Source organism: Vibrio sp. MED222 (assembly GCF_000153005.1).
Lineage (GTDB): Bacteria > Pseudomonadota > Gammaproteobacteria > Enterobacterales > Vibrionaceae > Vibrio > Vibrio tasmaniensis_A.
In genome coordinates, this window is sequence record NZ_CH902606.1 from 555,740 (window position 1) to 613,410 (window position 57,671).

Consider the following 57,671-nt stretch of genomic DNA (forward strand, 5'->3'; position numbering starts at 1 on the left):
CATGTTGTTAATCGTAGGTGCTGTTCGTTTGGTGCTTAACCATCACACGACATTCTTCATTAACTCTCTTGCTCACATCTGGGGTAGCCAACCTTTTACCGACAAAAACACGGCCCGTGATAACGGTGTGTTAGCGGTTCTAACTTTTGGCGAAGGCTACCACAACTTCCACCACATCTTTGAGAACGATTACCGCAACGGCATCTACTGGTGGCAATACGATCCTACAAAATGGTTGATCAAGAGTGCTTCTTTGATGGGATTGGCAAGCAAGCTTAAGAAAACCCCTCAAGCTCGTATCGAAAAAGCAGAAGCATCAATGTTACTTAAACGCACGCAGCAAAAGATCATGCATCGTGCCGACAAGCAGCAAATCGCGGACAAACTTCAACAAGAATTCGATGCTCTAGTATCAAACATGAACGAGTATTACGAAGTCAAAAAGCAGCTACTTGAAAGCAAACGCGAAGATGTTGTGAAGAAGTACGAACACTCTCTACTTAAAGTTCGTTACCAACAAATCAAAATGAATTTTGAGCAACAGAAAAAAAATTGGGCAATGACAGTGGAACAGTATGCTTAAGGTAGAACAATATACTTAAGGCTGAGTAGTCCGCTTAATGTACCAGTAACGACACTGCTTGACTCTTATTTGAAGCCCTCATATTACTATGAGGGCTTTTTTATGAGCGTAACCTATTTGCCATTAGCCATTAGCCATTAGCCATTAGCCAAATACTGTCAAGTCTAAATTGTGGACTTCAAGAACCATAGTTATTGGATTCCAGAACTCTTTCTTCAACCTGAATTTATACTTATATTACTTTAACTTACTGAGTTTAAATCTAAGGAATTGAAAATGAGCAAACTGACTATTATTGCAACGATCGTCTCTAAAGAAGACAAAACTGAGCTAGTTAAATCAGAGATGATTAAATTGATCGATAGAACCCGTGTTGAAGACGGTTGTATAAACTACGACTTACACCAAGATAACAGTAACCCTGCTCACTTCGTTTTTCATGAGAACTGGGAGTCTGAAGCTCACCTAGAGAAACACTTAGCGAGCCAACACATCGCTGAGTACATGGCTGCGACTGAAGGTTGTATTGAAACCTTTGTGCTTAATAAAATGACGCACATTGCCTAACCAGTCACTCAGTACTGATTCAATAGAAAACCCTGCTCTGATCGCAGGGTTTTTCGTTTCTACAAGCTTATATCCGCTCATTCTAATAATGAAAAAACCCGCCAGAGTAGCGGGTATGGTCAATAATCATGACTGTCAAAGACAGATAGATAATACCAATCGTAGTAAATAACTGTCAGCCTAGCTGGTTCAAAAACTTGATAACTGCGTTAGAATTTTTGATTGTAGAATAACTACTTATCGAAAAATTCTGCCTTGTTCTCCAGTCTTTTTCCTGCGCTATTTCTGATCACTTACTTACTGTGATTGGTATAACAACCATCAATCCAATATTGAGTGCCTCTTTACAGTGGCACTCTGACATTTCTTTTGCTGATCGCTAGCACGGGGGCACTAGTTAAAAGCACGAGCCAAAATGCCATTCCCTTGATATTGGTAAACACTTGAATTACTACTTACAAAGACCGATTCTCCGGGTTTAAGAGAAACTGACCGTCCTTCTGAAGTGACGGTCGCCTCTCCTTCCACACAGAACAAGATCTCCGCGCTACGTAAATACTGTGACTTGCTCTCATCAGTCGCAGACAAGATATCAAAGCCAAAGTCATCCACTGGAATCGGATAGCTCATCTTGCCCTCTTTCAATACAGGCTTAAGACGAATATCTTCTGGCTTAATCGGCTCAAAGATCGTGTTATCGATAAGCTCAGGAACGTCTATGTATTTGGGTGTAAGACCGGCGCGCAGCACATTGTCTGAGTTTGCCATAATCTCCAAACCTGTGCCTTGAACATAAGCGTGAGGTGTTTCTGCGAACAGGAACATCGCTTCACCGGGCGCCAGTTCAACCGTGTTGAGCATCAATGGGGCAAACAAACCAATATCACCCGGATAGTGCTGTTTGAATTCAATGCTGTATTGCAGAGCTTCACGCCCCATGACCGTTTTAGCTGGTCGCGCATGTGCAGCATAAAGCTCATTAAGCGCAGACGCTTTACGGTCACCTTCAAGAGACATAATGGCGCTAAAGAAAGACTTCAGAGAATCACTGTCGGCATTGGCTTTAAGCACATTAAGTTCAATCGCTAACGAAGGAATATCGGCTTCTTCGAACAAGGCAATAATATCGTCGATTGGACGAAAGCCATTCATCGCTTTGTAAAAGGTCAACGCATAAACCAACTCAGGCTTATGGTTTGGATCTTTGTAGTTACGATTAGACGCATTCAAAGGGATGCCAAGTGCATTCTCTCGCTCAAAACCTAATTCTGATTTGCGCTTGTTGGGGTGAACCTGAATCGACAACGGTGTTTCAGCTGCTAACACCTTAAATAAGAAAGGTAGCTCACCGAAACGTGCCGCCGTGTACCCACCTAAGACATCGATCCTATTTTCATCAATCATGTGAGAAAGCGGCTCACCGGTATCGCCTACTTTGGAGCAACCATTAGGATGAGCACCCATCCAAATTTCTGCTTGAGGTTCTTGGTTTGGGTTCACAATACCAAACAGTTGGTTAATGGAGTCTTTGCTTCCCCATGCGTAGTTTTGAATAACGTTGTCGAGTTTAAATAGAGACATAATTACTTCTCATTAAAAATCTGGCTGCCAAGCTTGAGCGTGGCGGCGATATTACGGGCAGTACGAGTCAGGTTTTGATTCGCTTCTAATAAAACTTGGTCTAAAGACTGAGGTGAACGTACGGTTCCAAATAAGCTAGACATTGAACCGTAAAGCTTTTCAACGTCTTGCCCCAAAGAGCCCGCTATTCCAATGGTTGGAATACTCAGCTTTTGAGCTCTCTGAGCGATACCGAAAGGTGTTTTACCTTGCAGGGTTTGGTTGTCCATCTGCCCCTCTCCGGTCACGACCAGTGAAGCACCTTCAAGAACCTTATCTGCATCCAAAGCATCTAATACCATCTCAATACCCGCTTTAATTTGGATATTGAAGGCAAGACTTAACCCCAGAGGTGTACCACCAGCCGCACCAAAACCAGCTGTGTCGCGATGATTAGTACCCGTATGTGCTTGAGCGATATCGGCAAAGTGACCGATCGCAATATCAAGTTGTTCAACTTGAGCTTTTGATGCTCCCTTCTGTGGACCAAACACGGCACTGGCTCCGCTTTCGCCACACAGTGGATTATTCACATCACACGCGACCACGAACGTGATTTCTTTGCATCTAGGGTGCAGTCCATCAAGATCGATGCTTGCTAACTGGCTTAACTCGGCGCCGCCACCAGATAGCTCGTTGCCTTGCTTGTCTAATAACTTGCCTCCCAATGCTTGTAAAATTCCTGCACCTGCATCGTTGGTTGCGCTACCGCCCAAGCCGATAATGATTTGTTCAACGCCTTGATCTAAAGCATCTTTAATCAATAGCCCTGTGCCAAACGAAGATGCAGTTAAAGGTGATCTTTCTTCTACCGTTAATCGGTCTAAGCCCGATGCTTGAGCAAATTCCAACAAGGCAGTTTTCACCTTAATTCCATCAAAAGTCTGCTCTAACGACGCCCAGTAAGCTGTGCATTCACGTCCGATTGGGTCCATCGTTTGCAACCCTTGTTTCTTACCATTGAGCGCCTCTAGCAACACGTCTACCGTGCCTTCACCACCATCAGCGAGTGGCATTTTCACAAACTCTGCATGAGGGAAAACGTCGGCAAATCCACGCTCAATACAAGACGCAACTTGATGCGCGTCGAGTGATTCTTTAAATGAATCGGGGGCAATTACAATTTTCATTGTCGTTCACCATTCCCGCCCACCAAGATGAGCGGGTGATTGAAATTAGAATTTGACTTGGAATGTTTTTGCTTGGCAAGATGCCAGCTGGCCGAAGTCTTCAGTTGCTACATCACCTTCGCGTACGCGCTCATCCATGCTTGTCTCTTTCCAGCTTGAAACTGCTTGAGTGAACGAAATTGAATCTGACACAGAACCTGTTTCTGCCGGGTTGTAGACACGCATGATCAACGCATCTTCATCTTCCGCTTTCTTCAGTACACTCAGTACCGCACCTGCTTGTTGCTTCGATAACAAGCTGAAGCTCATCGGTAGGTTTTGCTCGCCCACATTCAGCTTCATCGCGTTGTAAGGGATCTTGTTGTAGCATTCGATTTGAGTGACATTGTCACGTGCTTGCGCCATGACGTTCGCGTCAATATGGTTACCAGAGAAACCGCATAGAGTGAATTCACACACTAACTTGCCGCGTACTTGTGAGTCCGGTGTCGGGATCTTGATACCGGAAGGGCGACCCGGACGAAGCAATAACTCTTCTTTACCCAATACACCGATACCGCGGAACAACGTTAGTGCGAACGTATCTCTATTATCGTCGCCTTGCGAAGCAATCACTTCAAATTCACGCAGGCCATTCGACATAATCGCCATACCCGCTTTGCCGTTTTCTAGCGCTGCGAAGTTCATTGACTGATACACAGGAACTGGCGCTTCTTTCCACTTCTCTTCTTCCCAAACCGCCATAGCAGGGTCATTGGTTGGTCGAGTAATACAACCGAACTGGTTATCTGCAACCACAGTTTCAGAAACGAATGGCGTTGGTACTAGCACACGTACACGGTGGTCGTCGGCTTGGTTGTCTAGTTCCATACGAACTTCAATGCGGCGAGAACCTTGCTTCAATACCACTTGGCATTGCGCTTCAACGAATCCGTTTTGACCCGTACGTTCTTCACGCTCTGCAAGGTTTGCAGGCACGTTCATGCGGAAAGCGATGTTCGCTACCGATTGAAAGCCTTGGTGATCAATCGATGTTTCTACCGGGAACTCATCTGAGTACAGCAACCATTCTTGACGAGATGGAGAGTAATCGTACTCATCGCCGTCATCAGAACCGTCTTCTAAACGAAGTACTTGGTCGAATACTTGCTCTGTCTCTTTATCGAAAATAGTCAGAGTACCGTTGTCGTTTACATTGATTCGGTAGTACTCGTTCTCTAGCAAGTAGTCTTTTTGTTCTGCAACTTTTACTGCGCCCTTCTCGTTACCTTGGATGTGTAACGTGGTGAAGCCCATCGCTGGCACAGTACGTTTGATCTGAATATCAAACTCCATGAACGGGTCGTAGTTACCGTAGTGAACGATTTGACGGTCTACTTTACCTGGGTCAATTTGGCGTTTATCTTGGATGAAGTATTCAACAGGGTTTTCGTTTTCATCAAAAATAGAGAACTCTTGAGCACGGATAGTGATAGTCGTGTTAACCACTTCTTCACGCTCATATGGAGAAAGGTTAAACATCGCCAACTTGTCGCAACCTTCGCGATCTGGCATGTGGTCAACAATCTTACGCTTGTAGAAATGAATCAGGTTGGTCGCCATATCGTCCGCAAGGATGTAACGGTTTAGGATCTCAGCGTGAACCTTGTCAGAACAACAGCAGCCAATCGAGTCATGAGCGTGGTTCTTCATGCTCTCTTTCCACATTTTCTCAATCAAACCATGGTGGTATTCAAAGCCTAATGTCCAAGCGATAGACGCTAGTGGTTCTAAGATGTTTACAATCTTGTTTTCGATTTCTGCGTGGATCAGTTTGATATCCATACGCGTAGAAGAGATCGTACGGTGAACACGCATGTATTTACCGTCGTTGAACTCGCCTTTAATTGTGTCGAGTTGGTCGCGCGCCGCTTCTACTTTCTCGAACACTTCTTCGTAACGACTCATTGAGAATTCACGATCTGGGTAGATTTCGCGAAGTTTGTCCATTACTTCAAAGATGTCTTTTTGAATCGGCATTTGGTCATGGCCATTCGGCAGCAAAATGTCTTTCGTTACCGATGGCTTTTCTAGCACTGGGAAGTACTTATCTAAACGAGCACGCAAGCCTTCTTCGTCTTGTGGAAGGTATTTGCCAATTGCGTAACCTAGCGGAAGCACTTGTGCCGTAACTTCACTGCCGTCATTAGACTGCCATAAGAATTCTGTTTTGTTGGTGCCATGACGCTCTGAACAACCACGCCAAAACATTGCACGCGTGATGTCGAAACCGTTATAGATCATCGGCAGCTGTGAGCTCATGCTGAATGAATCTGGTAGGTAACCGATCTTCATTGCATCGCCAAATTTCATACAGTCACGAATGCCATACATCATGTTACGCACAATCGACTCACCAGAAACTTGCATTGTGTCGGTTTGAGAATACCAAGGGCCAATAATAAGCTTGCCCGCTTCAACCAATGCTTTTACGCGTTCTGTGTTCTCTGGTTTGATCGCAAAGTAGTCTTCTAGAACAGCGGTTTGACCATCTAGAACGTAGTATTTGTATTCTGGATCACTCTCCAGACGGTTCATGATTTCTTCCATGTTGTTCACAAGAAGAATGCGAGACTCTTCTGTTGTGAAATACCATTCACGATCCCAGTGCATGTGTGGAGTAATATGTACGCGTGATGTAGTCATAATCATTTACCTAAATGTGTCGCTTCGAGTAAATCTAAAATTCGAACTCAAATACGACTAAATTAAAGTTTTTCAAGGGGTTAAAATTGGCTGCCACTAAATTTAGGGTGCAGAAAACCACGCCCAGAATCTGTGTGAATAAAACCGTTAGGAGCACAGGTATTTAGGACAGCCAAGTTGTTCGTTATTTTTTATATGGTGTTTTAATTGCGAGTTAGAAGTTAGCTCAAAATTTAGTTAGTTCTGTGTTGCAGTACTTGCTTCAAACTTACCCTTTTTTACAGCATGACCACGCCACATCAGAAGAGTAACAGTTGAAATCACTGTGCCGACAAGCGCAGCACCGAACCAGATTGCAGCAGCAGAGAATGCGCCCAAACCTGAATCGTGTAACAAGAAGATAGAAAAAATACCTGCACCCGGAGTCGATAGACCGATACCTGCCGCACCAACCATCGCGCCTGTAACCACAGAGCCTAGTAGGAATGAACCGATTACACGGATTGGATCTTCAATCGCCATTGGGATTGCACCTTCGGTAATACCCGCTAGGCCAAGTAGCCATGTAGATTTACCGGTTTCAATCTCAAAGTCTTTGAATAGGCGTGGAGCAATCATGGTTGAAGCCGTTACGGTGAACGCCGATACCATTTTTACTGAACCAAAGATTGCGTATGGGCCATAAACACCGTTCGCCATTGCACCTAAACAGAATGCGTAAGCGGCTTTGTTTACCGGACCACCTAAGTCGAATGATACAAACAAACCAAGAATCGCACCCAATAGCAGCGCATTGGTGCCAGACATACCGTTCAACCAGTCCGTTAGACCTTGGTTTAGGAACGCTACAGGTTTACCGATAACAAATAGCATCAAGCTACCTGCCACCAAAGTACCGATCACCGGATAAAGGTAGAAAGTAAGGAAGCCGTTAAACGCAGGGCCTAAGCGAACATGCTCTTTTACCCAACGCATCACGTAACCAGCAATCAAACCACCAACAACACCGCCTAGGAAACCAGAGCCAATGATGTTTGCTGCAATACCTGCGGCAAAACCAGGACCAAGTGCCGGTTTATCTGCTAATGAGTAAGCTGTGTAAGCTGCCAGTACTGGCACCATCAATGTACCCAGTAGGCCGCCACCTAGTTTGCGATACATCCATAGCCAAGAATCTTTTGTTGCATAGAGCTCTTGCAGGTCAAAAATTTGCGCGATAAGAACAGCAACCGCAAGAACAGTACCACCAGCAACGATAAGAGGAACCGCGTAAGAAATACCAGAAAGCAGTGCTTGTTTGAGCTCAGTTTTCAGTGGCAGTTTCTTCGGTTTATCATCAGTAGCTACTTTACGCTCTGCACCGTTGCCTTTTTTCGACTCTTCGATCGCTTCGTTTAAAATGCGCTCACCGTGTTTAATCGGTTCTGCGACTGGTGTTTCAATACGAGGAATGCCGTTAAAGCGCTCAGATTCTTTAATCGCCACTTCAGCAGCAAAAACACACGCCACAGCATTGTTTAATTGCTCAGCCGTTAAGCGATCTTCAATACCGTTTGCGCCCTGTTTTTCAACATGTACGTTATAGCCAAGCTTTTTGCCCGCCTTTTCAAGATATTCTGCCGCCATATAAGTATGAGCAATGCCAGCAGGGCAAGCAGTAACACATACAACTGTCGGTGCATTTGTATCTAAGTTGTCTTGTTTTTCTTCTTGTTGATTGTCGCCATCAAGAAGCGCAAAGATTTCTTCAGCGGTTGTCGCTTTTAATACCGCTTCGCGAACATCGTCGTCAACTAATGTAGTTGTCAGTGCGGTAAGCAGATGCATGTGGGTAGAGCCCGCTTCTGCATTTGGAATCGCAATTAGGAAGATAAGATTCACATCTTCGTCTTCATCCAAGCCTTTCCATTTCATGTCTTCTTTAAGCGTTGCTACAGCGAAGCCAGCTTCTTTAACCGCGTCAGTCTTACCATGCGGTACTGCTAGGCCTTCGCCAAGCGCTGTCGGGCCTTGCTCTTCACGAGCAAATACTGCATCAAGATACTCTTGCTTGTTATGCAGTTTGCCTTGCTGATCCAGTTGGTCAGCAAGTGCGTAAATCGCTTCTTCTCGACTGCTAAACGTAGTTTGCAGATTTACGAGCGACTTATTCGTTAGAGTAGTAAGTTTCATAACCTTTGTCCCATAGTCACGGATTAGTACGACAGTCGTCCCTGTCGACGAGAAGAATAATACAACTTCAAGACATTTAATCCGTGATCACGATCTCACCAATACATATTTGTATTTAATTTGTATTTAAATCGTATTGGAAAATCCTTTAAGAAAGCTTGTTATGTATCGTTTAATTTGTATTATATGTACTACAAAACGCCGATACGACGCTCACACTAACCTTTAAAGCAAGGCTTATATAGAGCAAATTTACGTATTTAAGGTACAGGTTGTTAATCAAAGTCTAGTTGTTCTAGCGCACAAATGAGGCAAAAATGGCAAGACTCCCTATGTATCGCCAAATCGCCGATGCAATAAGAGAAAAGATCAGTTCTGGTGAATATAAAGTTGGAGAAGCACTCCCAACAGAAGCGCAATTGCGTGAAGTATTCTCGGTAAGCCGTGTGACGGTTAGGCAAGCGTTGAAACTACTGATCGAAAACGATGAGCTTGAAAGCGTTCAAGGCAGCGGCACTTACGTCAAAGAGAACAAGATCAATTACGACATCTACAAACAGTCGAGCTTTCAAGAAAAGTGGGCGCATTTGGATGTGGTTACACACAGTGAAGTTCTGGCCTTCGAAATGAAGCCGTGTTCTTTGGCGATGTCTGAACATTTAGATATCAAAGAAGGCGAATTGGTTTTCTACGTAAAACGTGTTCGTTTCATAGACAACAATCCAATCACGGTTGAAGAAACTTGGTTACCTGTTGCCCTATTCCCAGATCTCACCTATCAAGTGATGCAGACATCAAAGTACGACTTTATTGAGAACACCAAAGGCATGGTGATTGATAGAAGTGAGCAGGAATTGGTACCGATTCTTCCGCCTGAAGATGTTGCTAAACAGCTAGGTATTGACCCAGCTCAGCCTATCATTGAAAAACGTACTCGCGGTTACCTTGCCAATAACACGGTGTTTGAATACAGCCGTAACTACTTCACGTCTAACGATTACCGATTTACTTTGGTCGCAAGACGCCAAAGGTAAGCAATACTATAGGCTTTGGTTTACCTAAACGAATGCACCAAAGAAGCTCTTCCACACTTAGAGCTTCTTTCGCCTTTAATACCAAATCACACACCAGATACGCGTTGTGTGATTTGATCACCGAGAATTAAATCTCCCTCCAGGCTTCAACGCGTAGTGCTCGATAGCATTAAAACCACTCTAAAACATCATAAGGCTGTAACACTTTGATTGTGCTCCCCACATCAAATCGCCCGTTCGTCTCTTGCCCCATATAACTCTATTTTTCTCGCTATTATCACCATTTGCACATCAACGGCTAAAGTTATCCAACCCTTCCTGTCATATGAAACTAAAACAAGCAAAGGTGATCCAAGTTATATTCTAGGGAGTCACAAAATTTGTTTATTAACATCCAAACAACAGTGGTTAATCAATATTTACAACCACAATTAACATCGAAAAAAATGTTTGTCTTAGATCATACCAACCTCAACTATGCCTCGTGCCACAGTGCAGTTTTCTGTACATTCATTGTCATATTCTGAAACACTTTCTTATATTTTTTAAACTTTGTGGAGATTTCTATGTTAGAGCTCTTGATCGGATTAGTAATTACCATCGCTGTTGGTTACTTTATTGTGAAAGGCTATAAAGCGGCAGGCGTATTACTAACTGCTGGCCTTGCCCTACTTCTTATTACTGGCCTTATTGGTCACACAGTCTTACCAGCTAAGGTCGCTTCAACAGGTAACATGGTTACCGACTCACTCGAATTTGTTAAGTACATGCTTCAGTACCGTGGAGGCGGCCTAGGCATGCAAATCATGCTTCTTTGTGGTTTTGCTTCTTACATGACGCACATTGGTGCTAACAACGTAGTAGTGAAACAGTTCTCTAAACCGCTTGCTGCTATTAAATCTCCCTATGTACTTCTTGTTGCGGCTTACATCGTAGCGTGTCTAATGTCTCTAGCAGTAAGTTCTGCAACAGGCCTTGGTGTGTTACTGATGGCGACCCTATTCCCAATGATGACGGCGATGGGTATTTCACGCCCAGCAGCGGTTGCCGTTTGTGCATCACCTGCAGCAATCATTCTTTCACCAACCTCTGGTGATGTGGTTATCGCAGCTGAAAAATCAGGCATGTCTCTTGATGTGTTTGCTGTTCAAACAGTATTGCCTGTTTCTATCTGTGCAATCATCGTGATGGCTGGCGCGGCTTTCTTCTGGAACAAATACCTAGATAAAAAAGAAAACACGCCAATGGAAAAAGTAGACGTTTCTGAAATCGAAACAACAGCACCGGCTTTCTACGCTGCACTGCCATTCCTACCTATCATCGGCGTTTTCCTATTCAACGGTCGTACGATTCCAGGGCTTTCACTTGATATCTACACCATTGTTGTAGGTTCTATCTTCGTGGGCGCAGTTATCGATTACGTTGTTAAGAAGTTTGACGGCGAGAAAACATTAGAAGACTTAGATTCTTGCTACCAAGGCATGGCTGACGCGTTCAAAGGCGTGGTAATGTTGTTGGTTGCGGCGGGCGTATTTGCTCAAGGTCTAATGTCTATCGGTGCGATTGATAACCTAATCGGTCTTGCTGAATCTGCAGGCGCAGGCGGTATCGCATTGATGCTTATCCTAACAGGTTTAACGGTTGCTGCAGCTATCGCGACAGGTTCTGGTAACGCGCCTTTCTATGCATTCGTAGAACTGGCTCCATCACTAGCGGCGAAAATGGGCTTGAACCCAGCGTTCCTAATCATCCCTATGCTTCAAGCATCTAACCTAGGCCGTACCATTTCTCCAGTATCTGGCGTAATTGTTGCGACATCGGGTATGGGTAAAATCAGCCCGTTTGAAGTTGTAAAACGTACTTCTGTTCCAGTAATCTGTGGTCTTATCACGGTTATCTTTGGTACGCTGGTATTGGTTCCAATGGCAGCTTAACTTAAAGAAACACTCTATCTAGACTGATACAAGCTAAGATAGAGATGCCGATATAAAATGCCCTAACAAAAAGGCGCTGAACTTAATAAGTTCAGCGCCTTTTTTGCGTCATATTAATTAGAGAATTCAAAACTCTATCTATTGGAGCATGACACTAAAAATGTCACAAGGGATTGAAACAGCACAGCTTTAAATAGTATTACTTAAAAAGAACAAGCCCTACTTCATGTCACCATAACGTTCTAAATAAAGAACGGTTGCTGCGGTACGAGAAGGCACTTGCAGCTTTTTCAACAAACTCTTCATATGTACCTTAACTGTCGATTCAGAAATAAACAGGTGATCGGCGATCTGCTTGTTACGGTAACCTTTCGCGACTTCTTGAAGAATTTGCATTTCACGTTCAGTCAGTTGGTCGAAGATATCATTTCGACTGTCAGCATCATTCAAATAGCGAGCTACCACACTGCTGTATGCCTTATCGCCGCTATGTGCTTGCTTAAGCAGTTCAATCAACTCATCGGGTTCAGTATCTTTCAGTAAGTAACCATCAGCGCCCGCTTTAACAATCGCTTCGATATCCGCAGGGCTATCAGAAACCGTTAAAATAACGATGTTAGCGCTTGAACCATCAGTACGAAGTGCTTTCAGAGTATCTAGCCCAGACATGCCTTTCATATTCAGATCCAACAGGATCAAATCAGGTTCTTCTTCATGGGCAAGAGCGACCGCTTCAGTACCGTTACTTGCTTCTGCAATCACTTCAAATTCATCTTCAAAGCTCAGTAATTGGCTTATACCTCTGCGCATCAATGGATGATCATCAACCAACATTACTTTACAAATCGTCAACTTTAACTTCCTTTAAACTTTTATATTTCAATATGACTGTACAGCCCTCACCTTGAGCCGCTTCAATCGTTAAGTCACCATTCAGTCTTGCCGCACGCTCCTGCATAATACTCATTCCGTAGTGGTTCATCTTCGAACTACTTGGGTCAAAGCCTTCTCCATTATCTTTAATCACGACTAATACTTGTCCGTCCTCATCGATACAGCATACATCTATCAAGTCGGCATTGGCGTGTTTTATTGCGTTTATTGTTGCTTCACGAATCAATTGAAGCAAGTGAACCTGACTGTGCGCATCAAGCTCTAGCGATGAAAGGTTATTAGTTAATTTAATCTTCGCATCGGTTCTTTCACTAAGTTGCTCTAGCATGGTGCTCAAAGCATCTCCAAAGCTACCCTCTTTGATGGATAACCTAAATGTGGTGAGTAGCTCTCTCAATTGAGTATAGGCACCGGCTAACCCATTCCCTATCTCAGATGCTATCTGCTCAGACTGCTCTCGATGTTTGTGTTCCGGAAGTTTACCAATAACACGCTTTAACAATGTCACTTGGATTTTTAAATACGACAGCGATTGGGCCAATGAATCATGCAGTTCACGCGCAATCGTCGCTCGCTCTTCCATAATAATAAGCTGCTCAGCTTTCTTTTGAGCGCGATTATAGTATATAGCTCTCGATAACAGTTGAATAAAACTCTCAATTAGCGTCTTAGTTGAATGACCGTGATGATATGAGCAATACAGATAGCCCAAAACAAGCTCGTTATCATCCAGTTTCATTTCAAACTTTTCATAATCGCAAGTCGGGTCGTAACCTTCATCCATAATCAAAGAACGTCCCGAATTATCGACTATTTCTAACCTTAGCGATTCAATCCCTTCTAGGCTGACCAAGTGCTGCAAAATAGCTCGGAAATTTTCCGGTGCAACACGCGTTACCGTGAGTTCTTGAGAAGAATAATAGAGTGCTTGCAATGATTGGTTGGCATTTTGTAACTCAACCGTCTTGGCATCGACAACATCTTCAAGGTTTCGATACAGCACGCCTAAATCTTTCGCCATCGAGTTAAATGTTTTGGTCAAAATGCCCAGTTCATTATTGTTGGTAACCTCCAACTTAACCTCGAAATCACTATTTTTTATTCTCTGGCTAGCTCTAACGAGAGCGTGTAGAGGCTTAACAACTTGTTTACGTACAAAATGAACAACAAAAAGAGATATGACGAGTATTCCACCTAGACCTATACCACCAGCCCATGCCAATTTAATTAATTTATTTTCTGAAAATTCTTGTAACTTAAAAACAAAGCGGTCGATTTCAATAACAAAATTTTCAACAAGTACCAGGTAGTGTTTTCTATCTTCGCTATTTAAGACCTGCTTCAATTCATGCCAACGGCCAATTATTAAATAATAATCATTTGTAATATCAGTTGGCACTTCCCAACTCACCAAATTAGTCATCGATGTGGAATAAAGGGAACTTTCAAATTCACGAATATGAGAATCGTAATCCACTGATTCTATTTGAATATCATGCGCTAAACGGTAGCTTTGCATGCGCATCGAGCCAGCCACATTAACCGCCTCGGCATCATTAAGGCTGGACGCCAATGTAAAAATAGCAAAACCGGTGGTGGCAACTGAAAGGAGCAATATAAATAGCAATGATTTAGCTATTGTACTCGTCACAGATGAAACAGGTTTAATAAGCAAAGTTAATATCCTGAAGGTATAAAAATGGCTATCGGGAACCTATTGTCACACATCAAAAAACAGAGCTCCATTCAATATGTGACCAAACGCTTCATAATTTATTGATCTAAGACAATATAGGATCCTATTTAGCCCTTAAGGGGTATTTATACAAATATTTCTAAAACTACACTACTTGTGAGGATAAATGACAAGATATTAACGAAACAATGATCTACAATTACAACATCTTAGCAACATTAGTAGGCATTTAGTGGTAGACCTATCGAGACGACGCCTATTTTCTAGGCGAAAAGTAGATTCAAGCCAAATTCGATTGCCTTGGATTAAAAGTCTAGAAAGCTTCGCAGATGATTGTACACGTTGTGGTAAATGCATCGAAAGTTGCGAGACACACATCATCATTGTCGGCGACGGTGGTTTTCCTACTGTCGACTTCTCAAAAGACGAATGTACATTCTGTTATCAATGTGCAGACGTTTGTCCAGAGCCAATTTTTAAACCCGAGGAAGAAACGCCTTGGCTGGCAAAAGCAACTATCTCTGATAAATGCTTGGCCCAACAAAATGTTGAATGCCGAAGCTGTGGTGACATGTGTGAACCTATGGCGATTCAATTTCAACTTAGAGCAGGCAGTGTTGCTCTACCAAAAATCGAGTTAGATGAGTGTAGCGGTTGTGGAGCCTGCGTAGCAGTTTGCCCTACTTCGGCTATTCTTGTGAGTAATGCATAAAACAAAAATAACGAGAGCAATTTATGGCACTAAATGAAGTGCATATATCAAGTTTAGTCGTGCATGTGAGCCCAGAGCATCTAGACGAGATCAAAGCACAAATCGAGCAATACGATAATGCGGAAATCTACGGCAGTAGCCCTGAAGGCAAAATCATCGTGGTCCTAGAAACCGAGAACCAAGGTTTTGTTACGGACACCATCGAAGAAATTAATAATATTACGAACGTTTTAGGGACAGCTTTGGTTTATCACCAAATCGAGACTGGACTAGACGAAACGGATTTAGAAACTGGAAGCAACAATTCTCAACTTGAGGGTGAAGTATGAAAATGACAAGACGCGCGTTTGTGAAAGCAAACGCAGCTGCATCAGCGGCAGCCGTTGCAGGTGTAACTCTACCAGCAACAGCAACCAACCTGATTGCTAGCTCTGATCAAACAAAAATCACGTGGGATAAAGCGCCTTGTCGTTTTTGTGGTACGGGCTGTTCGGTACTAGTTGGTACTCAAAACGGTAAAGTGGTCGCGACTCAAGGCGACCCAGAAGCACCTGTAAACAAAGGCCTTAACTGTATTAAAGGCTACTTCCTTTCAAAAATCATGTACGGTAAAGACCGTCTTGAACAGCCTCTTCTTCGTATGAAAGATGGTGAGTTCCACAAAGATGGTGATTTTGCACCAGTATCTTGGGACAAAGCTTTCGACGTAATGGCTGAGAAATGGAAAGCCGCTCTGAAGAAGAACGGTCCAACAGGCGTTGGTATGTTCGGTTCCGGCCAGTGGACAGTAATGGAAGGCTACGCAGCGGTTAAGCTGATGAAAGCGGGCTTCCGTTCAAACAACATCGATCCAAATGCTCGTCACTGTATGGCATCTGCGGTAGGTGCATTCATGCGTACTTTCGGTATCGATGAGCCAATGGGTTGTTACGATGACTTTGAACACGCAGATGCATTCGTACTGTGGGGTTCAAACATGGCAGAAATGCACCCAGTACTATGGACTCGTATTACAGACCGTCGTCTAAGCCACCCACACGTTAAAGTAAACGTACTGTCTACTTACTACCACCGTTCTTTCGAGCTTGCAGACACAGGTTACATCTTCGAACCTCAATCAGATCTAGCGATTGCTAACTTCATCGCTAACTACATCATTCAAAACGATGCGGTGAACTGGGAATTCGTGAACAAACACACGAACTTCAAGCAAGCAACAACAGACATCGGTTACGGCCTTCGTGACAATGACCCACTACAGAAAGCCGCTGCGAACCCTAACTCAGGTAAAATGACTGATATCAGCTTCGAAGACTACAAAGCTTCTGTTGCTGAATACACCGTTGAAAAAGCATCTGAAATGTCAGGTGTATCTCAAGATGACCTTATCAAGCTGGCTAAGCAATACGCAGATCCAAACATCAAAGTAATGTCACTTTGGACTATGGGTATGAACCAACATACTCGTGGTGTATGGATGAACAGCCTTGTGTACAACATCCACCTTCTTACAGGTAAGATTTCTACTCCAGGTAACAGCCCATTCTCACTTACTGGCCAACCATCTGCATGTGGTACAGCTCGTGAAGTAGGTACGTTCTCTCACCGTCTACCGGCAGATATGGTGGTTGCTAACCCTAAACACCGTAAGATTGCAGAAGACATCTGGAAGCTTCCAGAAGGCACTATCCCACCTAAACCGGGTAAACACGCTGTTGCGCAAGACCGTGCGTTAAAAGATGGTACGATCAACGCGTACTGGGTAATGTGTAACAACAACATGCAAGCTGGTCCAAATATCAACACTGAACGTCTACCAGGTTACCGTAACCCAGACAACTTCATTGTATGTTCTGACCCGTACCCAACAGCAACAGCTCAAGCTTCTGACCTTATCCTTCCAACAGCAATGTGGATTGAAAAAGAAGGTGCTTACGGTAACGCTGAGCGTCGTACACAAGCATGGTACCAACAAGTTAAAACCGTAGGTGAAGCAAAGTCTGACCTATGGCAAATCATGGAGTTCTCTAAACGCTTCACTGTTGAAGAAGTTTGGGGCGAAGAGCTTCTAGCTAAAGCACCTGAGTATCGTGGTAAAACCATGTACGACGTGCTGTACAAAAACGGCAACGTTGATGCATTCCCACTGTCTGAAGCACAAGAGCTTAACGACGATGCTCAAGCTCAAGGTTTCTACGTTCAAAAAGGTCTATTCGAAGAATACGCAGCCTTTGGTCGCGATCACGGTCACGATTTAGCACCTTACGACACTTACCACAAAGTCCGTGGCCTACGTTGGCCTGTTGTTGACGGTAAAGAAACACTGTGGCGCTTTAAAGAAGGTTCAGATCCATACGCTAAGAAAGGTTCTGGTTGGGATTTCTACGGTAAACCAGATGGTAAAGCTCTTATCATCAATGCTCCTTACGAAGCACCACCAGAAGTGCCAAGCGACGAATACGACATGTGGTTATGTACAGGTCGTGTTCTTGAGCACTGGCACACAGGTACTATGACTCGTCGTGTACCAGAACTTTACAAAGCAGTACCGGATGCACTTTGTTACATCCACCCTGCTGACGCTAAAGCTCGTGGCCTTCGCCGTGGTGATGAAGTTCTTATCGAAAACAAACGTGGTGAAGTACGCGTTCGTGTTGAAACTCGTGGTCGTAACCGTCCACCACAAGGCTTGGTATTCGTACCATTCTTTGATGCAAGAATTCTGATCAACAAGTTGATCTTGGATGCAACGGATCCTCTGTCTAAGCAGACGGATTACAAGAAGTGTCCAGTTAAGATCACTAAGGTTTCTTAAGAGCCAAGCGCTTTTCGAACCTAGATACAAGATCTAACGTATTTAATATTGCGACTACTTTTTTCATCACTTTTTGAAGGAAGTAGTCCACTCAAAGAATTAGCCTTTAGGCGGAGAAATTAACCATGAAAAAACTGATTACTGCCCTACTATCAGCTGGTCTTTTGCTAGCTGGTGCAGTTCAAGCTCAAGCTGAGCTGGATAACCCAGGCGGCATTGGTGGCGTAGAATCTCTACGTGGTGCAAGTGAACTTGAAGCAACTCGCGCAGCAGATGACTTCAAAAAGTTTCCTCGTGACCAAGTACTTGAGAGTGACTACGTATACCAACCACCTTTAGTGCCTCATACTATTCGTAGCTATGAAGTGTCTCTTAACGCTAACAAGTGTCTTGCTTGTCATAGCTGGAAAAACGCAAAAGAAATGGGTGCAACTAAAGTGAGTGTAACTCACTACATGAACCGCGAAGATGCGGTACTTGCTGATGTTTCACCTCGTCGTTACTTCTGTCTACAGTGTCACGTACCTCAAGCTAATGCTAAACCGCTAGTTGAGAACGAGTTCAAACCTGTAGATTCACTGCGTTAATCGTAGCCGGACTGTAAGAGAGGCTATATATGATAAAATTACTTAAAGCGTTTTGGAAAAGACTCGCGACACCAAGTAAAGCAGCGGTAGGCGTTGTTTTATTCTTGGGTTTCTCGGGTGGTCTTTTGTTCTGGGGTGCATTCAACACAGGTATGGAAGCAACCAATACGGAAGAGTTCTGTTCTGGTTGTCACGCACCTATCGTTGCTGAAATCCAAGAAACAATTCACTACTCTAACCGTTCTGGTGTTCGTGCTATCTGTTCAGACTGTCACGTACCTCATGAGTGGACAGATAAAATTGTTCGTAAGGTTCAGGCTTCTAAAGAGCTATACGCACACTTTATTGCGAAAACCATCAATACTGAAGAAAAGTTCAAAGCACGTCGTGCTCACTTAGCAGAACGCGAATGGGCTCGATTGAAAAAGAATGATTCACTTGAGTGTCGTAACTGTCACCAGTTCGATTACATGGACTTCTCAGAGCAGAGCCCTCGTAGTGCGAAACAACACTCGACAGCGCTAGCTTCTGGTGAAAAAACGTGTGTAGACTGTCACAAAGGTATCGCACACAAACTACCAGACATGCACGGCGTTGAAGGCTGGCAATAAGGAGCGATTGAATGAGTACTTTAGAGAACGTAATTTGGCACATCCTAGGTTACAGCGCTATGCCAGTTATCATTCTTGGTGGCTTTGCAGGTGTTGCAGCCGTATCTCTTTGGCTTTTATCTATGACTAAAGACAAAGAAATCGATTAGAAATCGAAGAGTACGTCAACTTTTATCAGCTAATTTTAATCCATTCTGATATGGGTTGACTCTAAAAAGCCACTGATTTCAGTGGCTTTTTTAATATCTAACGTTTTATCTTTTTATTAATAGGTGGCAACCTCCCTACCTCACCTCTTAAGTCACATCCACAATACAAAGTACTTTTCTACAGAGCCCTTTAGATAGACACTTCGATTAGAAAAGAACGCTTATTACTACACCACTGCCACTTAACCGTTGTAAACAATATCGCTAAGATCGAAGCATAACTCTGTGACATTTCGGCCTTTTGTTTTTAATTTCAGGTGTTTTGAGTAAATAAATCAACAATTTGACTAGATTCGTCGCGAAATTGGATTAGAATCACACTGTTTTTGACAACACTTAATTGAATTTAATGCAGTTCGACCTTAAAGACTCAGTAAAAATTTCCATAAACACATTGGTTGTGGGAATGTTTGTTACATCAATTCAGAAAAGTGAGCGTGTTTATTTATCTAACGCTGGACGCGTGTCTTCAAAAAAAGGAATTGATACATTAGTTAATAAAGGCATTAAGTATGTCTGGGTTGACAAGAAGCTCTCTGCTAAAGGTTGTAAATTTCACCCCGTTCCTGATGACGAAACGAGTGAGGAACAACAAAAGAGCAGTAAAAATTCTCCAAGTAAATTGGTCTCTCGAGAAGTAAGACAAAAAAATGCAGAGCGAATCATCCAAGAAGCGCGCGGTCTTGCTCAGAAAATTATTACGGCAACATTTGATTCGCATACGTTTGTTGCGGATGAACTGGATGGTTGGGCGGATGAGCTGATTGAATCAGCACTGATCAATTCAGATGCCTTGCAATGTGTTTCTGCATTACGTAAGAAAGATGCCTATTTGCTTGAACATTCCGTTAATGTCGCCACACTTTTGGTCACATTTGGCAAGCATTTGGGTTTTGGCAAAGACCGATTAAAGCCATTGGCTATTGGTGGGATTATTCATGATGTCGGTAAAGTGCATATCGATGATAATGTTTTGCACAAGCCTTCTCGTTTAACCGAGGAGGAATTCGCTCACATCAAGCAACACCAAGTATTTGCTAAACCTATCATCAAAAAAATCGAAGGCTTAAGTCAAATTAGCCGTGATGTATGTTTAATGCACCATGAAAAGTTAGATGGTACAGGTTACCCTAATGGATTGAGTGGCGAGCAAATTCCGCAGCACGGCCGAATGGCTTGTATCGTCGATATCTATGACGCATTGACGGCTGACCGTTGCTACAAACGTGGAATGAGCCCAGCGGAAGCGTTTAAAATAATGTTAGGTATGACACCTAATCACTTAGACCGGCAATTGGTGTACAAATTTATTAATTGCATTGGTATTTTCCCTATTGGGGCCATCGTTGAGCTGAGCAATGGCCATCTTGGAATCGTATGGTCATCGAATGATGATGCTCCTGTTGAGCCTGTCGTTAAGTGCTTCTATTCACGAAAGAATAAACGTTTCATTGACGTCAAGTATGTGGATTTAAAACACAGCTGGCATACGATTGTAAAAGCAATTTCTCCTACGAAGGCTGAAATTGATGTCACCCCTTTCTTTTAATAGAGCCTGCTATTCGAGGGGTATGAGGTCAGCACATTCCATGTATGGCCTGATTAGATAAAACGGACAAGTCTAGAAAGCCACTGATTTCAGTGGCTTTTATTTTTTCAGAAGTTCTTTCATAAACCCTTTACTAGCCCATATCCATATCCATATCCATATCCAATTTTAATCAATAACCAAACACTCATTTCACCTCCAATTTACTCGCTGTTAGGTATATCTATAGATAAATACCTTAGAGTAAGACAGCATGAACACACACCACCCCCTATCCGCGTTATTACTACTGGGTAGTCTGACCTATCTCACGGGTTGCGCTTCTCTATCACCAACGCCGCAAGCCAGTTTGAACAATACAACCCAGATTCCCGAGCAATGGGAAAGCTCTCAACGATACGTAAACACTACGATGTCGACACAATTGCTCTCGCTGTTCAACAATCAAGCTCTCGCCGATCTGGTTCAAGAAGCCCTCACCAATAACCACGACCTACATAAAACTGCACTTCGCTTGAAGCAAGCTGAACTATTAGCGGCTCAAAGTGATCAATACCTTCAACCTTCTTTAAATACAGACTTTCAAGCCTCTAGACAAAAAACAAGTCAAATTCAGAACAGTCACAAACTGTCTTTGAATTTAAGTTGGGAGTTTGATGTTTGGGGACGCTTAGCTGACTCAGCAAGCGCAGCTAACGCGAAACAACAGGCAACACAACTCGACTATGCTTACGCACAAAACTCTCTCGCGGCTCGCGTAATAGAGGCGTGGCTTGATGTTGCTTACAGAGCAAGAGTGATCGGGGTTGAACAACGCTGGCTACAAAGCCTTTCAAACACTGAGAATATTGTACTAGAGCAAGTGCTCGATGGGTTTAAAGAACAAGCAGACCTCGACACCGCTCGTGCTGCAACATCCAGAGTAAGAGCGAGTTTAGCGGCTAAAGAACAAGATCAGCTTATCGCAATCAGAGGCCTTAATACCTTACGAGGTAAGAGCGACACCCAGCTTAACCGAATGATTTTCACGATCCCAGAAGTTGAAGCTCCGCCATTACGTCTTCCCGGAGAAATGATTGGATCACGTCCTGACCTCCTTGCCGCTTATCAGCAAGTGCTCGCCGCCGACAAAAGCGCGGCAGTTGCTTACAAAGATCTACTGCCTAAATTCACACTGTCTGCCTCTGTTTATCGTAGCGGCTCAACACCAAACCAGCTTATCGACAATCCTTCCCTGTGGAATCTCGTTGGGGGGATCAGCGCACCTCTTCTTGACCAATCATCACTACAAACCCAAGCCAAAATAGCTCAGCTTCAAGCAGAAGAGAGCTTTGTTGATTACCAAAAGAAACTATTGGTTGCCATCAATGAGGTAGGAAATGCACTAGACAAAGAGTTCTACCTCAAACAACAAGAACAGCATTATCGAGATGCTTTTACATTCTCCAAGGCTAGTATGAAAAACTATCAAAACCTTTATCAGGAAGGAGCCAGTGACGTTTTGGCACTGCTTATCGCCCAACAATCTATTTACCAATCTAAAATCCAGTTGCTTAATACTCAGCGTACTCGGCTCTCAAACAGAATTACCTTAGGGTTAGCATTAGGAATGGGGGTTTAAAATGAAACAGATACTTGTTACGGCTTTGGGCTTGCTCAGTATCATTGCCACCGCGATGTACATCATGAAGTCAATCCCCGAAGAAACAACGTTAGCGCTGGAAGCTCAGCCTCGACAATATATCAAAGTCACCACAGTCGACATTGCTGCCGGGCAACACCGCTCTACCATTGAAGGTTACGGGCAGGTAATTCCAGAAGAAACTTTAACGCTCACGAGCCAGGTTTCAGGAGTGATTCTTTCAAAAGCAAAAAAATTTCAACTAGGTGAACAAATCTCTAAAGGTGATCTGCTATTTCACATTGACGATTCCAGTTACCAAGTACTACTGGCTAACGCAGAAAAAGAGCTAGCTAACGCACAACTTTCATTTTTCCAAGAACAACGCAAACATCAACGTGCTCAAAAAGAATGGAAAACTTCAGGTATAGAAGAGGCACCGAGCCCCCTCGCTTTGCGAGAGCCTCAGTTTAAAGCAGCAAAGGCACGATTAAACGCCGCACAACAAGCAGTTGAAGATGCTAAGCAACAACTAAATAACACGAATATCCATGCTCCTTATGATGCCATTGTCAGCCAAAGCAACGTCACCACAGGCAGTGTTGTTGCATCCGGAACCTCGTTGGGACAGATCAAATCCATAGAAACTGCTGAAGTACATCTTCAGCTCACAGAACGCGACTGGCAACAGCTCCCCTCCGATTTGAGTGCACTGTCGGTGACAATTCAGTCAGCATCTGATTTAGATTCAGGGCAACAATGGGCAGCACGGGCGAGTCACCTTTCACTGCTCGTGGAACAATCAACACGTATGCGTAACCTCATATTAAAAATAGACTCCCCTCTTCAACAGCCAGATCCTTTGCTGATCGGGAGCTTTGTTAAAGTTGTCATTCAAGGTAAGAGCTACTCAGATAGTTTTGTAGTTTCATCCTCTTCCATTACTGCAGACGGCAATATTTGGTACGTCAAAGAAGGTCAACTTCATCGTCACAAGACTCTATCACTGTTTCAAGATATCGATGCGATTGGTTTTAAACAGGGCAACCTAAATCAACACATCACTTTGGTTGTAAAGCCGTTGTCCAGCTACGTGGAGGGAATGCAAGTACTCTCGGATAGCCCTCAGACAGACGACACGGACAAACTCGCATTAAATCGGAGCCTCCCGGCTCCTGCCTCTGGGGACAAATCACTTAAAGAGGTGAATGATGGACAATAACCTAAAAACTCATGGCGTTATCGCATGGTTTGTTCACAATCCTGTTGCTGCAAATCTTTTAATGGTTTTGATCATAGTCGCGGGTGGTTTTTCGGTTATCCAATCACGGGTAGAAAGCTTCCCCTCACTCCCCCCAACCAATATTACGGTAAGTGTCGAATATCAAAGTGGCTCAGCCCGCTCGGCTGAAGAAAGCATTGCGATAAAAATAGAAGATTCATTGTTAGGTGTAGAAGGCATCAAACAGATACACAGCAGTTCAAATAGTGACGGTGCAACGGTAACCATCACTAAGTCGAGTGGCTATTCACTCGACAAACTGCAACAAGATGTAAAAAGTGTGGTTGATGCTATTGGCGATTTACCTAGTGAAGCAAAAAAACCTGTGATCACGCGTCAAGCCGACCTTGAAGAGGTAGTTTCAATTAACCTGTTTGGTGACGTGCCTATCGGTGCATTACAGCGTTATTTAGACGAGTTACGACACAAGCTCCTAAACTCTCCTTTGATACAAAAGGTTGATTACATTGGCCGAAAATCTCAGCAGGTCTCGATTGAAATTGACGAGGCAAAATTGCAAGCTTTCAGTCTCACGATGGAGCAAATTGTCAGCCAAATTAGAGCAGAATCATTAACCCAAACGGCCGGCCAGCTCAAAGGTTCTCAAGGGACGTTAGTTCTTAAAGCGGACCAGCAACACCGAAGCGCGAAAGAGTTCGCTTCGCTGCCAATTAAACGCACAGCAACAGGGCAAACCATACTCTTGTCCGACGTGGCACATATTGAATTAGGATTTGACGACGACGGCATCATTACTCGTTATAACGGCCATCCATCAGTAGGATTAAAGGTGAAAATGTATGGTCAATCAAACATCAACCAGCTAGCCCAAGAGACCAAATCCATCGTTGATGCTTACCAATTGACTCTGCCGAACGGTATCCACCTGACCCAATGGAATGATCAAAGTGAGCCGATTAAAAACCGTTTATCTTTGCTACTTAAGAACAGTGCTCAAGGTATCGCTCTCGTTGTTATTTTACTGGCTCTGCTCTTAAACATACGTGTGGCTTTCTGGGTTGCCGTTGGCCTACCTGTTACGTTTGCCGGTGCAATGGTCCTTATGGGAGATTCTTTCTTTGGACTCACCCTTAATGAATTAACCACCTTTGGCTTCATCATGGCCCTCGGAATTGTCGTTGATGATGCCGTCGTCATTGGTGAAAGCATTTACGAACAAAGAGAGAAACACGGAGCTTCCGTTGAGTCGACCATCGCTGGTGCGCAAAAAGTGGCAACACCAACCACATTTGGTGTGTTGACGACCATCGTCGCTTTTATGTCTCTCAGCTTAATCGAAGGGGAACTCGGTAAGATCTTTGCGCAATTTGCCATGGCTGCAACTTTCTGCCTGATTTTCTCACTCATTGAGTCCAAATTAATTCTCCCAGCTCACCTTGCCCGAGTCAAAATGGAACCGACTTCAGCATGGGGTATTCCTGCCGTATGGCACTATATTCAACAGCGTGTTCTACGTGGTTTCAAATACATCACTTGGCATCTCTACAAACCCTGTTTACAACTGGCTATACGCTACCGTTATGCTGTAATTTGTGGCTTTTTTTCCCTGTGTATTCTAGTTGGCGGTTCGCTAATAACTGGCAAACTTAAGTCGGTATTTTTCCCAGAGATTTCTACTAACTTCATCACGATCGAGCTCGCATTCGAAGATGATACTGGCTACGGATTAGTACAACGTGAAACACTTAAAGTTGAACAAATGGCGGCATCATTGAATGATTCGTTGGTGAAGCAATATGCGCTGTCTGTACCACCAATCCAAAGTGTATTGGTAGAAACCACCAATAACAGTTCGCAAATCATTGTTGGCCTTTCGAGCAACACTGAACGCCCAATCAGCGCGGGTGCAATCGCTAAAGAATGGCAATCCATGGTCCCAACACTTGAAGGCATAGACAGCGCCAATTTCTTAGCCGATATGATCAGCGATAAAGCAATAAGTATAGAATTAAGAAGTCAAAATGAAGCAACGATCAGCAACGCAACTCGCGAACTGACTGATCATCTCAATAATGTACAAGGTGTGCATGGAATAAAAAGTAGCCTCGCGAATACACAAGCCCAAGTTGATATTAAAGTTAACGATATGGGGTTAACGATGGGGCTTACTACATCGAATCTCTTACAGCAACTCAACATGGCCTATCAAGGTTATGAAGTGCAGCAATTTCAAGAAGATTCGCATGAAATAAAGGTCAAAATTCAGTACCCTCAGGCGAAAAGACAAACACTGGATAATCTCAAATACGCACAAATTCGCTTGAGCAATGGTAAGTTAGTACCACTCAATGCGGTAGCCAATATATCGACTCGATATGTGTCCAAAAATATTGAACGAATGAATCGTAACAGAGTCAACGTGATAACAGCTGATGTTGATAAAACGATCGCTTCTCCAGAAGAGATCATTGATAAGCTAGATAGCGACCTGTTTAAAAGATTACAGAATAAGTATCGTGACCTAAACATTGTCCTTTCTGGACAGCAACAAGAGCAGGAACAAATATCAAATTCACTGTATAGCGTGTTTGCTATCGCTCTTATCGGCATCTACGCATTGCTTGCAATACCACTCAATTCATATTTCCAGCCACTGCTGATCATGTGCACAATTCCATTTGGTATTGTGGGTGCCTTGATGGGACACTTAATCCAAGGGATACCCATCAGTATACTTTCTCTGTTTGGAATGCTTGCATTAACCGGGGTCGTCGTGAATGATAGCCTCTTACTGATCTCACGCTTTAATACCAAGATAATGAGTGGTGATACCGTGTACGAGGCGTTAATTGAATCAGGAACAGGACGCTTAAGGGCTATTGTGCTGACTTCTGCAACCACGTATTTTGGCTTAGTGCCCTTACTGTCAGAGACCTCTCCTCAAGCTCAGTTTTTAATACCAGCAGCTACGTCAATGGGGTATGGAATCTTATTCGCAACGGTAATAACACTTCTTTTGGTACCCGTATTGCTAATGGTTCAACAAGATATCAAGCGGCTGTATCACAACATAATTACCCAAAGATCCGCTTCTTTAACTGGGGTTAAGAAAAATGAAATCTAACTTATCTATCAACGTGTTATTAGTTGAAGATGACAAGGAGCTCGCCGCTTCTGTTGCAGAGTTTCTCGAATTTGAAAACATCAAATGCGATCATGCTTACAACGGGTTAAGCGGTTTTACACTCGCAAAACAAAACTACTATGACGTTATTCTTCTTGACCTAATGTTACCTAAAATAGATGGTTTTACTGTCTGTGAAAGACTTCGAGACGACGGTGACGATACGCCTATTTTGATGCTGACAGCAAAAGATACGCTGCAAGACAAAGAAGCTGGCTTCAATGCTGGCACTGATGACTACTTAATCAAGCCATTTGCAATGAAAGAGCTCGCCTTACGTATCAAGGCGCTCTCTAAGCGAAGAAGTAGCCAACAAAAAAGGTTAGTACAAGGTGACTTAGTCTATGACCTAGAAAGCCAGCAAGTATCAAGATCAGGACAAGTCTTGGACTTAAATCGACTCAATCTAATGCTTTTAGAACTCCTCATGCGCCGAAGTCCACAAGTGGTTACTCGTAGAGAAATAGAGGAGTGTTTGTGGCCAAATGACGCACCAGAAAGTAACAACATAAAAGTACAGGTTTATCAACTGAGACAAAAAATCGATAAGCCTTTTGAATCTAAGTTGATTGAAACCGTCGTTGGCCAAGGTCTGAGGATAAAAGAGTAACCATGAGCATGAAAAAGAGCTTCCCAATACGGGGTCACCTTACTACCTTTTTCTTGGGCTTGTCACTTCTGACAGCCTTACTATTCGGAGAACTTTTAATCCGTCACTTTGAATATGGAATAGAAGATTCAGTAAAAATGCGACTCGCCAGTGAATGGTTGAGCTTTAACGAAGTGCGCCTTATAAATCCAGAGGCCAAACTACCTAAATCTTACGTAGTGTCATTTTATTATGACCAATTGCCTAACATAAAGGTCGACGGTAAAGACGTACTTCGGGATGTGACATTTATTAATGATGAGTTCACTGTCGTCTTCGTTGATGAAACGGTTACCAACGACATCAAGAAAGAGGCTGTCTTTGGTGTCTACCGTTTTGCTCTCGAAGACGGACGATTGGTATTCGGAGTCGCTAGGTACGACTACCGCCTAATTGGCGACACAATAGATGTGTGGTTCGATCATCGCTTCAACCTTATTATCTACATTGCTCTTGGCTATATATTTTTTATTGTATTAGCGCTTTGGCTCTACAGTTACCGAGTAGGAAAAAAAACCGAACAACTCGTCGAATGGTCAGAAAGCGCGTCCAACGACCTATTGGCGAACCCCGCTCCCAACTTTAAATTCAGTGAATACAATCGAGTTGCGCTTTATCTAGAAAAGGCACTAAGTAAGAATGCGCACTTGGTAGAAAGAGAACAACGTTTTCTATCTCATGCTAGTCACGAATTGCGAACGCCTATTGCAATCATACGAGCAAATATGGAGATCTTAGAGCGCATCTCCCTGCCCTCAGATTTACAGCGCCCGATCAATCGTATCGACCGCGCGAGCAGCAACATGCAGCAAATTACCGAAACCATGCTCTGGTTGGTCCGAAAGAGTGAAACCCCACCGAATCAGAACTCAGTGTCTATAGCCGCTTTGTTGGATAACTTAATAGAAGAGTTGGAATACTTAATTCAAGGTGAAGAGATCGACATCATCCGCAATTACCTTCATGCCCCAACAGTGGAACTTCCAGAGACTCCAATCAAAATTGTCGTTGGTAACCTCATTCGTAACGCTTTCCAATACACACATAGCGGCACTATCCATATCTATTTCGAAGAAAACAGCATAGTCATCAAGAATATAAACACACAGGAACTTGATCTGCCATTTCAAGATAGCTTTGGCCTTGGGCAGGATTTAACCGAGAAAATATGTAAGAAGCTAGGATGGCATCTTGAAGCAGAGGAAATAGAGGGAGGCTTGTTGGCTCGGCTTCATTTGCCGGTCGAAGAAAAATCAAATACCAATGCTTAACTTCGTTTAAGTCGAATGACCAAGCCTCGGGGCAATCCGACCGGGTGTTTTGGTCGCCATTGACTGAATTTAAGCTTCATCACTCATATTCAGTCGTAGCCTCTAGCCGAAAAAGTAAACAATAAAAAGGGCTAACAAATATGCTAGCCCCAACTCATCGTGATTAAGTAGTCAATTACTTAAAAGTGATAGCTAACACCAACACTCATCAAATATCCGCTGGTATCGTAGAATGCGATATTGGAATTGTTACTAGAATAACCCGCTAATGCGTTGAATCCCCAGTCTTCCCAACCCATAACGTCCATATATTCATAGCCAAGCGTTGCGCTATATCCATTGTCTTCACGTGTTTTCTTGAATACTGGATTGGATGCATCATATGAGCGGTGACTGTAATCTGCATTGACCGAGAATGCATGATCATCCACCATCATTATGTAGGTCAACGAGCCAGAGTAATCAGAGAAAGAAACTGCTTTACCGTCTGCAAGATGTTTTTGATAAGACAACGATGGTTCGATAAAAGAGCTCTCACTAACAGGCATCTCCATAGATAGGCTTGCATAATAGCCTTTAGCGTCACGTTGGAGTACACCTGTTGGCACTCCTAGATGAACGCCCGATTTGTCATTTTTAATGTCTTGCTTGTAGACAGCGAAATCACCCGATAAACCAATATCTAATAAGTTGTCGAGTTGTACACGAAAGGTATCACCAGAGATGTCGGTTTTAGTCCTCGCAGTATTGGCTATGAACGGGTCTTCCCATACTTCACCATTTGCGATTGTTGGAAGGTAAGAGAAAGATACAACCGATTCGTTGCCATATTCCAGTGCGTAGCCAAATTCAAAAGCAAAAACACCTTCAATGATATCGCCACGCGAGGTCCCCATAAAGACCTGCTGGTCGCTATCTGAACCAAATGTGTAGCGCAACTGTCCTAATGGTACAACAAGCGCACTCGAATCCGATTCTCCCTTGCTGTTCAAGCTGCCTTTTTTTACAGCCTCTGAGTCATCGGTTTCACTACCAAAGCCGACCAATACTCCAACTTCGCCTCCCCAGCCTGGTTCATCAAGTTCAGCCAATACATTTGCACTAAACAAAACCCCTAGAGTCATTAACATGCGGTAATTCATCGCTACTTCTCCTTATGAAAGTAGCGAATAGTTTGCCAACTCGAAGGTAAATTTGGGGTGAATAGAGATACTTCATTATGGGAATATACTGACGGCATATGCAACAACTCGATACAGCCGTTTTTTACGACAATTTGTATTGTTACACCTCAAGTGGTATCGGGCGTTTGGGTATTGATGCGTTTGATAAGTGCACCTCTGATATAAGTGGCTGATACCCTGCCAGAAATAGGTATCAACCACTCACGTTAAACAATCTAAGCGTCGCTTTTCGGAGCCTGTACATCAACGACTTCTTTATCGACGATAGGAAGTACCTGTTTTACATAGTTACCCGGTGCCTTGCCAATCACAGGGTGAAGCTCGGAACCTTGATTGAAAGGTTCGATTTTCTCGTCAGCTTCAAAGCCTTGTAACCATTGATCCCAATGTGTCCACCATGAGCCTTCGTTGTGACTTGCGTTGTTTAGCCATTCGTCAGCAGAGTCGTCTAGGTTGTCGTTCAACCAGTAGCCGTATTTCTTTTTCTCTGGATGGTTAACAATGCCTGCGATATGACCAGACTCGCCCAGAACAAACGTCTTGTTGCCACCAGTGTTCAATGCACCACGGTAAGTCCCCTGCCACAACGCGATATGGTCTTCTTTGGTCGAGATGAAGTAGCTTGGTATCTTAATTTTATTCAAATCAATCCATACGCCGCCCACTTTCACGCCTTTGTCTTGAACCAGTTTGTTTTCAAGATAAAGCTCTCGCAGCAAGAAGTTATGGCATTTAGCCGCCACGTTAGTGCTATCACTGTTCCAGTACAGAAGATCAAACTCCATCGGGCTACTGCCTTTGAGGTAGTTATCAATATAGTAGTTCCAGTATAAGCTGTTCTCTCGAAGCAAACTGAACGTCACGCTCAACGAACGACCATCCATATAGCCCTTGCCATCGTTCTGCTTCTCAATAGCATTGATGATTGTCTCATTGATGTACGCGCCCACCTCACCCGGCTGCGAGAAATCCAACAAGGTGGTAAAGAAGGTCGCTGTTTTAATACGTTTCTTCATGCGTTTTGCAGCGTAGTAAGCCACCGTCGAAGCCAACACCGTGCCGCCAATACAGTAACCCGCCGCATTGATTTGCTCTTTACCGGTAATGTCTTCAATCGCAGCAACGGCTTTAACCACGCCTTCCGTGACATAATCACCAAACTCAGTGTCTTTCTGCGCTTCACCTGGGTTGCGCCAAGACATCATGAATACGCTATGTCCTTGCTCAAGTAACCAGCGCACCATCGAGTTCTTCTCACGAAGGTCAAGAATGTAGTACTTATTGATGAACGGCGGAACGATCAACAAAGGCGTCGCGTTAACCTGCGGTGTCTTTGGATGATACTGAATCAGCTCAAACAGCTCGTTTTGAAAAACAACATCACCTTCCGTGTTCGCAACATCTACACCCAATCGGAAAGCGTTGTTGTTGGTCATGCGGATCTTGAGTATATCGGCGCTTGCTTCAACGTCTGCTTGTAACTGCTCTAACCCATCAAGCAGGTTTTCACCATTTCGCTCAAGCGTCAGTTTCATCAACTCTGGGTTAGTCGCAATGAAATTGCTAGGAGAGAGAGCATTGATTGCCTGACGTGAAAAGAACGCCACACGCTCTTTGGTTTTCTCGTCGATGCCTTCGATAGAATTGATGGTGTCGATGTAGCTTTTACTGAATAACAAATAGGATTGCTTGATGAAGCTATAGAAAGGGTCGTTCTTCCATGCATCATCGATAAAGCGCTTATCACTGCGATCTTCTGAGATGACACTTTCAGTGTTGCCCATCAGTGCTGCGTTTTGCCAGATTTGCAGTTGCTGTTCCCACCATTGAGATTGCAGCTGAAGCAGGACGGCGGGTTGGTTGGCGGCTTGCTCGAAGATTTTTGATGCATCATCAAAATTCAATTCTTGCATCGCTTGATTTAGGGGAGATTGCGCGGCTTCCTTGTTTTGTTCAAAGTTATCCCACCATTGCTGGTTTGTTTGTTGAAGTTTAACAAGGTAGTCCGAAAAGAAGTGTTGAAACATAACATGACTCCAATAATCGGAAAATCGCCACCGAATGTGACAGTAAAACTGCCTCACTCGATGGCGATTAAATTTATGCAGGTGTGACTGTTTTCAAGTTTTCAGTTGTTAGTGTTTCAACATCGTCTTTGAATTCTTTGGCAGCCGCTTGCAGTTTCGAACTGTCACTCATCATTTGCTGAGACAGTTGAGTTAATGCCGTGAGTTGTTGACTATTGAAAGCGGTCAGGCTGTTTACATCTTTGATTTCGCTGACTGCCTTCATTTGAGAAAGGCCCATATCCGTATAAGTCTGCATCGCATTCATTTGCAGTTCTGTCATCGTTTGAATGTTCTTAGCAACCAACTTGTTGAACTTTAAGTACGGTTCAAATTGCTTTTCTGTTTGGTCAGTAATTGTTTTGAAAATATCCGTGTACATAAGTAACTCCTGATGAATACATAGTTTAATAAATTTGTATAATCATCGTTTCAGCCAACATTCATCTATGAGCTCGCGATGCTTTGAAAAGCTGATCCGATGTTTTTAAGCTTGCTACCGATACCTTAGGCTCTAACCTTCAATACCTTTTAGCAAAACAGCGGTTCCCATTCCTCCACCCACACAGAGCGAAGCAACGCCATAAGTCGTTTTCTGTTCAAGCATTTCATAGATGAGTGAAACAATAATTCGATTGCCAGACGCACCTAGAGGGTGACCAAGCGCGATTGCACCACCATTCACATTGACCTTTGGCTTGAACGCATCAAGCGGTAAATCATGCTGCTCTGACAATTGGTACATTACGCCAAGGGCTTGTGCTGCAAACGCTTCATTCAATTCAAACAAATCGATTTCTTCGAGGGTGAGATTCGCTTTATCAAGCGCTTTAGAAACCGCTTCTACAGGTCCTAACCCCATGATCTTTGGATCCAAACCTGACTGTGCGTAACTGGTCAGTTCCACTAAAGGTGTCAGGCCATATTTCGCTACCGCCGATTCAGACGCTAAGATAATGGCACTTGCGCCATCATTGATGCCCGAAGCGTTACCTGCCGTAACCGAACCTTCACGGTCAAAGGCTGGGCGAAGCGTTTGCAAAGCTTCGAATGTCGCGTCTGACTTCGGATACTCATCGGTATCAAAAATGACGGTTTGTCTGCGCTGCTTGACTTCTACAGGCACTATTTGCCCGCTAAACTTACCCGCCTCAATCGCTGCGACGGCTTTCTGTTGGCTTTCTAGGGCATAGTTATCTTGAGCTAGGCGCGAGATATTTAACGTGTTCGCGATATTTTCAGCCGTCATGCCCATGTGATAATGATTAAACGCATCGGTTAAGCCATCACCAACCAACAAGTCTTTCATCGAGATGTCACCCATTTTGTGACCATTACGAACACTCGCGGGCACTACAAAAGGGATTTGGGACATCACTTCAACGCCAGCAGCAATAACCACTTCAGCATCTTGTGCTTTGATGTGCGACGCTGCGTCCATCACCGACTTCATGCCGCTGCCGCAAATCATGTTCACACCGTATGCAGGTGTTTCCTCAGGTAACCCTGCATAGATGGAAGCCTGACGAGCAACCCCCATACCTTGACCTGCCGAAATCACATTACCAACGATCACTTCATCAATCGCATCCAACGAAAGATCGACAGACTCCAACGCGCCTTTGATCGCAACGCCAGCCAACTCGCCCGCAGATACGTTTTTTAGTGACCCGGTGAATGCACCAATAGGAGTGCGCTTAGCCGCAACAACAAATACTTTTTCCATTATTCCATTCCCTTCAGTTTCGCCAATTAGTGCATGTACAAGCCGCCATTCACAGACAGTGTTTCGCCTGTAATGTACGCGCCAGATTCACTTGCTAAAAAGCCCACTGCGTCTGCAATTTCTACAGGCGTCGCTAGACGTTTCATTGGGATTTGGTTTTTAATCGAATCAAGGACTTCAGGCTTCATTTGCTCAACCATAGGTGTGCCTGTGTAGCCAGGGGCAACCACGTTTACCGTCACTCCGCTTCTAGCCCCCTCTGCTGCCAAGGCTTTTGAAAAACCAATCATTCCAGCTTTCGCTGCTGAGTAATTAGTTTGTCCGAATTGACCTTTAAGACCGTTCACTGAAGAAATGTTGATGACTCGGCAGTTACCCTTTTCACACATTGGAGCGAACAGAGGTTGAGTCACGTTGAAAAGGCTGTTTAAGTTTGTTTCAATCACGTCTTTCCACGCTTCGGCATCCATCTTTTTAAAGACGCTATCACGTGTAATACCTGCGTTATTGACTAACACATCCACCGTGCCTTCTTCTTCTAACAACTTGCTTAAGCTCAGCGCACATTCCGCAGTATTGGTGACATCTAATTCAAACAATCTCACTTGATCTTCAGTAAATTGTTTCTCATTAAACCATTCCAATGCGCATTGGTAATTCCCAGTAAAATAAGTCGCGATAACACGATAGCCATCTGCAACTAACTTAGAGGAAATTGCTGAGCCGATACCGCCTTTTGACCCTGTAATTAAAGCAAGCTTTTTCATTAATGATTCCATCCCTTACAAGCAATTAAATAACAATGATGTTAATAAGATAATGTCTTAGTTGATAATTAAACTTTACGTTTTGCTTTAATTAAACCCTACAACTCAAAATCAAAAAGTATTATTACAAATCGAAAATAATTTGGGGTTATGATTAAAAACGTGACTTGCCTTACAGTTATAGTGAAATGTTACACACATGTAAATCATCTTAAGGCACTGAAATAAATAAGCTTTACTTACTTTCGACTTTATCAACAAGCAGGTAAGCCTTTGTTAATTCGAGATAAACCAACACTTCCTAGCTTGTTTCAAGAAGAATGCAATGTGGGAATTCGAAACAATTGATCATGAGAATAATAGGAAAGACTTTATTACCCATTAATAAATATTTAATGATGGTTATATATAAGCTTCAATATAAATTACAGGGTAAATAGAAAAAGCCAGCATTATAGATAGCATAAAAAAGCCCACTCAATCTATGAGTAGGCTTTAGTTAATATTTTGGGAAATAAAGTAATTAAAAGTCAGTGACTAATACTCATATTAAATAGGAATCGGATCCTACTTCGTGAATATTTCATTAGTATTTACATCTAGATAAATTTTGTTTTCAAGAGACAACCCACCACAATAAATAAAATAAACGTCTCGGTTGCTGTATTTAACTGATTTAACCCAACCGCCTAACTCTTCAAAATCACTTGGGTCACACTCCCCTTCAGAGATAAGTTTAGCTACCGTGTTGCGGAACTTCTCTTGATGGAGCTTCAGATCATCGGATCTAGATAAGTATGAATCTAGTATCTCTCTGTTTTCTTGCTCAGAGATAATCACTTCATCACTAGATAGCCCAGACATTGAAATCCATTCCGCCGTCTGTGGTCCGCCTTCCTTTAAAACAATATAGTCAGAGATACGAGCCCATTCGCCTTGCTTCTCTAGTAGTTCGACCTTTTCACCCTTATAAAGATAGTCGGTTATCAAACCATCAATTTCAGGCTGCTCTACCACTTCGAGCTTTCTATCCAAAACGTAAAATTCGGTCTGTTCTGGTTCAGGCTGAAGATCCATGATGGGTGCGAGGTCAGAATCTGACTGCTGAGCAACTTCTGCAGCTGGCTCTTCCATTTTCTCTGGTGGAATTGGGTCTTTATTCATGACCAAGAAGTAATACGCCGCTCCTCCGCCCAATATTAACAACACAAGTAAAGCGATCAGCGCTTTTTTCATCAAATCCACCAGCTCTTCCGTTTTAGGTATCTTTCAAGTGTACATCAACTCATGCTGCTGCTCATCTATACTCTCTATAGAGAACGCAGTAAGTAGAGGAAAGTCATGAGTTTTTGGGTGAAGGTTATCATTGTGAGTGTACCTTTGAGTGCTAATTTCGCGCTAGCAAACCATTGTGACCGTGAAAACTGGCAAGTACTGTTGGACCGCCAACTCTCATTTGAAGGGCGGTACAACCAATACACTAAAGAATTCAACCAAGTTCTCTCAACCTATGAATCACAAACGCTGTTATCCAAACATTTCACCAAAAAGCAGATCATTGAACTTTGGGCAAAGTACGAACAAAGGTTTAATGTACAGCTCAATAGTCATATGAATACCGCTTACGATGTCTCTGAGGTTCTATTAAAACAGGCATACGTTGTGTCTACCGAGCTAGATGGGGCGGAATCTCTAACGCATTCTTGGCAAGCCGTCGCTAAACATTGCACCAACGCAAAACTACCGCGACAGACAGAAAGTGCGCAGGCGCATGTACAAAGCTCACAATCACTCTCGCAAGATCTTCATACACTCAGTAAAAAATTTCGTCAGCTCTCTTCAAAATACCGTAAAGAAGCGACGATGATTGACGAAGCTCGCCACACAAACCAACCGATAAACGATGTACAAAACTAAAATGATTACTCACTTGCTTAACTTGATTATCCCAATAATCATAGTTCGAACAAACCAACACATTCAGAAATACAATCAATCAAAGCTTTATCAATAAGTTGTAAAACTAATGTGGTAACTATCAACAATGACGTTCAATTTCCGACCAATGCAAGCGACTATGTGAGATATTCATCACAAAATAGATTTACAAACGCCAGAAAATTGTTATCATGATTATTCATATAACTTAATAACAAGAAATATTTTGGCTAGGTAATATGCAAAAAACTATGGCTTTCAACTGCTTGAGTAACACGGAAGGGACTGCAGAGATAAGAGGTAAACTTTTATCTGTCGCTAAACACATGGAAGAGTTCGGTTCAGTAAGTGAGCTAGAGCTATGTAAGATATTTGGAGAGACGATTTGGAATGACGGTGTGGATTATCATTCACATGCTTTTTCATTCAGAATCAACGCTCAAACCGGGGATTGTTCAATCTCTAACTTTAAGTATCACTAAGTTTTGCACCTATCATATACGGAGTACCTTTCACGAGGTGCTCCGTTTTTTATTGTTGCGTATCCGCATTCGTCAGATAGCCGTTAATAGCGACCGTACTTCCTATTAGTCATAAAATCATTTCGTTTTCAGCTCATGTCATCGGGCAGCGTGTCACCTACCTACGGCTTAGTCGGTATAAACTGTTAGTTCGTATAGCCCGTTTGTTCGTATAAACCGTTAGCTCGCATAAACAGTCAGTCCGTATAAACCGGAAGTGGCGCATTGCCTTTCACTTGCCTAATCGCAAGATGGGTATGTATGTCTTTTACGTTGGAGAGTCGCTGTAGCTTTCTGGTAAATGCTTCGTAAGCCATCAAGTTAGGGCTGACAACTTCTAACAAGTAATCATAAGCCCCAGATACAACGTGGCAGCTGATGACCTCTTCCATCTCGACAACCGCACTTTCAAATTTATCAATCGACACTTCTTGGTGGTTGTTCAAGCTCACCTCAACAAACACGCTCATTGCGATGCCGACCTGTTCCCGTGACAGGCTCACACGGTAACCATCAATAATCCCTTTTTCTTCCAGTCTTTTGATGCGCCTCGCGCACGGTGAAGCCGATAAGCCAACTTCATCAGCTAACTCTGCGGTGGTTAGCCTGCCGTCTTTCTGAAGCAACTCAAGAAGATGTCTATCAATCCTATCCATAGCAAATACCAATTATTGGTTAAATTCATTAACAATTGGCAAGATATTAGCAGAAATCATCAACGGTAACTCAAGTTAGAACAAAACTTGCCAACCTATGGCACACCAAGTACCCCATAATTAATCATCATTCACTTTCCTTGTTTATTATGAAGCTTGGCTATTTATCAATTACTGTCACTCTGCTCATCTGGGCGAGCTTTTTCCTTTCTCTTAAAGGCGGCGCAAATTCAGATTTAACACCTGCAGACATCGCACTGACTCGATTCCTCATGCCAGCATTGGCGTTATTACCTTTGGTGTGGAAAGCACGTAGCACGATCGCTGCTGTCCCGAATCGATACTTGGCCGGTATGTTTGTGGGGTGCGGGTTACCTTATTTACTCGTTGCAGGAACAGCCATGCAGTTCGTTCCGGTATCACACGGGAGTGCTTTAGTTCCGGGAACGCTTCCTCTATTCGTAACAGGGATCGCGGTACTCTTTTTTAAGCAGCCGCTTAGCCGACACCGTGTCGTTGGTTTAGGTCTGGTTTCGCTTGGGATATTGTTGTTTCTGGGAAGTAGCTTAAGCAGCTTCAACTTTGAATATACCAAAGGTCACGTGTTGTTTTTGTTTGGCAGTTTGATGTGGGCGACGTTTACCATCTCAGCACGTGTTGCCAACCTTAATGCGCTCGTGAGTGCAGGTTTTATCTCATTCTGTTCCACCTTGCTGTTGCTGGTCCTTATCCTTACAGGAACCCTCCCTAGCCATTTAATGAGCACACCAATTGCTCAATGGCCAGTCACAGAGCTTGCCGTACATTCAGCGGTGCAAGGCGTCGGTGCAGGCTTAATAGCGGCATTCACTTATCTATATGCTGTTAATACACTAGGAGCAGAACGCTCAGCCGCTTTTGGTAGTGCAACACCTGCTGTTGCAACCTTGTTGGCGATCCCACTGTTCAACGAAATTCCGGATACGATGACTTGGTTAGCGCTTGGTTCAATTTGTATCGGCAGCTTGGTCGCGAGCAACATTTTCATGAGAAACGACCAGTCTATGCAATATCAACCGCCAAGCCATAGCAAAGCCTGATACTGCGTTCAAACCTAAATACAGTTTCCCTAAACATCAATTTTAGGGCTTGTAGTACATAGATAAGCCTACAAACGTAGGCTTATCTAAAATCTGCTTTTTCTGAACTCGCTTCTCCATTAAACTGTCTGACCTTTTTGCAGATCCAAGAGAACACCATGCAACGCGATTACACTTTAACTTGCTTAAACAACATGCCTCGTGAAGAACTAGAAGAATTTAGTTTAAGAATGATTCATCGCCTTGTCCCTGAAGATGCAATGACGGAACTGTTTACGTTCGAACAGGAAGAAGTGACCAATGAAGAGCGTATGCAATCAGCGAAGTTTGATGCGATGTTGCGAATGACAGCAATCGCGCTGAGTGAAGTGAATCTTGCGTTTAGTGAGTCGGATAACTCACAGCAAAACATCGAGCGCATGACTCGACTGTTGCTTTGGCACTTCTATGCAATGTCGTTCAACCTTGAACAAGCGATCAGCCTTGAAACTCACTGTGACAAAGTCGAGAAGATTTTGTTGAAAGCACCGACAGAAGCATTTGGTTGGGTAAAAGAGCTCACAGAGTTGCTGCACTTCTATGCTGAACTAAATGAAGGCAATGAAGGCAACGAAGCCAAAAAAGACGCATAAAGCCCCTTCAACTTAAAAACTTCTTAACTTCTTAACTTCTTAACTTCTCAACTTAAAAGCTGCTCAACGAGTTGTTCGTTACTCAAAGAACAACTCGCCTATCCCCTAGAACGGCGGCAAGTAGAACGATATCGAAAGAAATTAGAACTAAATCGAAGACAGACAGGGCTAAACCGAAGGCAAATAGAAACTTTGTTGAAATGAGTTTTCTGCTTTTGTTGTTTCTAAAACACTATGATGCAACATCAGTATCGACTGAGCGATTTTGGTGCCAATACCTAACGAACCATTAGGGGCCTCTCGTTCAACTTCATTATGGATAATGACCTTCACCCGTTTTGAATCCGATTCTAAACCTACATCTAACGACACCATTGTTCCACTCGGGCTATGCCTCAACGCATTATCTAGCAGATTCAAGATCAGCCTCTCAAGTAAATCACTGTCACCCACAGCCTTGATTCCAATAGGTATATTGACGTTCAACTCAACATTCTTGTGGCGATACTGGCTTTGTATCGTTTCTAAGCATTCGTTCATCAGCACATTAAAATCGATTGAAGCGTATTGATACGTAGGCACAGGATTATCATTCTTGGCGCTATCGAGTAATGAATGGAGCTGTTCAGACAACTTGTTGCCATTACGGTAAGCGACGTCAATCAACGGGTCTGACTTCGGATTTTGAATCTTCCACGTTTCTAGGTAGCCAAGAACACTCGATAATGGCGTTTTCAAATCATGACTGAGCTGTAATAAGCTTTGTCTTCGGTGTGATGACTGATACTCAAGCTGCAAAAACTGTTGTTGGATGTGTTTCGCCATCAATTGATAAGAACGTGCAATGGGCACCAATTCTGGCACTTGATGAACAAAGTTAGGTTCCAATCTAAAATCTTGCTCAGCTTGTTGCTGCAATTTATTGGTTACCGCCTCTATTGGGTTCAACAGACTGCGTTTCACTAGCAGATAAGCTCCAATCGCAAAGCCAAAAATAGAAACCAGCACAAGCCCTGCAAGTGCGATGTATGGTGTATCAACCTGAGAGTTGGTGATCACAGTATGGCGATTACTTCCTATCACCACATACAAATAACCCACCGTCGAGCCTAGCTCTTCAATCGCCGCCACAGAAAATACTTTAGGAGAGCCTGGGTTGATCGGGTCTTCGCCCAAAATAGGATAAGGCTCGTCATTTAAGAACTGTTGAATGGGTGCTAGATCTATCTGATTGGCTAACACAGTGCCTTCAGGTGCTGCATTGGTGGTGATATTGCCCTGACTATCCAGAAAATAGATATCAAAATCAGGCCCTATCAACATCAAGGTATGGAATATAGATTTGAGTGCTTTGGGATTGTAGTCTGTACCAATCATGAGAGGATTATCATCGCGCATATGAACCGCGAGCTCTTTATGTAAGCTCTGCTTGGTTCTGTGTTCTATGGTCTCCTTTTGCCAATGATAGGTGTAAGCAATCACCACACTTACCAACAAAAACCACAAACTTGTGAACAGCACTAAACGCGATTTGAAACTCATGTTCTCTCCTCGATGGCTCGTAGGTCTTACTGGCTTGTTAGTAAACTTAGGGCGCGACACATAGACCTAAGCTTTCGACTCAAACTTATAGCCAACACCCCAAACGGTTTTAATGAAATCATCATCACTATTTGGCATCGCAAGCTTGGTTCTTAGACGGTTGACCGTGCTACACACAGTATGGTGATAGCCAGAGTGATGAGTATTCCAAACGTGCTCGAGCAGCTCGTCTTTGCTATACACACGCCCCGGGCGGGTTGCTAAGAAGTGAAGTAAGGTAAACTCGGTAGCAGTCAGTGGTACGTCTTGATTATTGAGTGACACCTGATGGCGTTCAGGTTGAATAATGAGCCCGCCAAAATTCATAATTGATTCTGTTGTCATAGCCTCTTGAGTGGCCGATTCCACATGGCTTAAACGGCGAAGCACGTTCCTCACTCTTGCTTGAAACTCGAGAACGCTAAAAGGTTTCGTTATGTAGTCATCAACACCGGCTTCTAAGCCTGAGACCTTATCTAGCTCAGCATCCCTTGCGGTTAACATGAGTACCGGCGTCCAATCCTCTTGCTGACGCAACATTCGACAGAAATCGAGTCCATCACCGTCTGGTAAGCCACGATCCAGTACGACTAAATCAAACTGACCATCCAGATATAGGCCCTGCGCTTTTTCAATTGTATTGGCTCTTTCGACGTGATGACCTTGAAACTTGAGATGCATTTGCACCAGTTCCGCTAAATCATCGTCGTCTTCAACCAGTAATATGTTTACCATCAAATTTACCACAGCACTATTCATGTTCCCTGCTCTATTCGGAGTCTACCCACCTTTCAATTGACCGGAACAGAGCAGGAATCCTTTCATTTCACGCTTAACCCAATCATTCAGTTCGGGTAATGATGATTCTCGCACCTGGATTAAGGAAGCGATGATTAGCACTTAGAGCTGAGGTCGATAATCCATCATCTTGACTAATGACACCTGAATGGAAGCTCACCACATCATTATCATTTCTTACGCTATTAAAGCCCTCACCACCGCCAGCGGGCCCTGGGATAGTTGCAGCAAGCTCATCGTTCAGCTCCGTTCCTGAATCCCACACGTTCATGTTCATAACAAAGGTATCACCCACCGCTAATGACTTGAGTGACAAACCGGATTCACCAACAAACGCATCATTGGTGTTCACCAACATGGAAGCAACTGAGATATACCCTTCTTGATTTGGGTCAACACGAATAGACACCGTGTCTTTCTCACCTGAAAGAATCAGCCCATTGCCTGAGATGCCTTGATAAACATTGGCGTCACTGTCACTGAGCGCAAGCAATTGTGCATTACTGCCTCCTTCCGCTAAGTATTCCAGATCGACAGAGGCACTTTGCCCAACTTCAAACAGGTCAAAATTCGTATTGTGAGTCAATACCGCGAGGGGCGACATAGGTTGATTGGGGGTGAGGTTAGTCACACTCACATCATAGCGATAGTAATCGTCGTCATCGTCCGGACAACCTGCTAACACAGCTACTGATGCAGCGATAAATAGAATTCTAGCTTTCATACATCCCCCTTACTTCACAACAATGGTGATAGTAGCCACAGGGTTTAACCAACGATGACTGCTACTATCGAGGTCGCTGATTCCGCCAGCCGCGTCACTATCACCAATGTTGCCCGGATGAATATGAACCTTAGCGTTTGAGACTGCAGTTTCAACTCCAGTACCACCAGCACCAAAGGTAATAAATGGCGGGTTTGGCATGCTGCCCGCTAGCTCATCATTGGCTTCTGTGCCTGCGTCATAGCCATTGAGGGTCGCTTTATAGGTGCCCGCTTGAGTTGGGATTTTCCAACTGTCTAAGCCAACAAAGCCGTCGTTGGTTGGCAGCAGCATGGCACCCAATGACAAGTAAGCTAAATCACCGGTGTCGATATCAAACGTAGTTGCGACGCCCGGATTAAGAATACCGGTAGCTGGGTTTTCAACCACCACACCACCCGCGTTTGCAATCAAACTCGATAGACCTGAAATATCGCCACCTTCGGCCATCGATTCCAATTCCGCAGAAGCACTCTCACCCGTTCTAAACATGAACAAGCTGGAGTCATGAGCGGCTGCCAAGATAGGCGTAAAGTAGATCCCTTTCGTTGCGTTGGTAACGGTCACCTCAAGCTCTGCAGCCTGAACCTGAGCCGCTCCGAAGGCCAACATAGCCGAGCTAATCACTAAGCTGATTTGAGTACGTTTGTTCATTTTGATTCCATCCTTTATCGAGTCCTATCGTTGCCAACAAAACGAATAACAGCGATATACCGTTACCTTTGCCAGAACGAACTGTGGTGTTGTTGACTCTAAGAATGGCGATCAAATCTATCAGCAACTTCATTGAATTCTCATAAAACTCTCACAAGTTTATTCAAACTTATTACTATCCAGAAATATAGTTCTAAGAGACTGATATATAGTTAGAAACTCTCGTTCTAGAAATGAGAGTTAGACAAGGAATCATGGTTCAAGAATAGCGCAGACCAAACGCAAAAGGCCCAATCGACATACCGACTGGGCCTTTTATCTGATGTGTCAAAGTTCTCTCACGAAAGCTCAATCGATTTCAGCTGAGCGAACCATACACCACCAAATTAGAATGCGTAGTTTGCGTCAACAAGTTCGCTTACTTCAACTTTGCTTACTTCTGCGCGAGCTTCAAGCCACTGCGCTACTTGCAGTTGCTCTGCTTCTGTCACTGAACGGTAGCGCTCAATAGAACATAAGAAACCTTCAAACAGCTCAAGGCCACCGCCACCAAAGCACAGACCGATGCTATCGATAAAATCGATGAATTCATCAATGAACACATCGTACTGGTCAAAATCAGCAATCGAAGTCGTGCAGCTTACTTCAAAACCTAAAATAGCGAATTCACCTAGGTATAATTTCTTGCGTAGGCGACGATTTTTGTTTTCGATTTTATCTAATTTCATAACTGTCTCTCTTTTCGTTTGATAAAGCATTTATACACAGTTCCTCGTTAATTCCCAAGAGTTTTGTATTACACGAGAGGCTTAACGGGAAAAATCGTGCTGCAGAAACAAAACCTTAATCAAAACTATAAAAATCTGTCACTTAACTGCTTCACGATTGTTCACACATTGAACCAACTATTAACTCATTAGAAATAGCTTGGTTACACGTGAATAACGAATAATAAAGTCAGCCAACAGGAAGCAGTCCCGATGAGCAAGGAAACATTTGATAGCACTCGCTTTAACAAGAGTACCAACAAGCCCTTCGAAGAAGTTCTAGATGCGAACCTTTCAAGAAGAAACGTTCTGAAAGGCGGTCTTGGCATCAGTGCAATGACCGCCTTTGGCGCATTTGGTTTAGCGGGTCATAGCACGGCTAACGCTACGACAATGCAAGCAACGGGCGCGCACAAAAGCACCGCAACACTTGCCTTCGAATCGGTTAAAGGCTCTTTGACAGACAGTGTCGTTGTACCAAAAGGCTATACAGCACAAGTATTGGTTCCTTGGGGTACCCCACTGAATAAGCAAGGCAAGGCTTGGTTAAAAGATGGAACCAACAACGCACAAGATCAAGCGAACTCACTGGGCATGCACCACGACGGCATGCACTTCTTCCCGCTTGATGGCAACAGTAACGACGGCTTGTTGGTGATCAACCACGAATACATCGACCAAAAAGCACTGCACGCTAATGGTCCAACATACGATGAAGGCAACCGCCCTAGCCTTGATGAAGTACGCAAAGAGATCAACGCACACGGCGTGAGTGTTGTTCGCGTTAAGCTTGAAGGTAATCAATGGATAATGGTGGATAACGATCCACTTAACCGCCGCTACACGGGCGCGACCGTAATGGATCTTTCTGGCCCTGTTGCTCACAGTGAGTTTACCAAAACGAAATTCTCACAAGACGGCAGCCAAGCGCGCGGCACATTAAATAACTGCGGTAATGGTTACACGCCATGGGGTACTTACCTAACGTGTGAAGAGAACTGGCCGGGTTATTTTGTTAATAAAAGCGCAACGACGCCAGCGCAAGAGCGTATTGGTATCGCTACCGACAAAACGCGTTACGGTTGGGACACGCTTTCAGGTAACAAACAAGAACGCTTAGACGAGTTTGCACGCTTTGACGTAACACCAACAGGTGACTCAGCAATGGACGATTACCGTAACGAAGCAAACGGCCACGGCTACATCGTTGAAATCGACCCATACACAGCGAACTCTCGCGCTAAGAAGCGTTCAGCATTGGGTTGTTTCCGTCATGAAGGTTGTACGTTTGGCAAACTTACTGAAGGTGAGCCTATCGTGTTCTATTCTGGCCACGACTCTCGTTTTGAATACCTGTACAAATTCGTTTCTGAAGAGAAATGGGACCCGCGTGACGCTGAGCCAAGTAACCGTCTAAGTGCGGGTGACAAGTACATGGACAAAGGCACACTGTATGTGGCTAAGTTCAACGATGATGGTTCAGGCACTTGGCTACCGCTAACTCTGAGTAGCAAGACCACGAATGGCGGCAAACTTGGTGATTCATTTGATTCTCAAGCAGCGCTTATCATCAATACAGCAGGCGCTGCCGACCTTGTTGGTGCAACGCCAATGGATCGCCCTGAATGGTGCTCTGTTGACCCAATGACAGGCACGGCTTACCTAACGCTGACTAATAACAACAAGCGTAAAGAAGCGAACTCTGCAAACCCTCGCGTAGACAACAAGTTCGGTCATGTTATCCGTTGGGATGAAGGAAAAACGGCAGGCGACTTCGATTGGGATATCTTCGTATTTGGCTCTCCAGCAGTGGAAGACAAGACTATTAACCGCTCAGGTCTAACAGACATGAACCAATTCGCGAGCCCTGACGGCTTAGCGTTTGATGCTCGTGGCATCTTGTGGATTCAGACAGATAACGGCGCAGACGAAGTCACTGGCTACACCAATGACCAAATGCTGGCAGTGGTTCCATCTCAGTTAACGGATGACAACGGCAACAGCGCGGTAATTGATGCAAACAACCAAGCGCAACTTAAACGCTTCTTTGTTGGTCCAAACGGATGTGAAGTAACTGGCTTTACCATCAGCCCAGATTTCAAATCACTGTTTGTGAACATTCAACACCCAGCAAACTGGCCATCTTCAGAAGATGCAACGGCACAAACTCAAGGCAATGTTCGCCCAAGAGCATCTACCGTTGTGATTCGCCGTGAAGACGGCGGTGAAATCGCGGTTTAATAAGCAAATCTAGCTAAGATCAGAAAAGATCAGCAACCTTACTGTTATCTAGTTTCTGTTCGCTAGCTAAGTAAAATCAAAATGAGCGATAAGGCCAAACGCCCTATCGCTCTTTTTATATTCTATACGCTCTTTGACTCAACTAATGGTCTGCGGCTTTGTAAACTGCTCTTCACTCCAAACCAAATCACGCACCGTCATCCTCGAGAAGGAGGAACGACTGAGTCGGTGATCTCTGCTCGTTGTAGGCTAACCAGAATTAGCTAACGAACAACCACACACCAACGCCCATCATTAACGTACCTGCAATGCGGTTCATCAACTTAACGTTATCGGCTTTACCAAGCATATGTTTTAGGCTCTTACCACCTGTCGCATACAAGGTCATGCAGACAAACTCAGACACCAGAATAATAGACACTAAAATCAACAACTGCGGTGCTAAGTCTTTATTACTGTTAATAAAAGGAGGCAGTAACGAAATCATGAATGCCCAACCTTTCGGATTCGCAATCGCTGTCACGAAGCCTTGCACCACCAAATCCCAATCATTACTGACTTTTGTTGTTTGGTTGTCAGTACTAATCGCCAATTTGCCTCTTGAGCGCCACATCTGGACGCCTAAATAGAACAAATAAGCTGCACCAACAAATTTGAAACCCGTAAATAACCAAGGGTAATTCAACATGATAGATGCAATACCCAATACCGCAGCAATAGAAACCACCGCAACACCAGCCAATTCACCGATCATCATCCATAATGTACGCTTGTATCCAACACTCATTCCTAGCGTCAAAGCCAAGGTCATACACATACCGGGCGTAATTGACACAAAGAAAAATGTGGGAATAAAAGCCCAAAGTAGTGCGCTATCCATATTATTACCTTATCGACTTATTTTTATTTAAGTGTTTAGCTTGTTGAGCTGTCTTTCTAAGGAGCTACCTTATATTTAGCGACACAACGAAAAAGAGCCACAATACAGTGGCTCTTTTCCATTACCAACCGTAATTTTACTTACGACGGTTTTTAATTCGCTTCATCATAGTCAAACGACGTTCAGCGCTTGCTTGATCTTGAGGTTCTTCGTTCGCGTTGTTCTTACGACCCTGACGGTTTTTGTACGCCGATTTAGTGTTCAGCTTCTCGATGTAAGCATCACGTTTCTTCGGTTCATAACCCGGTTGTTCAACACGACGAATACGTTGTTGAATCAGTGTTTCAACTTGAACAACAGTCAACTCTTCTTCGCGGTTAACGAAAGAAATCGCATGACCTTGTTTACCAGCGCGACCTGTACGGCCAATACGGTGAACGTAATCTTCCGCTAGGAAAGGCATGTCGTAGTTAATTACATGTGGTAAGTCTTCGATATCAAGACCACGAGCTGCAACGTCGGTTGCTACCATCACACGTGCTCTGCCTTCTTTGAAGTCATCTAATGCGCGACGACGAGCGCTTTGTGCTTTATCACCGTGACAAAGTACCGCTTTAATGCCGTCTAATTTAAGCTCTTTAACGACGTCATTCGCTGTTTCTTTGTAGTTCACGAACACAAGCACTTGGCGCCAGTTTTTACGGCCAATCAGCTCAGAAAGCAGTTCTGTTTTACGCTCTTGATCCACAGGGTAAACCACGTGACCAACAGTAGAAGCCGTTGAGTTTTCGCGCTCAACACTAATACGTTTTGGTTTACGTAGAATATCAACAGACAGTTGGTTTAACTGAGTAGAAGTCGTTGCCGAGAACATCATGATTTGCGGCGATGTTTCTACATCCAACATGATCTTACGAACGGCATTGATAAAGCCCATATCAAGGATACGGTCAGCTTCATCGAATACTAGAAACTCTAGGTTTGCGATAGACACGTTACCCGCTTCTAAGTGTTCTTCCAAACGGCCAGGTGTTGCAACCAAAATATCCACACCCAGTTCTAATTGACGAACTTGTGAAGACATTTTGTTACCACCGTAAACCGCTGAAACGCTTAGTTCAGTGTATTTAACGTAGTCTTTAATGTTTTGAGCGATCTGCGCAGCGAGCTCTCGAGTTGGAGCAAGAATAAGGCCGCGAGCCGTTCCTCTAGACGCCTTTTTACCGCTGTTCAAAAGGTGCTGAATAACAGGCAATGAAAATGCCGCTGTTTTACCCGTACCGGTTTGAGCAGTAGCAAAAATATCATGGCCTTTACGAGCCATTGGAATCGCCTTTTGTTGAATTGGAGTGAGTTTTTCATAACCACACTCAGTCAACGCTTTGACTAATTCAGGAGCAAAACCTTGAGAGGAAAATGACATTGTTACGGGTTCCTTAAGCAGACAGCCTACATTCTTATTTCAGCCGAGCACTATAAAGTAATTAGAGTGATTTATCTCACATTTATCGTGATATAACGCAAACTTTCTCATTTAATCTGGTGTTTACCCCACCTTCAACGAAGTAAACACCGAGATCATCAGTTCAAACAGTAAAAATAGCGCTATTTGATACCACACAGCTTGAGTAGAATCTGCTCGAGATCGCCCCACGGCATGAGCTGCGAGTCGATCACTTCTAATCGAGATTCAAAGCCATCAAGCGTAATTTCGTTCACAGACACGACTTGATTCGCCACATTTAATGCGTAGCAACCTTGGTCGGTGTTCACGACGGCTTTTACACGTTCAGCGGTTAGATCCGACAACATAGAGAATAGCGCATCGAAGTCGAACTTATGCTCTGCGCCAAACAACCAACCGCAACTGAAATAGCCCTGTCCTTTATTCTCTTTACGGATGAACGCTTCACCGGGAGGAAGTTGGAATTGAGGCTCTTGTTCAGCGTGATCGTGATGATGTGCTTCAATATGAGAGGAAGCACTGCCGTATACTCTTTCAATGTCCAACACTTCCAATGGCACTTCACCATCGTGAATTAGCTTATGGAAGACTTTTGCTGGCGTTTGATCCGTCACCCAATCGTTAAACACATCAATGTCTTCAGAATGAACAAGGTCAACCTTAGTACCAAGAATCACATCTGCACTATTTAGTTGATCATTAAAATTCTGATTCAAGGTGTACTTTTCATTAGAAAGATTTCGAGGGTCAACCAAACCAAGCGTCGCTTTTAAATCAACATAAGGCGTGTACTGATCGGAAGTCAGTGTCGCAATCACTTGTTTAGGGTGACCAAGCCCTGTCGGCTCAATCAATAAACGGTCCGGTTTTTGGCGCAGTAAGGCATTAATACCTACCGACATAGGCACACCTGCAGTACAACACATGCAGCCACCCGGTACTTCTTTAATTAAAGCACCTTGGTCTGTCATTAATGCGCCATCAATGCCGATTTCGCCAAACTCATTAACCAGGACAGCCCAGTTTTCATTCTCAGGTTTATTTTTGAGCAGGTTCAAAATAGCTGTCGTTTTGCCAACACCCAAGAAACCCGTAATTATGTTTGTAGGAACTTTTTTGGTCATATCAGTTCTCCTTTTTTTAGGAGTATATACACAATCACGGAGAAATTGACCCCAATCGCTTGTTTATACGGAGAATGATTTAAGCCAGAAGTTGTATGAGTGTCACTAGAAAGGGGGGAACTATGAAAAAGGAATGCTCCAGACGAACTAAAGGCGTACTTACTCAGTACGCCTCACCCTCGTTACTCAATCGTGAGTTCGCGAATCAGGAAGCCTTAAATATCGACCTGAACATTTAACGAGGAACTAAAACTTTATTCTGAATCCATCCAAATTGTGTGTAAAACCTCACTTCTCCTTGCGGTTCGTTATGTTGCTTTACGATTTAACTATGGTTCATTTTTGGGGATATTCAAGCCGCCACCGGAGAATCGATCAAAATTGTGACGGCGATTCAACTATTGCCTATAGATTCCATTTATGTAACACGTATATTCCATAAATGAAATTCAACTTTGCATCTTTGCTGCTATAGGATATGCAGAGGACGCGTATAATTTATTGCAGTCCCGCCTCAACCCATTCAGGAGCCTTATCTCAATGACCAGAAGAGAGAAAATTAAGCAGTCCCTACTCGCCAAAATGCCAAGGGATGCTATTAATCAATTTCTCTCAAGAGATAAAACACCCGCTTCCGTTCTCTTTCTTTCTTGTATTGTAGGTGTACTTGCTGGCGTGGTGGGTACCTATTTCGAAGTCGCTGTTCATTTCATCACCGAAACTCGTACCGATTGGCTTAAAGATGAAATCGGTAGCTATTTACCTCTTTGGCTCGCCGCTTTCCTTATTAGTGCTGCATTTGCCTTTATTGGTTACTTCCTTGTTCACCGTTTCGCTCCAGAGGCTGCAGGCTCAGGCATCCCTGAAATTGAAGGGGCGATGGACGGTATGCGCCCTGTTCGATGGTGGAGAGTATTGCCAGTAAAATTCTTTGGCGGTATGGGCGCATTAGGTTCTGGTATGGTTTTAGGCCGTGAAGGACCAACCGTTCAAATGGGCGGCAGTATTGGCCGCATGGTCACCGATATCTTTCGAGTCAAAGATGACGACGCCCGACATTCACTATTGGCTTCGGGTGCCGCAGGTGGTTTGGCCGCGGCATTCAACGCACCACTCGCCGGAATCATGTTTGTAGTCGAGGAGATGAGACCACAGTTTCGCTACTCACTCATTTCAATCAAAGCCGTCATCATCTCGGCGGTTTCAGCCAATATTGTATTTCGTTCGATCAATGGCCAATCTGCCGTTATCACAATGCCTCAATACCAACCGCCTGAACTCGATGCTCTGTGGTTATTCTTGTTGTTAGGCGTATTGTTCGGCCTGTTTGGTGTAATTTTCAATAAGCTGATTACACTTTCGCAAGACCTGTTTGTTGCAATACACAAGAATGATCGTAAACGCTACTTAATGACAGGCTCCCTGTTGGGCGGTTGCTTTGGCTTATTGCTGCTCTATATACCAGAGTTGACTGGCGGTGGTATTGGTATCATCCCAAATATCACTAATGGCAACTACAGCGCAAACGTGCTGCTGTTAATCTTCTTAGGGCGCGTGCTGACCACGCTACTTTGTTTCGGCTCTGGTGCACCGGGTGGTATCTTTGCACCAATGCTTGCTCTAGGAACACTCTTTGGTTACGCGTTTGGGCTTATCGCAGCTGCATTCTTCCCTGAACTGAACATAGAGCCGGGTATGTTTGCGATTGCCGGCATGGGCGCCTTATTTGCCGCCACCGTGCGAGCACCTATCACAGGCATACTGTTGGTTATTGAAATGACCAATAACTACTACCTCATCTTGCCGTTGATCATCACCTGCTTAGGCGCGGTAATCATTGCTCAGATGTTAGGTGGACAGCCAATTTACAGTCAGCTGCTTAACCGTACGCTGAAAAACGAGAAGCTAAGACAACAAGACCTCCCTCAGCAAGAGGAAGTACGTTAACGACATTGAGAACGGTAGCTCAAATGTGGGACTTAAACGTAACTCGTTAAGTTCCACTAATACAGTCAAGTTCCACTGATACATGAGCAAACCAAGCTCGGTATTTATAAATCACTCAAAAAATAAAGCACACTTTCCTCGTGCTTAATGTCCCGATTTCGTATCAAAGTCAAAAAAGCAAACGTTAAACTTGCTATCATCCACTCAAAATTATTTGAGTGTCCTTAACATCTATTGAGGACACAGCTGAGCGCTCACTCTAGAGCAAAAATTCTATAATTGACTCATATTATATAAACAGCTCACATTCTATATAACTCATATTCTATAAATAACTAGTTGGAGAAAGGCGTTGAACTGGAGAAGGTTAACCCAAGTAAAAAATGTGCCGCCATCTCAGGCGTCTTTGGCACTTGGCGTTATTGGACTAGGACAAGCTTGGGCATTATATCTGCCAGGGGTTGGTGAGATCATTCGTCCTTACCTTGCTGCGTTTGGCGCACTGTTATTGCTGCCCGTTTTACTTCGTTATCTCACAAGTTTTGATACTTTTATCAATGACATTCGTCACCCGCTTAGTGGAAGCTTGATGGCACCAATGAGCATGGCGTTATTGATTCTATGCGACTATTTAGCCGAAATCTCTCCAGTCATTGCTTACCCAGTTTGGTTCTGCGCGTTGTTATTGCATTTTACCATGATGGTGTTGTTCTTTAGTTTCCAGATCCTCAATTTCAAAATGTCGAACATTGTGCCGAGTTGGTTCCTGTATCCCGTGGGGTTAATCAGCAGTTCCTTAGCAGGTACACAGTTTGGACACACCGTTTTTTCAGAGACACTGGCGGCCACTTGTATCGGTATCTATTTCCTAATGCTGCCAGTGGTGTTGTACCGCTTGGTATTCGAAGGAAACCTGCCACGTCGAGCAAGACCAACACTCGCAATCATGGCGGCTCCGGTTAACTTATCTTTAGCCGCTTACTTGGTGAACTTCGACAACCCAGATCCGATTCTGACAGGAGCATTGGCTGGCATTGCTATCACCATGACTCTATTGATTTACTTATGTTACATCCGTCTAATGCGTCTTAAGTTCCAACCTTCGATTGCAGCCGTCACCTTCCCGTCCGTGATCAGCGCCATTGCGATGCACCGCTTAACCACATTTTTCGGTGCTGAATACCCACAATGGTATTGGCTGCATAAATTCGGCTTCTTTGAATTAACCATCGCGACCATCCTAGTGATTTGGGTGGCAGGCGGTTATGTGAAAATGTACTGGCCTGAGTTTTTTGATTCTGATTACATGTCCAAAAAGGTTAAGCGTTCTTAAAACGAACACCAGAAGATCTTACCCTGATCACCCCCTACTCCAATCTCCAATTGTCTCTCGCTGGACAAACCAAACGAAAAAAGGCCTCACAATGTGAGGCCTTTGAATAGGCAAGGTGTCAATAGTTCAGGCGAGTGTTAATAGAACTAGCGATAGCTATTAGAAATTAGCGTGAGGGCCAAAGACTTCGTAGTGTACGCGAGAACGATCTACTTTGAGTGCGTCTAACTGCTCTACGATGTTTTTCATGAAACCAACAGGGCCACAGATATAGAAATCACTCTCTTCAAAGCCTTTAGTATCGGAGATAGACGCTAGATCCATTTGACCTTCATGTGTGTTCTCACACGCAGACTCGCCTTTGTTCATGTACCACGTTTTCGCTTCCCAACCTTTATCGGCAACAATATCTTTAACGCGAGTCGTGAAAGAGTGTTGACCTACGTTTTCACAAGCGTGAAGGTACAGTACAGGTTCGTTTTTCTGCTGGTTGTTTAAGAACTCAAGCATTGATTGCATTGGTGTTACACCCACACCTGCAGAGATAAGCGTTACTGGCTTGCTACGCTCTTGATACATGAAGTCACCCGCTGGGGCATATAGGTTAACTTCATCACCGACAGCAACAGTATCGTGCATGTGATTAGATACTACGCCTTGAGTTTCTTGACCTTGGCCTTCACGTTTCACAGAAATTCGGTACTGCTTGCCGTTTGGCTTGTCTGATAGTGAGTATTGACGGATCTCGCTGTACTGAGCACCTTCAGGTTTCACTTCGATACCAATATATTGTCCTGGCGTATAATCCAGAACGTCACCGCCATCTTTTGGTTGTAGGATGAAGCTTGTTACTAATGCTGATTCTTCAATTTTATCTGCAATTACGAATGCACGTGCAGCTTCCCAACCACCAACAGCTTGCTTGCGCTGTAGGTAAAGTTCAGCTTCACGGTCGATGAATACTTGCGCTAAGAATAGGTAAGCCGCAGTCCACGCTTCTTCTACTTCTGGGGTGAATGCATCAGCAGCTAATTCACGCAGTGTTTCAATTAGGTGAAGACCAACGATTTGGTAATGGTCTGGTTGAATATTAAAGCTTGTGTGTTTCTGTGCAATACGCTCAACCGCTGAGGTTAACGCTGCTAGATTTTCGATGTTCTTTGCATAAGCTGCGATAGCTTCAAACAGTGCGACACCTTGGCGACCTGTTCTTTGATGAGTCATATTGAAGATATCTTTCAATTCAGGGTTATGCGTGAACATGCGTTGATAGAAGTGTTGAGTTAAAGCAGGGCCTGCGCTTTCTAAAAGAGGAATCGTCGATTTGATGATGTTGATATGTAGATTGTTTAGCATTGATTTACTCCGAACACTTAGTCTTTTGACCTTTCATGTCAAATTGACTAATTTTATTTAAAGATGACTTTATATTAATTCTTTCTCAATGAGCTCTTTGGCTACTATTTTTATGAGAATTACGTGGACTGATAAATTCGCATTAATTGATTCAAATCAATGATAGGTCAGTTATTCAGTCATATAGACAACACGCAATGGACACACTGCACAAACGGTGCCAACATGCGAAAGCTTGTTGTGCCTAGCATTCCTTCAAAAACCCTCTTCAAACTTTAGTCAAAAAGACCTTTTTTTTATGTCATAAAGACTCTACCATGTATAAAAATACAAACAGTATGAGCCCTTTATGCAAGATATCTCAGCATCCACTCTCATGGAAATGACCATTGGTTTAGCCAGCGGTGTGAACGATCAAGACCGTTTCAATCGCTTAATCGATGCCATTCGCAAAACCATAACGTGTGATTGTGTCGCACTTTTAAGCCTTCAAGGCGACACGCTAGTACCCATCGCAATGCAAGGGCTCAGTCGAGATACATTCGGTCGCCGCTTTATTATTTCAGAACATCCACGTTTTGATGCGATTTGTGCATCGCGTTCTCCAGTTCGTTTTGATGCGGATAGCTCATTGCCTGATCCTTTCGATGGCTTACTGATCGACCACGACGGCGATTTGCCTATGCATGCCTGTATGGGTTTGCCTCTTCTTTTTGGTGACAAATTGTTAGGGGTACTAACCCTCGACAGCCTAAAACCTGATGTCTTCGCGAATATTCCTGCTCGGAACCTAGAAGTTCTCGCTGCTATTGCTGCCTCTACGATGCAAATGGCGATGACTTTCTCGCAACTTGAACATCAAGCAAAACAGTCAAAGCAATTACTGGAAGAGCTGAATGTTGAAGCGTGGGAACGTGACGGCGGCGAATTGATTGGTAATAGTGACACCATGGTCGCGCTTAAAAACGATATCGCGGTTGTCGCACCCTCTGAATTTAATATTCTGATTCATGGTGATACAGGTGTTGGTAAAGAGCTCGTTGCTCGAACCCTGCATCACCAATCGCAGCGTAAACGTAACCCACTCGTCTATGTCAACTGTGCAGCTATTCCTGAGAACTTGGTAGAGAGTGAACTATTTGGTCACGTTCGTGGCGCGTTTACTGGTGCAGACAAAAACCGCTTAGGTAAGTTTGCTCTAGCCGATGGCGGCACGCTATTCTTAGATGAAATTGGTGAATTGCCTTTAGCAGCACAAAGTAAGCTATTGCGTGCACTGCAAAACAACGAAATCCAACCTGTAGGCCAAGACAACATTCAAACTATTGATGTTCGTGTTTTAGCTGCAACCAACCGAGACTTAAAGCAAGAAGTTGAAGACGGTCGATTCAGAGCCGATTTATACCACCGATTGAGTGTGTACCCTATCGCAGTGCCAGCTCTGAAAGACCGAGGTGACGACATCAGCTTGCTAGCAGGCTTCTTCCTAGAACAGGCACGTCGTAAACTTGGTATCAACCAAGTTAAATTCCGCTCTGATGTACTGGTATTTTTAAACCGTTACGGTTGGCCAGGTAACGTACGTGAGCTTGAGCACGTGATTAGCCGTTCAGCACTAAAAGCATTAGCTCGTAGCACCAACAAAAACCTCGTGACAATCACTAAAGAAGATTGTGGCCCACTCGACCAAGATCAGCCTATAGCGACGACACAGGTAAAAAACACACCTTTATCAACACCAACGATCGACCTATCTGCAGGTTTACGTGGCGCTACCGATGATTTTCAACGCAGCATCATCACTGAGGTGTTGGAAGATGCCAACTTTAACTGGGCGCAAGCAGGGCGAGTTCTGAAAACAGACCGAGCAAACCTGACTCGCCTGTCCAAACGTTTAGGGCTAAATGTGGCGAAGTCTCACACGATCGAACGGACAAAATAGATATTAGCGGTTTGTTGCGAGCATCTGACAAAACTTGTGTATATAATGCTGCAAATTGTAACGCTAATTTTAAATATGTAGAGAGAGTTATGAAGTTTATCCGTTGGTTTTTAGGTCGCGTCATCTTGCTGTTGAATTTTGTTTTCAGCCCACGCGGTGTGAAGCGTTCTCAAGAAGAACAAAGCAAAGTGAACGAACAGGCAAAAACGCACACGTTGTACCAATTCGAAGCATGTCCATTTTGTGTAAAAGTACGACGCTCGATGAAACGTCAGTCTGTTCAGTTTGAACTTCGTGATGCAAAAAACAACGAACAACACCGTACAGAGCTTGAAGCTGGCGGCGGTCGTGTGAAAGTGCCTTGTCTACGTATCGAGAAAGACGGTAAAACTGAGTGGATGTACGAATCTTCGGATATCGTATCTTACTTAGAAAAACAGTTCGCATAAGCGGAAAAAGCAACACAAGCTAAATACAAAAAATCCCTCTTCATGAGGGATTTTTTTATGTCTGTAATCGATACGCTCTTTCGATTCAAAGAATCAAGCTTCTCGCATCTATTTCGCCACAATCAGCATCAACTCTACACGGCGGTTACAGGCTTTACCTTGTGCTGAAGCGTTGTTACACGCGGGAACGTACTCACCGAAACCGCGGGTGTAAATAGCACGACTCGAAACATAGTTACTTTCTAAGCGAGCTTTCACTTCTTTTGCGCGCTGTTCAGAGAGCGGATCATTAACACGATCACTGCCTGTATTATCCGTGTGTCCTTCAATGACGACATCAATGTCTTGGCGTCGAGAAAGATAGCTGCCTAACGTGTCCAACCAATTGTTGTAAGCGGGTTCAGGAGATGTCGAACCTGTTTTAAAGTTCACATGCTGTACAAGCTTTACCATCACATGGTTGCCAGGTAAAACTTCAAAATCGATACGGTTTTGTCTTAAAAAGACTTCCAGTGGATCATTGGTCGAAACACCACGTCCGTAGTTAGTGGTAATAGTTCCTTGCTGATGAGTGGTTTGAACCACACCCCATTCAGGGTACATAATGTCATAATCAGTTTTCGGTGCAGTTTGTAACATATCCTCACCGAATAACCCTGTTGGTAACGTAGTTTCGCACCCAGCCAAAGCTATGCTTAACATTATCGCTAAATATCTCATTACTTCACCAACCACTTATGCAGATAAACCATTCACTAATGTCTATATCGGCACTGAGAGAAAAACTTTAGACAAAAACTTTATACGAAAAGAAAGCACGTCCAAAAAAAGTGTTTTTGATCACAGTTAATCGTCAACTCGCCTGTCATCGCCCGCCCGTTCCAACTGTTTGCATTTATTTACCTTATAATTGTTTTCCAATTCGTACTAAATAGTTAGAATCTCACGACTTCTCAACGCTAGAGCAAACATTATGTTTAAACCATTTACTAAATTCATCACAGCACTTGCTGCCGTACTGATTATCGCGGGTTGT

The 57,671-nt window shown here is 43.7% G+C and carries 50 protein-coding genes (2 of these 50 running past the window's edge); 26 read left to right on the forward strand and 24 right to left on the reverse strand.

Annotated features, from left to right (window positions below; all coding sequences use genetic code 11):
* Window positions 1–583 carry the 3' portion of an acyl-CoA desaturase gene (locus MED222_RS19055; RefSeq protein WP_009845442.1) on the forward strand. 560 nt of this gene lie to the left of the window's left edge, so 583 of the gene's 1,143 nt are visible here — the last part of the coding sequence; its start codon lies beyond the left edge, outside the window; its stop codon occupies window positions 581–583.
* Window positions 584–859: 276 nt separating this feature from the next.
* Entirely contained in the window at window positions 860–1,150 is a 291-nt protein-coding gene (locus MED222_RS19050; protein WP_009845443.1) for a putative quinol monooxygenase, read from the forward strand.
* A gap of 393 nt (window positions 1,151–1,543) precedes the next feature.
* Here the strand turns inward: MED222_RS19050 and manA are convergent, their stop codons facing one another.
* The 4 genes from manA to mngA form a co-directional block, all read right to left on the reverse strand.
* Complete coding sequence (gene manA / locus MED222_RS19045) at window positions 1,544–2,731, reverse strand: mannose-6-phosphate isomerase, class I (RefSeq protein WP_009845444.1); 1,188 nt, start codon at window positions 2,729–2,731, stop codon at window positions 1,544–1,546.
* A gap of 2 nt (window positions 2,732–2,733) precedes the next feature.
* Window positions 2,734–3,900, reverse strand: a complete 1,167-nt coding sequence (locus MED222_RS19040) for a glycerate kinase (RefSeq protein ID WP_009845445.1) — start codon at window positions 3,898–3,900, stop codon at window positions 2,734–2,736.
* Between the two features lie 45 nt (window positions 3,901–3,945).
* Complete coding sequence (gene mngB / locus MED222_RS19035; RefSeq protein ID WP_009845446.1) at window positions 3,946–6,585, reverse strand: mannosylglycerate hydrolase; 2,640 nt, start codon at window positions 6,583–6,585, stop codon at window positions 3,946–3,948.
* Window positions 6,586–6,822: 237 nt separating this feature from the next.
* On the reverse strand, window positions 6,823–8,757 hold the full coding sequence (mngA, locus tag MED222_RS19030) for a PTS 2-O-a-mannosyl-D-glycerate transporter subunit IIABC (protein ID WP_009845447.1): 1,935 nt from the start codon (window positions 8,755–8,757) through the stop codon (window positions 6,823–6,825).
* Window positions 8,758–9,074: 317 nt separating this feature from the next.
* Between mngA and MED222_RS19025 the strand changes: the two genes are divergently transcribed.
* Entirely contained in the window at window positions 9,075–9,791 is a 717-nt protein-coding gene (locus tag MED222_RS19025) for a GntR family transcriptional regulator (RefSeq protein ID WP_009845448.1), read from the forward strand.
* Window positions 9,792–10,357: 566 nt separating this feature from the next.
* Entirely contained in the window at window positions 10,358–11,725 is a 1,368-nt protein-coding gene (gene dcuC / locus MED222_RS19020; RefSeq protein WP_009845449.1) for an anaerobic C4-dicarboxylate transporter DcuC, read from the forward strand.
* A gap of 219 nt (window positions 11,726–11,944) precedes the next feature.
* Here the strand turns inward: dcuC and MED222_RS19015 are convergent, their stop codons facing one another.
* Window positions 11,945–12,577 (reverse strand): response regulator, encoded by a 633-nt coding sequence (locus MED222_RS19015; protein WP_009845450.1) that lies wholly within the window; start codon window positions 12,575–12,577, stop codon window positions 11,945–11,947.
* On the reverse strand, window positions 12,564–14,294 hold the full coding sequence (narQ, locus tag MED222_RS19010; RefSeq protein WP_009845451.1) for a nitrate/nitrite two-component system sensor histidine kinase NarQ: 1,731 nt from the start codon (window positions 14,292–14,294) through the stop codon (window positions 12,564–12,566). The genes MED222_RS19015 and narQ overlap by 14 nt, the downstream gene beginning before the upstream one ends.
* A 253-nt stretch (window positions 14,295–14,547) precedes the next feature.
* On the opposite strand from narQ, the gene napF reads away from it, so the two are divergent.
* From napF to MED222_RS18955, 12 genes are all read left to right on the forward strand, one after another.
* A complete protein-coding gene (gene napF, locus MED222_RS19005) occupies window positions 14,548–15,027 on the forward strand; it encodes a ferredoxin-type protein NapF (protein WP_017097479.1) in 480 nt (159 codons plus the stop codon).
* A 23-nt stretch (window positions 15,028–15,050) separates the two neighbouring features.
* Entirely contained in the window at window positions 15,051–15,356 is a 306-nt protein-coding gene (locus tag MED222_RS19000) for a chaperone NapD (protein ID WP_009845453.1), read from the forward strand.
* Window positions 15,353–17,842, forward strand: a complete 2,490-nt coding sequence (gene napA / locus MED222_RS18995) for a periplasmic nitrate reductase subunit alpha (RefSeq protein ID WP_009845454.1) — start codon at window positions 15,353–15,355, stop codon at window positions 17,840–17,842. The genes MED222_RS19000 and napA overlap by 4 nt, the downstream gene beginning before the upstream one ends.
* A 125-nt stretch (window positions 17,843–17,967) precedes the next feature.
* Window positions 17,968–18,429 carry a nitrate reductase cytochrome c-type subunit gene (locus tag MED222_RS18990; protein ID WP_009845455.1) on the forward strand — a complete coding sequence of 154 codons (462 nt, stop codon included), beginning with the start codon at window positions 17,968–17,970 and terminating at the stop codon, window positions 18,427–18,429.
* A gap of 29 nt (window positions 18,430–18,458) precedes the next feature.
* Window positions 18,459–19,040 (forward strand): NapC/NirT family cytochrome c, encoded by a 582-nt coding sequence (locus MED222_RS18985; protein ID WP_009845456.1) that lies wholly within the window; start codon window positions 18,459–18,461, stop codon window positions 19,038–19,040.
* 11 nt (window positions 19,041–19,051) lie between these two features.
* Complete coding sequence (locus MED222_RS21750; RefSeq protein ID WP_009845457.1) at window positions 19,052–19,189, forward strand: TIGR02808 family protein; 138 nt, start codon at window positions 19,052–19,054, stop codon at window positions 19,187–19,189.
* A 409-nt stretch (window positions 19,190–19,598) separates the two neighbouring features.
* Window positions 19,599–20,798, forward strand: coding sequence for an HD-GYP domain-containing protein (locus MED222_RS18980; protein WP_009845458.1), 1,200 nt, complete (start codon window positions 19,599–19,601; stop codon window positions 20,796–20,798).
* Between the two features lie 412 nt (window positions 20,799–21,210).
* Window positions 21,211–22,419, forward strand: coding sequence for a TolC family protein (locus tag MED222_RS18975; protein WP_009845459.1), 1,209 nt, complete (start codon window positions 21,211–21,213; stop codon window positions 22,417–22,419).
* Window position 22,420: 1 nt separating this feature from the next.
* Window positions 22,421–23,641: an efflux RND transporter periplasmic adaptor subunit gene (locus tag MED222_RS18970; protein ID WP_009845460.1), complete on the forward strand. Its 1,221-nt coding sequence runs from the start codon at window positions 22,421–22,423 to the stop codon at window positions 23,639–23,641.
* Window positions 23,631–26,786: an efflux RND transporter permease subunit gene (locus tag MED222_RS18965; protein WP_009845461.1), complete on the forward strand. Its 3,156-nt coding sequence runs from the start codon at window positions 23,631–23,633 to the stop codon at window positions 26,784–26,786. Before MED222_RS18970 ends, MED222_RS18965 begins: the two co-directional genes overlap by 11 nt.
* Window positions 26,776–27,456, forward strand: coding sequence for a response regulator transcription factor (locus MED222_RS18960; RefSeq protein WP_009845462.1), 681 nt, complete (start codon window positions 26,776–26,778; stop codon window positions 27,454–27,456). Before MED222_RS18965 ends, MED222_RS18960 begins: the two co-directional genes overlap by 11 nt.
* A 2-nt stretch (window positions 27,457–27,458) precedes the next feature.
* Window positions 27,459–28,766, forward strand: coding sequence for a sensor histidine kinase (locus MED222_RS18955; RefSeq protein ID WP_009845463.1), 1,308 nt, complete (start codon window positions 27,459–27,461; stop codon window positions 28,764–28,766).
* 179 nt (window positions 28,767–28,945) lie between these two features.
* Here the strand turns inward: MED222_RS18955 and MED222_RS18950 are convergent, their stop codons facing one another.
* The 6 genes from MED222_RS18950 to MED222_RS18925 all read right to left on the reverse strand — a co-directional run bounded on the left by MED222_RS18950 (window position 28,946) and on the right by MED222_RS18925 (window position 35,754).
* A complete protein-coding gene (locus MED222_RS18950; protein ID WP_009845464.1) occupies window positions 28,946–29,908 on the reverse strand; it encodes a DUF2860 domain-containing protein in 963 nt (320 codons plus the stop codon).
* Window positions 29,909–30,165: 257 nt separating this feature from the next.
* The gene (gene phaC, locus MED222_RS18945) at window positions 30,166–31,977 is read right to left on the reverse strand and encodes a class I poly(R)-hydroxyalkanoic acid synthase (RefSeq protein WP_009845465.1); all 1,812 of its coding nucleotides are present in this window, start codon (window positions 31,975–31,977) and stop codon (window positions 30,166–30,168) included.
* A gap of 73 nt (window positions 31,978–32,050) precedes the next feature.
* Window positions 32,051–32,398, reverse strand: a complete 348-nt coding sequence (locus tag MED222_RS18940) for a phasin family protein (RefSeq protein ID WP_009845466.1) — start codon at window positions 32,396–32,398, stop codon at window positions 32,051–32,053.
* Window positions 32,399–32,530: 132 nt separating this feature from the next.
* Window positions 32,531–33,742, reverse strand: coding sequence for an acetyl-CoA C-acetyltransferase (locus MED222_RS18935; RefSeq protein ID WP_009845467.1), 1,212 nt, complete (start codon window positions 33,740–33,742; stop codon window positions 32,531–32,533).
* A gap of 26 nt (window positions 33,743–33,768) precedes the next feature.
* Complete coding sequence (locus MED222_RS18930) at window positions 33,769–34,509, reverse strand: SDR family oxidoreductase (protein ID WP_009845468.1); 741 nt, start codon at window positions 34,507–34,509, stop codon at window positions 33,769–33,771.
* A gap of 567 nt (window positions 34,510–35,076) precedes the next feature.
* Window positions 35,077–35,754 (reverse strand): SH3 domain-containing protein, encoded by a 678-nt coding sequence (locus tag MED222_RS18925; protein WP_009845469.1) that lies wholly within the window; start codon window positions 35,752–35,754, stop codon window positions 35,077–35,079.
* A 96-nt stretch (window positions 35,755–35,850) separates the two neighbouring features.
* On the opposite strand from MED222_RS18925, the gene MED222_RS18920 reads away from it, so the two are divergent.
* Both MED222_RS18920 and MED222_RS18915 read left to right on the forward strand, forming a co-directional pair.
* Window positions 35,851–36,426: a hypothetical protein gene (locus MED222_RS18920; RefSeq protein ID WP_009845470.1), complete on the forward strand. Its 576-nt coding sequence runs from the start codon at window positions 35,851–35,853 to the stop codon at window positions 36,424–36,426.
* Between the two features lie 260 nt (window positions 36,427–36,686).
* Complete coding sequence (locus MED222_RS18915) at window positions 36,687–36,929, forward strand: hypothetical protein (RefSeq protein WP_009845471.1); 243 nt, start codon at window positions 36,687–36,689, stop codon at window positions 36,927–36,929.
* A gap of 236 nt (window positions 36,930–37,165) precedes the next feature.
* Here the strand turns inward: MED222_RS18915 and MED222_RS18910 are convergent, their stop codons facing one another.
* Window positions 37,166–37,624: an Lrp/AsnC family transcriptional regulator gene (locus MED222_RS18910; protein WP_009845472.1), complete on the reverse strand. Its 459-nt coding sequence runs from the start codon at window positions 37,622–37,624 to the stop codon at window positions 37,166–37,168.
* 149 nt (window positions 37,625–37,773) lie between these two features.
* Here MED222_RS18910 and MED222_RS18905 point away from each other — a divergent pair, with 149 nt between their 5' ends.
* Window positions 37,774–38,703 carry a DMT family transporter gene (locus MED222_RS18905; RefSeq protein WP_009845473.1) on the forward strand — a complete coding sequence of 310 codons (930 nt, stop codon included), beginning with the start codon at window positions 37,774–37,776 and terminating at the stop codon, window positions 38,701–38,703.
* Window positions 38,704–38,861: 158 nt separating this feature from the next.
* Complete coding sequence (locus tag MED222_RS18900; protein WP_009845474.1) at window positions 38,862–39,335, forward strand: hypothetical protein; 474 nt, start codon at window positions 38,862–38,864, stop codon at window positions 39,333–39,335.
* A 168-nt stretch (window positions 39,336–39,503) separates the two neighbouring features.
* Here the strand turns inward: MED222_RS18900 and MED222_RS18895 are convergent, their stop codons facing one another.
* The 6 genes from MED222_RS18895 to MED222_RS18875 all read right to left on the reverse strand — a co-directional run bounded on the left by MED222_RS18895 (window position 39,504) and on the right by MED222_RS18875 (window position 43,859).
* A complete protein-coding gene (locus MED222_RS18895; RefSeq protein ID WP_009845475.1) occupies window positions 39,504–40,877 on the reverse strand; it encodes a sensor histidine kinase in 1,374 nt (457 codons plus the stop codon).
* Window positions 40,878–40,943: 66 nt separating this feature from the next.
* Window positions 40,944–41,675, reverse strand: a complete 732-nt coding sequence (locus MED222_RS18890; protein ID WP_009845476.1) for a response regulator transcription factor — start codon at window positions 41,673–41,675, stop codon at window positions 40,944–40,946.
* A gap of 82 nt (window positions 41,676–41,757) precedes the next feature.
* Window positions 41,758–42,438, reverse strand: coding sequence for a spondin domain-containing protein (locus MED222_RS18885; protein WP_009845477.1), 681 nt, complete (start codon window positions 42,436–42,438; stop codon window positions 41,758–41,760).
* Between the two features lie 9 nt (window positions 42,439–42,447).
* Window positions 42,448–43,131: a spondin domain-containing protein gene (locus MED222_RS18880; protein ID WP_009845478.1), complete on the reverse strand. Its 684-nt coding sequence runs from the start codon at window positions 43,129–43,131 to the stop codon at window positions 42,448–42,450.
* Window positions 43,097–43,264, reverse strand: coding sequence for a hypothetical protein (locus MED222_RS22400; protein ID WP_012600501.1), 168 nt, complete (start codon window positions 43,262–43,264; stop codon window positions 43,097–43,099). The genes MED222_RS18880 and MED222_RS22400 overlap by 35 nt, the downstream gene beginning before the upstream one ends.
* A 253-nt stretch (window positions 43,265–43,517) precedes the next feature.
* Complete coding sequence (locus MED222_RS18875; RefSeq protein WP_004731398.1) at window positions 43,518–43,859, reverse strand: YggL family protein; 342 nt, start codon at window positions 43,857–43,859, stop codon at window positions 43,518–43,520.
* A gap of 252 nt (window positions 43,860–44,111) precedes the next feature.
* On the opposite strand from MED222_RS18875, the gene MED222_RS18870 reads away from it, so the two are divergent.
* Complete coding sequence (locus tag MED222_RS18870; RefSeq protein ID WP_009845480.1) at window positions 44,112–46,139, forward strand: PhoX family protein; 2,028 nt, start codon at window positions 44,112–44,114, stop codon at window positions 46,137–46,139.
* Between the two features lie 259 nt (window positions 46,140–46,398).
* On the opposite strand, the gene MED222_RS18865 is transcribed toward MED222_RS18870, so the two are convergent.
* From MED222_RS18865 to MED222_RS18855, 3 genes are all read right to left on the reverse strand, one after another.
* Entirely contained in the window at window positions 46,399–47,019 is a 621-nt protein-coding gene (locus MED222_RS18865; protein WP_004731394.1) for a LysE family translocator, read from the reverse strand.
* A gap of 136 nt (window positions 47,020–47,155) precedes the next feature.
* On the reverse strand, window positions 47,156–48,442 hold the full coding sequence (locus MED222_RS18860) for a DEAD/DEAH box helicase (protein ID WP_004731392.1): 1,287 nt from the start codon (window positions 48,440–48,442) through the stop codon (window positions 47,156–47,158).
* A gap of 182 nt (window positions 48,443–48,624) precedes the next feature.
* On the reverse strand, window positions 48,625–49,608 hold the full coding sequence (locus tag MED222_RS18855) for a CobW family GTP-binding protein (protein ID WP_009845481.1): 984 nt from the start codon (window positions 49,606–49,608) through the stop codon (window positions 48,625–48,627).
* A gap of 540 nt (window positions 49,609–50,148) precedes the next feature.
* On the opposite strand from MED222_RS18855, the gene clcA reads away from it, so the two are divergent.
* Window positions 50,149–51,555, forward strand: a complete 1,407-nt coding sequence (clcA, locus tag MED222_RS18850; RefSeq protein ID WP_029225590.1) for a H(+)/Cl(-) exchange transporter ClcA — start codon at window positions 50,149–50,151, stop codon at window positions 51,553–51,555.
* Between the two features lie 385 nt (window positions 51,556–51,940).
* Window positions 51,941–52,888: a TDT family transporter gene (locus MED222_RS18845; protein ID WP_009845483.1), complete on the forward strand. Its 948-nt coding sequence runs from the start codon at window positions 51,941–51,943 to the stop codon at window positions 52,886–52,888.
* Window positions 52,889–53,047: 159 nt separating this feature from the next.
* Here the strand turns inward: MED222_RS18845 and hmpA are convergent, their stop codons facing one another.
* Window positions 53,048–54,244: an NO-inducible flavohemoprotein gene (hmpA, locus tag MED222_RS18840; protein ID WP_009845484.1), complete on the reverse strand. Its 1,197-nt coding sequence runs from the start codon at window positions 54,242–54,244 to the stop codon at window positions 53,048–53,050.
* Between the two features lie 349 nt (window positions 54,245–54,593).
* On the opposite strand from hmpA, the gene norR reads away from it, so the two are divergent.
* Both norR and MED222_RS18830 read left to right on the forward strand, forming a co-directional pair.
* Window positions 54,594–56,186 (forward strand): nitric oxide reductase transcriptional regulator NorR, encoded by a 1,593-nt coding sequence (gene norR / locus MED222_RS18835; protein WP_009845485.1) that lies wholly within the window; start codon window positions 54,594–54,596, stop codon window positions 56,184–56,186.
* 89 nt (window positions 56,187–56,275) lie between these two features.
* The gene (locus MED222_RS18830; protein WP_009845486.1) at window positions 56,276–56,635 is read left to right on the forward strand and encodes a glutaredoxin family protein; all 360 of its coding nucleotides are present in this window, start codon (window positions 56,276–56,278) and stop codon (window positions 56,633–56,635) included.
* Between the two features lie 108 nt (window positions 56,636–56,743).
* Here the strand turns inward: MED222_RS18830 and MED222_RS18825 are convergent, their stop codons facing one another.
* Window positions 56,744–57,337, reverse strand: a complete 594-nt coding sequence (locus MED222_RS18825) for an OmpA family protein (RefSeq protein ID WP_009845487.1) — start codon at window positions 57,335–57,337, stop codon at window positions 56,744–56,746.
* A gap of 271 nt (window positions 57,338–57,608) precedes the next feature.
* Here MED222_RS18825 and MED222_RS18820 point away from each other — a divergent pair.
* Window positions 57,609–57,671 carry part of the coding region annotated (locus MED222_RS18820) for a disulfide oxidoreductase (protein WP_009845488.1) on the forward strand (this coding region is incomplete at its 3' end). 423 nt of the annotated region lie beyond the right edge of the window, so 63 of the 486 annotated nt are shown.

Bases quoted from the DNA above. Each gene is read 5' to 3' on its own strand.
- MED222_RS19050 (WP_009845443.1), top strand. From the start codon at position 860: ATGAGCAAACTGACTATTATTGCAACGATCGTCTCTAAAGAAGACAAA.
- manA (WP_009845444.1), bottom strand. From the start codon at position 2,731: ATGTCTCTATTTAAACTCGACAACGTTATTCAAAACTACGCATGGGGA.
- MED222_RS19040 (WP_009845445.1), bottom strand. From the start codon at position 3,900: ATGAAAATTGTAATTGCCCCCGATTCATTTAAAGAATCACTCGACGCG.
- mngB (WP_009845446.1), bottom strand. From the start codon at position 6,585: ATGACTACATCACGCGTACATATTACTCCACACATGCACTGGGATCGT.
- mngA (WP_009845447.1), bottom strand. From the start codon at position 8,757: ATGAAACTTACTACTCTAACGAATAAGTCGCTCGTAAATCTGCAAACT.
- MED222_RS19025 (WP_009845448.1), top strand. From the start codon at position 9,075: ATGGCAAGACTCCCTATGTATCGCCAAATCGCCGATGCAATAAGAGAA.
- dcuC (WP_009845449.1), top strand. From the start codon at position 10,358: ATGTTAGAGCTCTTGATCGGATTAGTAATTACCATCGCTGTTGGTTAC.
- MED222_RS19000 (WP_009845453.1), top strand. From the start codon at position 15,051: ATGGCACTAAATGAAGTGCATATATCAAGTTTAGTCGTGCATGTGAGC.
- napA (WP_009845454.1), top strand. From the start codon at position 15,353: ATGAAAATGACAAGACGCGCGTTTGTGAAAGCAAACGCAGCTGCATCA.
- MED222_RS18990 (WP_009845455.1), top strand. From the start codon at position 17,968: ATGAAAAAACTGATTACTGCCCTACTATCAGCTGGTCTTTTGCTAGCT.
- MED222_RS18985 (WP_009845456.1), top strand. From the start codon at position 18,459: ATGATAAAATTACTTAAAGCGTTTTGGAAAAGACTCGCGACACCAAGT.
- MED222_RS21750 (WP_009845457.1), top strand. From the start codon at position 19,052: ATGAGTACTTTAGAGAACGTAATTTGGCACATCCTAGGTTACAGCGCT.
- MED222_RS18980 (WP_009845458.1), top strand. From the start codon at position 19,599: ATGCAGTTCGACCTTAAAGACTCAGTAAAAATTTCCATAAACACATTG.
- MED222_RS18975 (WP_009845459.1), top strand. From the start codon at position 21,211: ATGTCGACACAATTGCTCTCGCTGTTCAACAATCAAGCTCTCGCCGAT.
- MED222_RS18970 (WP_009845460.1), top strand. From the start codon at position 22,421: ATGAAACAGATACTTGTTACGGCTTTGGGCTTGCTCAGTATCATTGCC.
- MED222_RS18965 (WP_009845461.1), top strand. From the start codon at position 23,631: ATGGACAATAACCTAAAAACTCATGGCGTTATCGCATGGTTTGTTCAC.
- MED222_RS18960 (WP_009845462.1), top strand. From the start codon at position 26,776: ATGAAATCTAACTTATCTATCAACGTGTTATTAGTTGAAGATGACAAG.
- MED222_RS18955 (WP_009845463.1), top strand. From the start codon at position 27,459: ATGAGCATGAAAAAGAGCTTCCCAATACGGGGTCACCTTACTACCTTT.
- MED222_RS18950 (WP_009845464.1), bottom strand. From the start codon at position 29,908: ATGAATTACCGCATGTTAATGACTCTAGGGGTTTTGTTTAGTGCAAAT.
- phaC (WP_009845465.1), bottom strand. From the start codon at position 31,977: ATGTTTCAACACTTCTTTTCGGACTACCTTGTTAAACTTCAACAAACA.
- MED222_RS18940 (WP_009845466.1), bottom strand. From the start codon at position 32,398: ATGTACACGGATATTTTCAAAACAATTACTGACCAAACAGAAAAGCAA.
- MED222_RS18935 (WP_009845467.1), bottom strand. From the start codon at position 33,742: ATGGAAAAAGTATTTGTTGTTGCGGCTAAGCGCACTCCTATTGGTGCA.
- MED222_RS18930 (WP_009845468.1), bottom strand. From the start codon at position 34,509: ATGAAAAAGCTTGCTTTAATTACAGGGTCAAAAGGCGGTATCGGCTCA.
- MED222_RS18920 (WP_009845470.1), top strand. From the start codon at position 35,851: ATGAGTTTTTGGGTGAAGGTTATCATTGTGAGTGTACCTTTGAGTGCT.
- MED222_RS18915 (WP_009845471.1), top strand. From the start codon at position 36,687: ATGCAAAAAACTATGGCTTTCAACTGCTTGAGTAACACGGAAGGGACT.
- MED222_RS18910 (WP_009845472.1), bottom strand. From the start codon at position 37,624: ATGGATAGGATTGATAGACATCTTCTTGAGTTGCTTCAGAAAGACGGC.
- MED222_RS18905 (WP_009845473.1), top strand. From the start codon at position 37,774: ATGAAGCTTGGCTATTTATCAATTACTGTCACTCTGCTCATCTGGGCG.
- MED222_RS18900 (WP_009845474.1), top strand. From the start codon at position 38,862: ATGCAACGCGATTACACTTTAACTTGCTTAAACAACATGCCTCGTGAA.
- MED222_RS18895 (WP_009845475.1), bottom strand. From the start codon at position 40,877: ATGAGTTTCAAATCGCGTTTAGTGCTGTTCACAAGTTTGTGGTTTTTG.
- MED222_RS18890 (WP_009845476.1), bottom strand. From the start codon at position 41,675: ATGAATAGTGCTGTGGTAAATTTGATGGTAAACATATTACTGGTTGAA.
- MED222_RS18885 (WP_009845477.1), bottom strand. From the start codon at position 42,438: ATGAAAGCTAGAATTCTATTTATCGCTGCATCAGTAGCTGTGTTAGCA.
- MED222_RS18880 (WP_009845478.1), bottom strand. From the start codon at position 43,131: ATGAACAAACGTACTCAAATCAGCTTAGTGATTAGCTCGGCTATGTTG.
- MED222_RS22400 (WP_012600501.1), bottom strand. From the start codon at position 43,264: ATGAAGTTGCTGATAGATTTGATCGCCATTCTTAGAGTCAACAACACC.
- MED222_RS18875 (WP_004731398.1), bottom strand. From the start codon at position 43,859: ATGAAATTAGATAAAATCGAAAACAAAAATCGTCGCCTACGCAAGAAA.
- MED222_RS18870 (WP_009845480.1), top strand. From the start codon at position 44,112: ATGAGCAAGGAAACATTTGATAGCACTCGCTTTAACAAGAGTACCAAC.
- MED222_RS18865 (WP_004731394.1), bottom strand. From the start codon at position 47,019: ATGGATAGCGCACTACTTTGGGCTTTTATTCCCACATTTTTCTTTGTG.
- MED222_RS18860 (WP_004731392.1), bottom strand. From the start codon at position 48,442: ATGTCATTTTCCTCTCAAGGTTTTGCTCCTGAATTAGTCAAAGCGTTG.
- MED222_RS18855 (WP_009845481.1), bottom strand. From the start codon at position 49,608: ATGACCAAAAAAGTTCCTACAAACATAATTACGGGTTTCTTGGGTGTT.
- clcA (WP_029225590.1), top strand. From the start codon at position 50,149: ATGACCAGAAGAGAGAAAATTAAGCAGTCCCTACTCGCCAAAATGCCA.
- hmpA (WP_009845484.1), bottom strand. From the start codon at position 54,244: ATGCTAAACAATCTACATATCAACATCATCAAATCGACGATTCCTCTT.
- norR (WP_009845485.1), top strand. From the start codon at position 54,594: ATGCAAGATATCTCAGCATCCACTCTCATGGAAATGACCATTGGTTTA.
- MED222_RS18830 (WP_009845486.1), top strand. From the start codon at position 56,276: ATGAAGTTTATCCGTTGGTTTTTAGGTCGCGTCATCTTGCTGTTGAAT.
- MED222_RS18825 (WP_009845487.1), bottom strand. From the start codon at position 57,337: ATGTTAAGCATAGCTTTGGCTGGGTGCGAAACTACGTTACCAACAGGG.